Raw genomic sequence first — 50,209 nt, 5'->3', positions numbered from 1 at the left:
GCCTCAAGACCCGAACCCGCTACGACGAGACCAACGCCTGGGCCCACCGGCAGGCCGCCGCCGCTTGACCTCCCGCCCCATGGGATGTCTGAGGCATCCGGGCGCCGGTCTTGACCTTCGACCCGACTCCGAGGTCTAGCGTCAGGACCGTGGACGGGTTGAAGGTCTCGGAATTGGCCGGCCGGTCGGGGGTGCCGGCGTCGACCGTGCGCTTCTACGAGCAGGAAGGCCTCCTGCCGGCCCGGCGGTCCCCGGCGGGCTACCGGCTGTACGACGACGTGGCGGTGGACCGCCTGGCGTTCATCGGCACCGCCAAGAGCCTCGGCCTGCCGCTGCCCGAGATCCGCCGGCTGCTCGAGCCGTGGCAGCACGGACAGTGCTCCGACGTGCAGCGCGAGCTGCTGCCGCTCGTCGAGCAGCGCATCGCGGAGACCCGCGAGCGGGTCCGGGAGCTGACCGCGTTCGCCGACCGCCTGGCCCGAGCCCACGCCCAGCTCGAGGCGATCGAGCGGGCGGGACCGTGCGACCCGTCGTGCGCCTTCCTCGGTCGCGCGGAGACGGTCGTGGGCCCGGCGCTCCGATCGCTCCCGCTCGCCGATCGGCCCGGCGACGACGTGATCGCCTGCGATCTCGCCCCCGGTGACCGGGAGGACAGGGCGCAGCACTGGCGCGACGTGCTCGCCGCCGCGACCCACCGCGTCGCGATCCCCGGCGGCGTGCAGCTCACCTTCGACGGCGAGCGGCTCCGGCTCGCCGCCCTGGCCGAGCTGGCGGCCTCCGAGGCGCAGTGCTGCCGTTTCTTCGACCTGACCCTGCACCTCGGCTCCCCGGTCCGGCTCGACGCCCGTGCACCCGAGCACGCCCTGGTCCTGGTCCACGAGCTGTTCGGCGAGCCCACCGCGTGATACTGCGCTCGATCGGACTGTTCGTCCTCGCGGCACTGTTGGAGATCGGCGGCGCCTGGCTGGTGTGGCAGACCGTCCGTGAAGGTCGGGCCTGGTGGATCGCCGGCCTCGGGATCGTCGCGCTCGGTCTCTACGGGTTCGCCGCGGCGTTCCAGCCCGACGCCCACTTCGGCCGCATCCTCGCGGCGTACGGCGGTGTCTTCGTCGCCGGCTCCCTCGCCTGGGGCATGGTGCTCGACGGCTACCGACCCGACCGCTTCGACGTCATCGGCGCCCTCGTCTGCCTGATCGGCGTGGCGGTGATCATGTACGCACCGCGCTGACCTCGGCCGGGACGGCCGCGCCGGCCGTCCCGACCGCGGCGAGGTCCTGCCTCACGCGACGCACCCGCAGCCGGAGGCCGTCTTGGCCTCGGTGGCGGTCACACCGGGCTCGGTCGGCGCCTCGTCGTGGGAGCAGCACGCCGTGACCCCGCAGCACGTGGAGGCCTCGGCACCCTCAGCCCCCGCCTGCTCGGGCATGGCAGTGATCACCCCGCTGGTGCCGAACTCCGGGGAGTCCTCCTTGACGGTGTAGACCTCCCACGGCTCGTTGCCGGGGCCGTGCACCCACACCTTGTCCTGACGGGCGTAGCAGCAGGTGGTGTCGTCCTCGACCTGGGTGAACAGGCCGAGCCGCGACAGACGCTCGGTGGCGTCGTCGACCTCTTCGGTGGTCCCGACCTCGACGCCCAGGTGGTCCATCTGCGTCGGACGGCCGGCCTCGCCCTCCAGCAGGACCAGCTTCAGCGGGGGCTCGGCGACCGCGAAGTTGGCGTAGCCGGGCCGACGCTTGGCCGGCTCGACCCCGAACAGGGAGCTGTAGAAGCGGATGGAGCCCTCCAGGTCGGAGACCCGCAGGGCCAGTTGCACACGGGACATGACATCCTCCTTCGACTGTTTCGATGCCTGTCGAGATGCACCTTGCGCCCGTGCTTAGACGTCTGTCAAGGTAGAAGCATGTCAAAGCAAGGCGCGAACGAGGAGCGGGTACTGGCCCAGCTCGCCGAGGTCGTGGGCTGCTGCTCCCCCCTCGCGCGCGAACCGCTGTCGGCACAGCAGTCGGCGGAGCTCGCCCGCGTGTTCAAGGCGATGGGCGACCCGGTGCGCCTGCGGCTGCTGTCGCTGATCGCATCGCACGCCGGGGGCGAGGCGTGCGTCTGCGATCTGACCGACGTGTTCGACCTGTCCGGGCCCACCATCTCGCACCACCTCAAGGTGCTGCGCGAGGCGGGGCTGATCAGCGGGGAGCGCCGGGGCACGTGGGTCTACTACCGGGTGCGCCCCGAGCTGCTGGCCCAGGTCTCGGCGGTGCTCGTGCCCGGGGACCGCGAGCCGCTGCCGGTGGTGGAGGCGTGAGCCGCGGGCTGACCGCCGACGACCCCGCGGAGGCCGGGGTGGTCGCGAAGCTCTCGACCCTCGACCGGTTCCTGCCGGTCTGGATCCTCGCGGCGATGGCCGTCGGGCTGCTGGCCGGCCGGTTCATCCCGGGGTTCGGGGAGGCCCTGGGCGCGGTCGCCGTCGACGGGGTCTCGCTGCCGATCGCCCTCGGGCTGCTGATCATGATGTACCCGGTGCTGGCGAAGGTCCGCTACGACCGTCTCGACACCGTCACCGGCGACCGCCGGTTACTGGTGGCCTCCCTGGTGCTCAACTGGCTGATCGGGCCGGCGCTGATGTTCGCGCTGGCCTGGCTGCTGCTGCCCGACCTGCCCGAGTACCGCACCGGCCTGATCATCGTCGGGCTCGCCCGCTGCATCGCCATGGTCATCATCTGGAACGACCTCGCCTGCGGCGATCGCGAGGCCGCCGCCGTGCTCGTCGCGCTCAACAGCGTGTTCCAGGTGCTCGCGTTCGGCGCCCTCGGCTGGTTCTACCTCGCGGTCCTACCCGGCTGGCTCGGCCTGCCGACCGCCGGCCTCGACGTGTCCCCGTGGGCCATCGTCCGCTCGGTGCTGATCTTCCTCGGCGTCCCGCTGCTCGCCGGCTACCTCACCCGGCGACTCGGCGAACGCGCCAAGGGCCGCGAGTGGTACGAGGACAGGTTCCTCCCGCGCATCGGCCCCTTCGCGCTCTACGGCCTGCTGTTCACCATCGTGATCCTCTTCGCCCTCCAGGGCGAGGCCATCACCTCCCGACCCCTCGACGTCGTCCGGATCGCGCTGCCCCTGCTCCTCTACTTCGCGGTGATGTGGGCCGGCTCCTACGCCCTCGGCCGTGCGGTCGGCCTGAACTACGCGCGCACCACCACGCTGGCCTTCACCGCCGCCGGCAACAACTTCGAGCTCGCCATCGCCGTGGCGATCGCGACCTTCGGCGCCACCTCCGGCCAAGCCCTCGCCGGGGTCGTCGGACCCCTCATCGAGGTGCCCGTCCTGGTCGCCCTGGTCTACGTCTCGCTCTGGCTGCGCCGCCGACTCTTCCCCGCCCGCACCGAGGCCGCGGAGCACACCCCGTCAGGAGCACGCGAATGAGCAACGACGCCGTCCACCCCGACCCACCACCACCGGGCCGGCCGGCCCCGCGGTTCCGCCGCGCCGGGACCTCGAGGCGCTGAGCCTGCTCAGCACCGACCACCACCTCGCTCGCACCGCCGAGGCACTCGCCGGTCGGTTCGCCGGTGTGTTCTCGCCGGAGACCGTCGCGGCCTGCCTGGTGGAGTCCCACGAGCTGCTCTCCGCCACCGCAAAGCTCAACACCCACCTGGTCGTCCTGGCCGAGCGGTTCGCCCGCGAACGCCTGACCGCCGCCGCACGAGCCCGAGGAGCACTGGTGTCCGACGTCCCCGAGGTCCTGTTCGTCTGCGTGCACAACGCCGGTCGGTCGCAGATGGCCGCCGCCCTGCTCGATCACCACGCGCAGGGCGCCGTCCACGTCCGCTCCGCCGGCTCGACCCCGGCCGACGAGATCAACCCGGCCGTGCGCGAGGTCATGGCCGAGCTCGGTCTGGACCTCGCCCGCGAGTTCCCCAAGCCGCTCACGACCGACGTCGTCGAGGCGGCCGACGTCGTGATCACCATGGGCTGCGGCGACGCCTGCCCGGTCTTCCCCGGCAAGCGCTACCTCGACTGGGAGCTCCCCGACCCGGCCGGCAAGGACGTCGACGACATCCGGCCGATCCGCGACGACATCGACCGGCGGGTGCGCGAGCTGCTGGACGAGCTGGTACCTGCGCGCACCATGTGACCCGTGGCGGACACCGGAGGCGCGCCGACCGGCACGGCGCGCGCTATCACCGGCGCCGTGCTCCTGGACCTGGCCGTCAGTCCGCTGTTCGCCTGGGACGTCTTCACCGACGCCCTGGGCCGGGACCTCGCCGTCGGCCACGCGCTGCTCGCCGGTGTCTTCTCCGTCGGCCTGGTCGCCTTCATGGTCGGGGTCCTCGCCGGCGGACGGGCAGCCGACACCCTCCCACCGCGCCGGCTCGCGCTGGTCGCCCTGACCGGCACCGTGCTCGGCCTGCTCGGCAGCGCCGTCGCGCCCACGGTGCTCGTGCTCTTCCTGACCTTCGGCGTCCTGGTGGGCGGATCGACCGGGCTCGGGTACGTCACCGCCGTCCGGGTCGCCGGCACCGTCGCCTCCGGTCGCGGCCTCGCCCTCGGCCTGGTCGTCAGCGCGTACGCCGCGGGCACCGCCGTCCTCGCCCCGGCCGCCTCCTGGCTGCTCGACGAGGTCGGCCGCCGCGCGACCTTCGTTGTCCTGGCCGGCGCGCTCGGGGTCCTCCTCGTGGTCGCGGCGGTGCTCGTGCCCGGCACGTCACCCATTTCGCCCCGACGGCACCGACGCGCCACCCGCCGGGGGCGCCCGAGCGGCCCCGTCCTGGCGCTGTGGGTGGCGTTCGGCCTCGGCAGCGCGCCGGCGCTCGCGGCCTTCGCCCAGGCCGGGAGCCTCGTCGGCGACGCCACCGCGGTCACCCTGGCCGTGGTGTCGCTCAACCTCGGCAACTTCGGGGGCCGACTCATCGCCGGGCCCATGTCCGACCGCATCGGCCGGCGCGCCGCGCTGCACGTCAATTCGGCGCTGCTCGTCCTCGCCTGCCTCCCGCTCGCTGCCGGCGCGACCGGATCGCTCGCCCTCGTCGCCCTGCTCCTGCTCGGCCTCCAGTACGGAGCGCTGTCCACGCTCACCCCTGCCGCGACCTCCGACGTCGTCCCCGCCGAGAGCTTCGGCACCACCTACGGGATGGTGTTCACGGGCCTGGGCGTCGCCGGCCTCGTCGCACCCGTCGCCGCCGCCACCCTGGCCGTCCACATCGGTTACGGCGCCGTCTACGTCGTGTTCCTCGTGATCGCTGCACTGGCGTGGGCCTCCGTCGGGACCTATGCGCGCCTGGCTGCCGGCCGCGAGTGAGTCCTGAGCCGCGATCACGAATCGCGGGGGGCGGACGGCGCCGCCGCGCATCGGCAGTCGTCTCCCTGCGGCTCCTGCTCCAGGCGGCGAGCACTCCACGCAATCAGGGGTTGCAGGGCCCGGATCAGCTCCTGCCCGTTCGGGGAGGGCGTGTACCGGATCAACACCGGCGTGGAGGGGACGACCTCACGACGCAGGAGCCCGTAGGCCTCCAGCTCCTTGAGCCGCTGCGCGAGCATCCGGTCGGAGATCCCCGGCACCAGGTTCCGGTACTGCGTGAACCGCCGGGCGCCCTCGGCGCCCGCGAGCAGCACCGCGCCCGCCCACCGTCGTCCGATGAACTCCAGGACCCTCTGGAAACCGCCGCACTGCGCGTCCCCGACGACGTAGTGCACGGGCTTGCGTCGGATGCCCTCTCCAGCCTGAGGCACTAACCCACAGTAAGTAGCTTCGGACTCGATTGTCGACCCTGCGGCACAGCAAGACACTCGGGACGGCCCGACGGGTGACGATCGAAGAAGGTGCGGTCACGCTGATGCTCTCGACCCCCAACCCGACCCATCCCCTGGTCCCGGAGCTCCTGCGGGTGCACGACCTGGTGCGTGAGGACCTCCGGACCTGCCGCGACCTCGCTGATGCCGCCGCAGGCAGCGCGCAGGCGGCGCCGCTGCGCGAGGCCGTCGACGAGCTCGCCGGCCGGAGCCTGCTGTTCCAGCTGCGGACGCGCTGTCTGGGCTACTGCCGGCTCGTCCACGACCACCACCGCGGTGAGGACCTCGTCCTGCTCCCCGCGGCGCGTCGGAGCGCGCCGGAACGGGCCGCGGTGCTCGATCGGCTCCAGCGCGACCACCGAGTGGTGTCCGATCTGCTCGACGAGATCGAGACGGAGGCCTGGCGGCTCGACGACAGCGCCTCGGGCGCGGCCCGGACACGACTGGTCGATGCCCTGCGCACCCTCTCGGACCACCTGCTCGAACACCTCGACGTCGAGGAACGAGCGCTGGCACCCGTCCTGCAGACCTGGGAGAGCTGGCCCCACCAGTGACCTGACGGAGTCGGCGCCGTCGCTGAACGGCGACCGGAGGCCAGGGACCTGGAGGGGTCGAGCGTCGTGGCGAGCACGGGTCACGCCGCGCACCTCGCCCTTCCGTCGCCGACCGTAGGTACGACTCCCGGCGTGGCTGCCGAGGTCGACGACCACGGCCAACGCCAGCCACAGAAGGTCGAGCCCCACGATGCCCCCCGGCGCCACCAGCACGTACACCAAGGTCGTCCAGGGCAGGAGCAGGAAGCCCGGGACGTCGCCGAGGTCGTCGACAGCCGTCCGCAGCGTTCGCGCACGGCTCCCTAACGCGCGGCCGGTCACACCTGTAACCACCAACGGACTACGGCGACGACGTCCGCCTGCTCCGGCGAGCACGGCGTTCCATCGACAGGTGCCGCCCCTGGTGACGGCAGATCACTGATCCCGGGCCATCAGCGCACGATCCCGTGGCGAAGCCTTGAGCCACACCTCAGCAGCTGATCAGATGCTGTGAGTGGTACGCGGGCCGCCGCACCGTCCTCCGAGGAGCCCTCCATGCACATCGCCGAGGGGTTTCTGCCCCCGGTCCACGCCGCCGCATGGACGGTGGCGGCCGCCCCGTTCGTCGTCCACGGGGTCCGGGCCGTCGTGCGTCAGGTCCGCGAGGACCCCGACTCGAAACTCCTGCTCGGTGCGGCCGGGGCGTTCACCTTCGTGCTCTCGGCACTCAAGATCCCCTCGGTCACGGGATCGTCCTCGCACCCCACCGGCACGGGGCTGGGCACCGTGCTCTTCCGACCACCCGTGATGGCCGTGCTCGGCACGATCGTGCTGCTCTTCCAGGCGCTGCTCCTCGCGCATGGCGGGCTCACGACCCTCGGGGCCAACGCGTTCTCGATGGCGGTCGCCGGCCCGTGGATCGCGTACGGCGCCTACCGCGCGACCCGTCGCTTCGGCCTGGCGATCTCGGTCTTCCTCGCCGGCGCGCTGGCCAACCTCGCCACCTACGGCGTGACGACCCTCCAGCTCGCCCTCGCGTTCCCCGACCCCACCGGCGGCATCGCGGGCGCGGTGGCGAAGTTCGGGTCGATCTTCGCGATCACGCAGATCCCCCTCGCGGTCGTCGAGGGGCTGCTCACGGTGCTCGTCGTGCGGCTGCTCGCCCACAACAGCCCCAAGGAGCTGCTGCGCCTCGGCGTCCTGCGCCGGTCGGAGACCACCGCCACGGCCGAGGAGGCCCGCTCGTGAGCCGCTTCACCCGTACCAACATCCTGCTCCTGCTGGCCGTGGTGCTGCTCGCCGCCGTCCCCCTGTTGTTGGGACTGGGCCAGGGCGAGGAGCCCTTCTCCGGCGCGGACTCCCGGGCGGAGTCGGCTATCACCGAGGACCACCCGACCTACGAGCCCTGGTTCTCGTCGGTGTTCGAGCCGCCCTCGGGCGAGGTCGAGTCGGGGCTGTTCGCCGTGCAGGCCGCGCTCGGAGCCGGCGTGCTGGGCTACTGCCTCGGCGTTGTCCGCACGCGTCGCCGCAACGACCGTCGGACCACCGCGACGGAGCCCGGCCCGACAACATGACGCGACGTGACGCCCCGCTGGAGACCCTGGCGCACACCGGTCCGTGGCGGGAGCGCCATCCCGCCGACAAGGCGGTGCTGGCGCTGGGGCTGCTGGTCTGCGCGGTGGCCCTGCCGCCCTGGCCGGGCGCGGCCGTGGTCGGCACCGTCGCCCTGGTCCTGCTCGCCGGTCCGGCCGGGGTGGGGCCTGGACGTGCGGTCCGCCTCCTGCGGGCGCCGGCGGCTTTCATCGTCGTCGGGGCGCTGCCGCTGCTGGTGGCGGTCGGCGGTCCGACGGTGCTGCGCTGGGACCCCGCGGGGCTCGCCCGGGCCGGCGAGCTGGTGGGCCGCTCGCTCGCCGCCACGCTCTGCCTGCTGCTGTTCGCCGCGACGACCCCGCTCGCCGACGTCCTGCCCCGCCTCTCCCGGCTCGGGGTCCCACCGGCGGTCACCGAGGTCGCCGCCCTCATCTACCGCCTGCTGTTCCTGCTCCTCGACACTGCCCGAACCGTCCGGGAGGCCCAGGCCGGACGCCTCGGCTTCGCCACCCGCGGCGCGGCGCTGCGCTCGGCCGCAGGACAGGCCGGCGCGGTGTTCGTCCGCGCCTTCGACCGCGCCCGCCGCCTCGACGAGGGGCTCGCCCTGCGCGGCTACGGCGGCGACCTCGCGGTGGACGTCGACGCACCCGCGCCCTCCCGCAGGTTCATCGCGTCCAGCGTCCTGCTCCTCGCCGTCGTCGTCACCACCACGCTCCTTCTGCGCCTGGTCATCGCGTGACCCCCCTCGGGCGCCTCGCCGAGGTGCACTTCGCCTACGAGCCGGACCGGCCGGTGCTGCGCGGTGCCGACCTGGACATCCGCCGCGGCGTCCGCCTGGCCGTCCTCGGCCCCAACGGCGGCGGGAAGACCACGGCGTTCCGGCTGCTCGCCGGGACCGTGGCGCCCGACAGCGGAACCGTCGAGGTCCTCGGCACCCCTGTGTCGCGCTCCCGTCGCGCGCTGCTCGAACTCCGGCGCCGCGTCCAGCTCGTCCTGCAGGATCCGGACGACCAGCTCTTCGCCGCGACCGTCGCCCAGGACGTGTCCTTCGGACCCATCAACCTCGGGCTGCCCCGCGATGAGGTGAGGGCCCGGGTGGACGCCGCGCTCACCGCCCTCGACATCACCGACCTCGCCGGGCGTCCGCCGCACCTGCTCTCGAACGGACAGAAGAAGCGCGTCACCATCGCCGGCGCGGTCGCGATGCGGCCGGACCTGCTCGTGCTCGACGAGCCGACCGCCGGCCTCGACCCCGCCGCCGTCGAGGCCACCCTCGCGACCCTCGCCGAGCTGCACGCCGCCGGCACGACGATCGTGCTCTCCACCCACGACGTCGATCTCGCCCACCGCTGGGCCGACGAGGTGGCCGTGCTCGTGGACGGCGAGTTCCGGGCCGGCGCGCCCGACGACCTCCTCGTTGACGAGAAGCTGCTCGCCGCCGCCCGCCTCGGACCTGCCTGGGCGCCGGCCGTCCGCGCACTCCTGCGCCGCCACGGCCTCGAGCATCTCTCCCCGAGCGTGCCGGGCGAAGCATTGCGCTCGGCCCTGCCGGCGGACGGCCGAAGCTGAGGCCGACGCGCGAGGCCGCCGGCCCCGGGTCCACCGACGCCCCGAGCTGGGCCAGGGCTGCCCGCGGGTCGGGCCGGGGGAAGCTCGCCCACTCCACGAGCTGCAGGCCCTCGGGCAGACAGCGTCAGTCGGTCCCTGGAACACTACGGTGAGGCCCTGGCCGCCGCCGATGCACATCGTCTCCAGGCCGTAGCGGGGTCTGGCGTCGGTCCATCTCGCACAGCACCCACCATCGTGAGGATCCGGCCGACCGCCCGGCGGCGCGGCTAGGACCCGTGCTCGACGCGGCCCCGGCGGCACGCTTCGTCGTGCAGCCAGCGCGCAACCTCCACGAGCTTGAGGTTGGTGTCCTGGGACGAGCGCACGAGCATCTGGAAGGCGCCCTCGTCGTCGACGCCGAAGCGTTCCATGAGGATGCCCTTGGCCTGGCCGATGGTGTCGCGGCTGTCCACGGCCCTCTGCAGATGGATGGCCTGCTCACATCCGTAGAGCAGCATCGCCGCTTGTACCGCGAACAGCGCGGCGGTTGTCCGGGCGTCTTCATCGAAGACCTGGGCCCGGACCGCGTAGAGGTTGAGCGCCGCGCTCTTCGGCCCGGGCTGGTAGGCGATCTGCACCGACAGCATCGCGTGGTAGCCGGCCTCGACGGCAAGCGGCGCGAACTGGGGCCAGCGCTGCCCGTCGGCGCCACCGAGGTCTTGGGCGAGGATGATCCCGTTCTCCGGCGGCTCGTGAAGCGCGCTCATGCACGGTCCCTCGCCCAGCTCGGCCTGCAGCTCGGCGAGCTTCGTGATCGTCGGACTGGTCGTATGCCGGGACACCACCTCGCCGTGCTCGGTGACCGTGATCCCGCCGGCATCAGCCTCGGGCACCGTCTCGACCGCGGCCTCGACGATGCGCCGCAATGTCAGCTCGCGATCGCGGATGCTGTGTCGTCCGGTCAGCTCGCGTGCGGCCTGGCGCAGGGCCACGACCAGCCCGTCGGTGTTCATGGTGTTCCGCTCCCGTGGACCGTCCCGGGGACGGCGCCGGCCTCTTCCCCTCCATGCCACCGGTGGACCGACCCCTTCGCTCTATGTGACGCCGTCCTCGCTCCAAGTCTTGTCGGTGCGATGACGGGGTCAAGACCCGCAGGTAGGAACGGCACTCGCGAGCAGAGGTCTCCGGCCGGTGGGCGCTCACGGCGGAGCGGGCGACATGGCAGCCCTGGACACCTCGCAGGTCCCGGAGTGGTCCCGACGACCACCGGGAAGACCCACACGTTGATCCACACCGTGAACGACAAGAACCCCTCTGACCTGGTGTTCTGCCAGTGCCAGAGGGGTTCTGTGCGCGTGTCGGGACGACAGGATTTGAACCTGCGACCCCTTGACCCCCAGTCAAGTGCGCTACCAAGCTGCGCCACGTCCCGAGCCGCCGCGCCCGTGAGCGCGACGGGAGCGACGATACCCCACCGCGCTGCCCGGTCCGGCGGCCCCTCCGGGTCGATCCCTCCGGCACAGCCCACGACCGGTCAGGGCTGCGGCTTCGTGGCGCTGATCCCGCGGAGGACGATGTCGACGAGTCCGTCGAGCCACTCGCCCGTGGGCGCGGCGCGTTCGAGGAGCACCCGGTGGATGATGGCGCCGACCAGGGTGAAGATCGCCTGCTGCGGGTCCACCCCGTCGCGCCACTCGCCGCGGGCGCGGGCGCGCGCGGCGATCGAGGACACCGACTCGGCGGGGGCGCCCACACGTCGGGACGCCACGGTGCCGACGTCGCCGCTCGCCGTGGTCGAGAGCGCCGCGCGGAGCAGGGCGACGCCGTCGGGCTGGGCCGCGAGTTCGGCGATGGGCGCGGCGAGCGCGTACAGGTCGCCACGGAGGCTCCCGGTGTCGGGGCTCACGCTGAAGTCGTCGAGCAGTCCTTCCATGGCCGCGGCGACGAGGGCTTCCCGCGTGGGCCAGCGTCGGTAGACGCTGGTCTTGTTCACCTCGGCCCGTCGGGCGACCCGTTCCACGCTGAGCCCCTCGAACCCGGCGTCGGCGAGCTCGACGCGGACCGCGGCGAGGACGGCGGCGGTGACGGCGGCGCCGCGGGGACGGCCCGCGTCACGCCGTCGCGGCGGACCGGGGGGCGTCGAGGCCGGGATCACGAGGGTCACGCTGGTGGCCCTCGAGGTGGGGTTCAACGCCGGCCGTGCGCTGGTCTCCGCCAAAGGGTCACAGCCGCACCGGGAGTGACTCCAGCCCGCGCACGATCGCTCCACCTCGCCAGGCCACGGGCGCGGCGGGGTCGGTGCGGCGCAGGTCCGGCGCGCGGCGCAGCAGCGCCGGGATCGCGATCTGCGCCTCGAGCCGGGCCAGCGGGGCACCGAGGCAGTAGTGCGCGCCCTTGCCGAACGCGAGGTGCGGGTTGGGAGAACGGGTCAGGTCGGGGTGCTCGAGCAGGGCCGAGGTGCCCACGCCGATGAGGTTGACGGTGGTCTCGTGGCCGGCCGTGAGCAGCAGGAACAGCATCGCCACGATCTCGTCGGTCGTGAGCTGGTCATCGTCGTCGCGGGCCGCGACCAGCGCCGAGACCAGGTCGTCGCGGGGGTCCCGGCTCCGAGTGGTGATCAGCCGGCGCAGGTAGACCACGAACCGCAGGACGGAGCCGATGCTCCGCAGCGGATGCTCTCCGACGGAGACCAGGGCCCGGGTCCAGGCGCGGAACCGGGAGGTGTCCTCCTCCGGGACGCCGATGATGCGGGCGATCAGGATCAGCGGGAGCGGGGCGGCATAGTCGCCGATCAGGTCCATCGCCCCGCGGCACTGCGCGGAGTCGAGCAGGGACTCGGCGACCTGCTCGACCTGCCCGCGCAGCTGCTCGATCCGTCGGGGGGTGAAGGCCTGGTGCACCAGCCGACGCAGACGATCGTGGTCCGGACCGTCGAGGCTGAGCAGTCCTCGCTCCAAGGAGGCCAGCGCCCTGGGCAGCTTCGGCCCTGCTGCCCTCTGCTCCCCGGTCAGCGCGTCGTGTCGGTTCTTGCACAACCGCGGATCGCGCAGGGCGGCCTCGACGTCGGAGTAGCGGGTGATCACCCACGCGGTGCTGCCCCGGGCCCATCGCACCGGTTGGACCGGCGCGTCGAGCCGCAGCCGTGCCCAGAAGCCGAAGGGTTCCGCGGCGAAGGTCTTGCTCGTGATGTCGACCGAGGCCAGCTCCCCCACCGTGAGGCTGTTCCAGGCGGGCGCCCATCGTCCGGGAGTTGTCATCGGTCCACTCTTTGCAACAACTCGTTGCGAAGCTAGTCGGAGGCGGTGCTCCGCGCCACCTCCCGATCCCAGCGCCTCTCCAGGTAGCGGGTCACCAGCAGGGTCAGCTCGTCGACCAGATCCGCGCGGTCGACGGGTGGGTCCTCGAGGACCCAGCCGATGGTCGCCTGCTCGACGGCGCGGACCATCACCCAGGCCATCACGTCGGGCCGCCGCTGCCCCGTGTCCTGCCCGGCGAGCACCGCCGCGACGAGCTCGTCGACGCGCCGCGCGAAGGCCGCGCGCCGGCTCCCCGCGCCACGGGGCATCTGGTCGGCGAGGACGCGGGTCATCGCGGGCTGCTCGCCGAACGCGTCGAGCAGCGCCTCGACGTTGCGGCGCACGACGTCACCTCGGGACGGAGCGCGCAGGGTGTCGACGAACGCGCGCGAGATGCGAGCCTCGAGGTGCACGGTCTCGCGGTCGACCACCTCGTCGAGCACGGCCTCCTTGTCCGGGAAGTACTGGTACAGCGACCCCGGACTGACGCCCGCCGCGGCGGCGACGTGGTTGGTGGTCACCCCGTCCCACCCGCGCTCGAGCAGCACCGCACGGCCCGCGGCGACGATCCGCTCGACCGTCGCCCGGGACCGCGCCTGCCGGGGCGCCCGCCGCTCCCGCGGGCTCACCGCCCGCTCCGAGGGAACGCGAGTTGAAGGCGAGCAAGTACTCGCATCAGCATGGACGTCATGGTCGCACAGCCGGTGGACGACGCGAGCCCCCCGACGACGGCACCGACGGCGACACCCCCGACCCGGTTCCGCGGCGCTCCCGGGCGCAGCGCCCGCCTCGCACGCCCGCTGCGGATCGCGGCCGGGGTCCGCGAGCTCGACCCGCACCTGGTCGCCGAGCTCGGCCGGCGCATGCAGAGCCGCGACGAGCTCGGCGCGGCGCTGGCCGCGGCGATGAAGCGCCCGACCGGCGACCCGCGCCGGGTGACCATGCGCCAGTTCCACACCGCGCTGGACCACGGCGTCGACGCCGTCCCCGACGCCGCGCCCGAGCTCCGCCGCTTCTTCGCGGTCGTCGACGACGTCCCGCCGTGGGTCGACTGGCCGCTCCTCGAACGCGGCGCCCGGGCGTTCCGCCGCCTCGGGCGCACGCGCATCGACGTGCTGCTCGCCCTCTCGCTCATCGGCGGCTACCGCTTCGGCGGCCCCGCCGACCTGCTCGTGGCGACGGGCGGGCTCACCGGCGACACGGCGATGCGCCGCCTCGGCGAGACCGAGACCTGGGGCCGGGGCGTCACGGCGCCGGGCGGGATGCGCCGCGAGGGCGAGGGCTTCCGGCTGACCGTGCACGTGCGCGCCATGCACGCGCTGGTCGACCGCGCCTTCGAGACCAACGGGCGGTGGGACGCGGCGCGCTGGGGCCTGCCGATCAACCAGACCGACCTGGCGACGACGCTCGGGCTGTTCAACAGCACCGCACTGCTCGGCTCGCGCGCGCTGGGGCGGATCGTGACGCGCGAGGAGTCGCGGGCGGTGATGCACCTGTGGAAGTACGTCGGCTGGCTCATGGGCGTCGACGAGGACTGGCTGTTCGACACCGAGCGCGAGCAGAACGTCTTCAACTACCACGTGCTGCGCGTGCAGGACGACGTCACGCCGGCCGGGGCGGCGCTGACCCAGGCGCTGGTCGACGGCCACGGCGCCCTGCCGGGCTGGCGGGGCCGGGTCGCGCGGGCGAAGCTGCTCGGCCTGCTGCGCTTCTTCCTCGGCGTCGAGGGCCTGCGCGACCTCGGACTCCCCCGCGCGAGCGCCGCGATCGTCCTGCCGGGCATCGCCGTCAACCTCGTCGCGTCCGGCCTCGCCGCACCGACGCGGGCCGGACGCCGGTTCCTGGAACGGGCCGGTGACCGGGCCACCGAGCGGGAGCTCGCGCGCTGGTTCGGTGAGCGCCAGGCGGAGGTCGGTCACCTGCCGGCGTGACGGCGGTCGCCGTGACCGCGAGCACACCTCCCGGTACCTACCCGGACATGGTGTCACCGTTACCTTGGGTATCACCAACTCCAGGTAACAGTGAACGTCGGTACGGCCCAGGAGGATGCATGACGACCGCGGAGCACGACACCCGGGCGGACGTCGCGGCACGGCTGCTCGACTCGTCCGACCAGCTCTCCTACGACCCGCTGCGCGAGGTGGACTGGGACAGCCCGGTCGACCCGCGCCACCACGGCGCGAGCCCGGAGTGGAGCACGCTCTACGGCACCGCCTACTGGGCCGAGATGACCGAGGAGCAGCGCGCGGCGTTGACCCGCCAGGAGGCGGCGTCGGTGGCGAGCACCGGCATCTGGTTCGAGATGATCCTGCAGCAGATGGTCCTCCGGGACTTCTACGCGAAGGACCCGACCGACCCCGCGTTCCAGTGGGCGCTGACCGAGATCGCGGACGAGTGCCGGCACTCGATCATGTTCGCCCGCGGCGCGACGAAGCTCGGGGCGCCCGCCTACCGCCCGCCGCGGCACGTGATCGAGGGCGGTCGGCTGTTCAAGACCCTCGCGAGGGGCGAGGCCGCCTACGCCGCGATCCTCGTGGCCGAGGAGGTCCTCGACGTGATGCAGCGCGACTGGATGCGCGACGAGCGCGTCGCCCCGTTCGCCCGCACGATCAACAACATCCACGTGGTCGAGGAGGCGCGACACATGCGCTTCGCCCGCGAGGAGACCCGGGAGCGCCTGCAGGGCGCGAGCGCCGCGCGTCGCCGGTTCAACGCCCTCGTGGTGGCCTTCGCCGGCTACTTCATCGTCACGAGCATGTGGAACGGCAAGGTCTACGAGAACGCGGGGCTCGATCCGAAGCGCGCCAAGCGCGAGGCGCGGCGCAACCAGAACCATCGCGCCCTGCTGCGCTCGAGCTGCGCCGGGCTGATGGAGTTCCTCGATTCCGCCGGGCTCCTCACCGCGCCGGCCAAGGCGCTCTACCGCGCCGCGCACGTCCTGTAGACCCGCCGTGCCCTACGCCATCACGCAGCTGTGCTGCACCGACGCCTCGTGCGTCACGGCGTGCCCGGTCAACTGCATCCACCCGACGCCGGACGAGCCCGACTTCGGCACCACGGACATGCTCTACGTCGACCCGCGGACGTGCATCGACTGCGGGGCGTGCGCCGAGGTGTGCCCGGTGGACGCGGTGTTCCCGGCCGAGACGTTGACCGGTGCGCTCGCGGACTACCCGGCCGTCAACGCCGAGTACTTCGCGGGCACCGAGCCGGCCGCGCCCCCGGCGGGCTCGCCGCTGTTCCACGCGTGGGGCCCGGTGCGGTTCGACCGGGTGCTGCCGGCCGACTTCCCGGACCTCGACGTCGCGGTCGTCGGCAGCGGACCCGCCGGGATGTACACGGTGCAGGACCTGCTGCTGCACACCACCGCCCGCGTCACGCTCTACGACCGGCTCCCGGTCGCCGGGGGTCTCGTGCGCTTCGGCGTCGCCCCCGACCACCCGGACACCAAACGCATCGGCGAGTCGTTCGCCCGCTACCACGACCACCACCGGCTCCGGCTGCGCCTCGACACGGAGGTGGGCCGCGACATCGGTGTCGAGGAGCTGGGGCACCGCCACGACGCCGTCGTCTACGCAGTGGGCGCGCCGACCGCGCGTGACCTCGGCATCCCCGGCGAGCGGCTGCCCGGTCACCTGCCCTCGACCACGGTCGTCGGCTGGTACAACGGCCATCCCGAGATCGCCGCGCACGCCGTCCCCGTCGACGCGGAGGACGCCGCCCGGGTGGCGGTGGTCGGCACCGGCAACGTCGCCCTCGACATCGCCCGGATCCTCACCGCGGACCCGGACCGCCTCGCCGGCACCGCCATCCACACCGCAGCGCTGGGCCGGCTGCGCGCGAGCCGGGTGCGCGAGGTCGTCCTGCTGGGGCGTCGTGGACCGGAGCACGCCGCCTACACCCGTGGCGAGCTGACCGCGCTGTTGCACCGCGAGGACCTCGAGGTCGTCGTCGACGATCGCGATCCCCGAGTCGGTCGCGCGATCGACACGGCGGCGCCGGGCGACCACGCGGCGCTGCTGCGCGACGTGCCCCGGTGCCGCCCCGAGGACACCCCGCCGGCCGCCGGCCGCCGGCGGGTCGTCCTGCGCTTCCACGCCACGCCCCGGGCCCTGCTCGGGGACGGTCATGTGTCGGGGGTGCGCGTCGACGGGCCGGACGGGCCCGACGAGCTGCCCGCGGGCCTGGTGGTGCGCGCCATCGGCCACCGCGGACGTCCGCTGACCGGCCTGCCGTTCGACGACGAGACCGGCACGGTCCCGCACGACGCGGGACGCGTTGAGGGACGGCCCGGCACCTACGTCGTCGGTTGGATCAAGCGCGGGCCCGGTGGTGGCATCGGCACCAACCGCCGCGACGCCGCCGAGACGGTGGCGTCCCTCATCGAGGACGGGAAGAACCGTGTCATCGGACCCCGCCCGCGACGGGGCGGGGTCCTGCGCCGCGCCGCCCACCGCGGGTCGTCACGGGCGACGTAGCGCCAGGACCCGTCGAGGCAGGACCCGCACCGCGCCCGCCCGGGCGCGTCGGCACGGTGGACGTCACGATGGGGGCCGTGGAGACCCCCGCGCCCGACACCTGGATCCTCGCCGACTCGACCCACGTCGCCGCGACCCCGCAGCAGGTCTACGACGTGGTCTCCGACGTCACCCGCACCGGCGAGTGGAGCGTCTTCACCCGCGCCTGCGAGTGGGAGGACGCCGAGGGCCCGCAGGTCGGGGCACGGTTCGTGGGGCACAACTCCCGTCCCGGCCGCGACTGGGACACCCGCAGCGAGGTGGTCGCCGCCGACCCGGGCCGGGAGTTCGCCTGGGAGGTCAACGGCCTGGTGCGGTGGGGCTTCGAGATGGAGCCCGAGGGCGACGGCACCCGCCTGACCCACCGCTGGGTCCTCCCTCCCGCGGCACGCGACGTCCTCCGGGAACGGTTCGGCGACGACGGCGTCGAGCTGCGCACGAACGACGCCCGCACCAGTATCCCGGCCACCCTCGCCTCGGTCCGGGCGGTGGTCGAACGGGGGTGAGGCACCTGGCCGCCGGAGCAGCCGGAGCGATCTCCGACGCGCGCCTGCTGCGTTCGCGGGACGGTCCACGCCATAGTGGGCGACGTGGCTGCGACGACGCTGACGGCGGCGACCCTGCCCGACCTCCCTCCCGAGGTCCCGGGCCCGTCCTACGACCGGTCCGCGGTCTCGGTCGGGATCGTGCACTTCGGCGTGGGCGGGTTCCACCGGGCACACCAGGCGATGTACCTCGATGCCCTGATGGAGCGGGGCGGGGCCCTCGACTGGGGCATCTGCGGGGTCGGGGTGCTCGAGGCCGACCAGCGGATGGCCGAGGTCACCGAGGCGCAGGACGACCTCTACACGCTCGTGCTCAAGCACTCCGACGGCTCCCGCGAGCCCCGGGTCGTCGGCTCGATCGTCGACTACCTCTACGCCCCCGCCGACCCCGAGGCCGTCCTCGACCGCATGACCGATCCGGCCACCCGGATCGTCAGCCTCACCGTGACCGAGGGCGGCTACCACAAGAACGCGAGCACCGGGGAGTTCGACGACCGCGACCCGGCCATCCGCGCCGACATCGACGCGCCGGAGGGGACCGCGCCGCGGACGACGTTCGGATTCCTCGTCGAGGCGCTGCGCCGCCGCCGCGCCGACGGCACGGGCCCGTTCACCGTGATGAGCTGCGACAACATCCAGGGGAACGGGCACGTCGCCCAGGCCATGATCACCGCATACGCGCGGCGGCGTGATCCGCAGCTGGCGGACTGGATCGACGCCGAGGTCCCGTTCCCCAACTCCATGGTCGACCGGATCACCCCGCGCACCACCGACGCCGACCGTGCCGAGCTCGTCGAACGCTTCGGCATCGAGGATGCCTGGCCGGTGGTGTGCGAGCCGTTCACGCAGTGGGTGCTCGAGGACCGGTTCGCCGCCGGCCGTCCTCGGTTCGAGGACGTCGGGGTGCAGGTGGTCGACGACGTCGAGCCCTACGAGCTGATGAAGCTGCGACTGCTCAACGCGAGCCACCAGGCCATCGCCTACCTCGGCTACCTCGCGGGGTACCGCTACGCCCACGAGGTCGCGGGCGACGAGCTGTTCGCCGGCTTCACCCGCGCATACATGGACCGCGAGGCCACGCCGACGCTCGCGCCGGTGCCGGGCGTGGACCTCGACGACTACAAGGCCACGCTGATCCGGCGCTTCGCCAACCCGGAGATCCGCGACACCCTCGCGCGCCTCGCCGCCGAGAGCTCCGACCGCATCCCCACCTGGCTGGTGCCGGTCATCCGGACCAACCTGGAGAACAGCCGGCAGGGTGGGCACGGCGAGATCGAGCGCTCGGCGCTGGTCGTCGCGGCGTGGGCCCGCTACGCCGAAGGCGTCGACGAGTCCGGCGAGCCGATCGAGGTCGTCGACACGGGACGCGCCGAGGACCGCATCGCCGCCGCGCGCCGCTACCCCGACGAGCCGCTCGCGTTCCTGGCCGACCGGGACCTGTTCGGCGACCTGGTCGACGACGAGCGCTTCACCACGGCCTACCGGGCGCACCTCGACGCGCTGCACACCGACGGCGCGCGGGCCACCGTCGCGGCGCTGGAGCAGCGACTCGGCCGGTGAGCCCCCTCAGCGCGGGCTCGGGACGGCGGGCGCGGCCGGCGCGCTGACCCAGTTCAGCAGGCCCTCCGCCGGGAGGGGACGGGAGAACAGGTAGCCCTGCGCGGTGGTGCACCCCATCCCGAGCAACGTCTCGGCCGCGAGCTCGGTCTCCACGCCCTCGGCGATGAGGTCGAGCCCGAACGACTGGGCCAGGCCGACGATCGAGCGCACGATCGAGAGGTCCTCCGCCGTCCGGCCGAGGTCCTGGACGAACCCACGATCGATCTTGAGGATCATGACGGGGAGCGCCTTGAGCTGCGCGAGCGAGCTGTACCCGGTGCCGAAGTCGTCGATGGCGACGCACACGCCGAGCCGGCGCAGGCCGCGCAGCGTCGCCGACGCCGCGTCGGCGTCCCCGACGACGGCGTGCTCGGTGACCTCGAGGACCAGGTCGCGGCCCGTGAGGCCGTGGCGGGCGAGCACCTCCGCCACCGTGTCGACGAAGTCGACGGCGAGGAGCTGGACCGGGGAGATGTTCACGGCCATGGTGAAGTTCCCGCCGATCACGTCGGGCCGCTCCCGGCGCCACGCGGCGAGCTGGCGGCACGCGCCGTCGAGCACCCAGCGGCCCAGCTCACCGGCCAGGTTGGTCGCCTCGGCCACGCCGACGAACAGCTCGGGGGACACCGGCCCCAGCGTCGGGTGGTACCACCGCAGGAGGGCCTCGACACCGGTGGCGGTCCCGGTCCGCAGGTCGACGACCGGCTGGTAGTGGATCGCGAGCGTGCCGTCGCGGATCGCCGAGAGCAGGCTCATCTCCACGGCGACGCGCACCTCCTCGCGCACCCGCATCTCCGAGGTGAAGGTGACGACCTCGTTGCCCCCGTGGTCCTTCGCGGTGAGCACGGCCTGGTCGGCGCTGCGCAGCCAGACCCCGACCTCGGCCGTCGGCGCCTGCGCCACGGCGATCCCGACGCTGACGGTGCGGCGCAGCGACTGACCCCCGAGCCGGATCGGTTCGGCCATCGCGCGTTGCACCCGTGCCGCGACCGTAGCGGCCTGCGCCTCGTCCGCGAGGCCCGCGAGGGCGACGACGAACTCGTCTCCCCCGAGCCGGGCCACCATGTCGCCCACGCCCACCGCGGACCGGATGCGCTCGGCCACGGCGATGATGAAGCGGTCGCCCGCGTCGTGGCCGAGGAAGTCGTTCGTGGCCTTGAGCCGGTCGACGTCGATGAAGAGCAGCGCACGCGGCCCCGGCGGCGGGGAGGTCAGGGTCGCCTGGAGGTGCGCCAGGAGCGCACGGCGGTTGGGCAGGCCCGTCAGCTCGTCGTGGTGGGCGATGTGGCGCAGCTGGTCCTCGGCGAGGAGCCGGGCCTGCATCTGGGCGATCAGGGTCGCGATGGTCCGCAGCGCGCGGGTCTCGTCGGCGTTCCAGCCCCGGTCGCCGTACTTGATGAACCCGAGGGTGCCGGTGGTGCTCCCGCCGGAGCGCAGCGGCACGGTCGCGACCGACGTCTCCTCCACCCCAGACCCCTCCTTGACCCGCTCCTGATAGGCGGCGGAGTCGGAGGGACGGATGATCAGGATGTCGGCGAGGTGCTCGCTCGCCGCGAACGCCGGGTCGGCCGACTCGAAGGAGATGACGCCCAGGGGGTCGGGGTCGGGGACGACCTCGCGGGGTGGCCACTCGGCCACGAGGACGGTGGCCCGCCGCGCGGTGTCGTGGAAGCGCAGGAAACTGAGGTCGACCTCGAAGTACTCCACCAGCACCCGCAGGACGGCCTCGGCGGCGGTCCGCAGGGTCGTGGAGTCGACTCCCATGAGGGTGGTCGCGACACGGGTGACGAGCTCGTCGAGGTTCGTCGGCGCGATCTCACTCTTCGTAGGACCCACACAACGGAGGGTAGCCGTCCTGCGGCCGTTCAGGTAATCGAGAGGATCTCGTCGAGCGGCCGCCGCCGGCTGCGGGGCGCCGTCACCTCGGTGTGGCTGAGCCGCAGGACCAGGGCGATCGCCTCCCTGGGGGCCAGGCCCGCCACACGACGGAAGGATGTCCGGAGCCTCGCGAGGTCGTCGGCGTAGCGGGGCGACAGCGTCGTCAGGTCCGCCGGATCCACCGCGTACAGGAACACCGGCGACGTCGGGTGCACCGCGAGACCGTGCGCCTCGGCACCGATCCACACCGCCTCCACCGCCGCGCCGCCGCGCACGAAGTCGGCCGGCGCCGCGCCCTCGACGGTCACGACGGCCAGGGCGGAGCTCGACGCCACGCGGTCCCGTGTGTCCTCGCCCAGCGCCGCCCCGGCGTCCCAGTCGGCGAGCAGGGCCATCACCTCGGGACGCCGGACGATGTCGAGCTTCGCCAGGTCCGCGGGGTCCAGTCCGAGCGTCCGCGTCTCGATCCCGACGTCCGTGCGGGCTGCTCCGGGCTCGACCAGCTCGGCGAACATCTCGCGGTGCAACCGGTCGGTCAGGTGGCGCACCCGGTCGGCGGCGGCCAGCACCTCCCCCGCCGCGCCCAGCTCGCGGCCCGTGACGAGGTGCAGGCGCCCTCCCTCGGCGATCGCCGCCTCGTGCAGCGCCGCCGTGGTCGCGGGCGGCAGCGGGGCCGGCCGGCCGAGCGCGCGGTTGGTGCCGCGGGCGAGCACCCTGGCCGCGGCGGCCGTGAGGCGCTGCTCGTCGCCGGACCCGAACCGCAGGGTCGCCACGAGGTCGGGCGCGGCGGGGTCTCCGAAGAGCGTGCACGGCCCGAGCGCGCCGGCCGCGGACGCGACGGCGCGGGCGTTGAACAGCGCCGCGCCGAGCGCGACGTAGCTGCCGCGGTGCGCGACGTCCATCGCCGTGGTGCGCCCGCGGTCGAGGTGGAGGCGGACCTCGTGGGCGTCGACCTCGACCCGCCAGGGTTGGACGTTGCCGCCCGACGGCGCGCGCCGGACGGCCTCGAGGACCGCCGCGACGGCGGGGTGCTCAGCCACCGCCGCCGGCTCGCTGTGGGCGGGCACCGCCTCGTCCTCGACGAGGTCGGGCGCAGTGACGAGGCCGTCGATGCCGTCGAGGCCGTCGAGAAAGGCCTCGAGGTCGACCCGCAGGCGCCCCGAGGCCAGCTCCCGCCCGGTTCCCAGGCGACGGACCGCCGCGGCGATCACCGCGCCGCCCAGTGCGACGTCGCCGCCGAGCTGGGGCCACGTGGTCAGGGTCCGGCCGACCTCGACCATCGACGCCGCCATCCGCGGGGACAGGTCCGCGGCGCCGAGGATCCGCAGGACGTGGGGCACCTTGTCCTCGGTGGACAGCGCGGCCAGGCCCGCCGCATCGACGTCGCCCAGCAGCCCGTGGAAGAGCGGCCGGTCGGCGTCGAGGTCGAAGCGCTCCACGTCGAGCAGGCCGCGGTCACTCGTCTCCATCAGTACCGGGACGCCGCGCCGGCGGGCCTCCTCGCGCAGCCGCACCTTGACGTCGAGCGAGTCGCACTCCTCGACCAGGACGTCCAGCCCGTCGAGGTAGGCGCCGAGGACCTCGTCGGTCACGCCGTCCGGGAACACCCGGGTCTCCAGGTACGGGTCCAGCTCCGCGACCCGGCGGGCGGCGACCACCGCCTTGTTCACGCCGAGGTCGAACACGGTGGCCGGGACGCGGTTGAGGTTCGACACCCCGACGGTGTCGAAGTCGGCCAGCCGCAGCTCACCGCACAGCCCTTCGAGGGCGAGCGTGTGCGCCACGGCGTGTCCCACGCTCAGCCCGACCACGCCGACCCGCAGCCGCGCCAGCCGGTCCTGCTCGGCCTCGGTGATCTTGTTGCGATTGCGGTCCAGGCGCAGGCGCCGGAAGTCCGCCTCCCCCAGCACGCCGACGAGCGCGCGCCGCCACGGGTAGAAGGCCCAGCGCGTCGACGGTGCGGGGCGCCCGTGCGTCGACCGGGTCCACGCCAGGTCCGCTCGCTGCGCCTCGCGCTGGTCGTGGACCGTGATCGTCGGGTCGGCGCGGAGCGCGTCCAGGAACGCGGCGTCCTCGGCGACGGACTCGTCGAGGATGGTGGCCCGCCAGGCGGCGCCGGTATCGGGGGCGGTCACGCGCCGGCCGGCACGACGGGCGAGAGCAGCTGGGCCGTCTCGGCGTCCAGGGCGCGGCGCACGCCGTCGGGCACCGTCGTGGGCAGCGCCCAGCGGTCCCACCACAGCAGATGGGTGCGGTAGCGGTCATCGGGGTAGCCGACGGCGTCCAGGCCGGTCGCCACGACGGCGCCGGTCGACGTCCACATCGGCAGCGTGTGGACCGCCGAGGTGCCCAGGGCCCAGCGGGCGCCGAGGATCGTCGAGGCGTGCAGCGGCCCCCGGGAGAAGCAGCCGACGAGCTCCCGGCGCCCGACGAACCCGCGGGCCACCCACGCCGACTTCGACTCCACCACCCCGTCCGGCAGCCGCTGCTCGATGAGGGCGCGCACGCGCGGCCGGCCCGGGTCCCGGTCCCACTCCGCGAGGGCGTGGGCCTGATCGGCGCTGGTGTACGGGCCCTGGGCGCGCATCCCCCCGACCACCTCGCCGTCCGGGGAGAACGCCACGAAGAACAGCGACGTGGAGCTCCCGTCGCGGATGTGCCCGAGCTCCAGGACGCCCTCGACCCCGTAGGCGCCGTAGCTGCGCGCGGCGCCCGCCAGGTACTCGTGCCACAGGTCCGGCTCGGCCCTCGGCGTGCTGACCACGATGCGGTAGCAGGCCTGCGGGGTGCAGTAGCTCAACGGTCGCGAGCCGGACCGGCCGTCCAGGGTGATCACGGTTGTCACGGCGGCTCCCGACCCGTCGCCCCGGGTCCCGACCCCGACGACCGCGACCCCGACAAGATCCATCGTGCTCGGACGTCCGGGGCGGACACACCGCCGTCGAGGTGTCACGGCGCGCACACGGCGATCGCTCGTCCGACCCCGCGCCGACCACGATCCGTGGGTGCCTCCTCCCGCCCGGTGATCGCGCGCGCCGCAAACTGCGACGATCCCGTGGCGTCCTCGACCCCGGCGGCCGGACCAGCGACTGCGCCGCCCGGCGCACCGCGGCGCCGTACGTCGGGCGCCGGCGCTCACGCCGGCGCAGGCCGGTCCCGCGTCGGCGGATGCCCTGCCCGCGTCGTCGGCGCCCCGGCGCGCGGGCCCACTCCCGACGCTCCCCCGGCCGTGGCGCACCCTCGACGAGGAAGCGTGCGGCCTCGTCGTTGAGGAGCTGGGCGGAGCGTTGCGCCGACAGCCCCGTCACCACCAGCTCGGTCAGCCCCTGCAGGGTCAGCCCCAGCGTGTAGGCCCACGGCGGGCGGTCGCGGTGGCGCTCCACGAACTGGATCGCCCAGCCGTACTGCTCCACGAGCCCGGCCATGAGGTCCAGGGCGTCGGCGCGGATCGCACCGGGGTGGTCGCACATCCAGCACACGGGTCCTCCTCGTCACCGGCACGAGGTGAGCGTGCACCGGACCCCCGACAGTCCCGGGCGATCAGCCGGCCGGCGCCAGGGGCCGCCGGGGATCGCGCCCGGCGAGGGCGAGCACGCGCTCGAGCTCGCCGGCCGTCTCGGCGTGCACGACCGGGCCGTAGAGCCCGGTCCGCGCCTCCTGCGGGGCGTGCTCGAAGTTCGCGACGAACCCCGCGACCGCCGCGAGGTCCTCGTCGCGGACCGTGAAGTCGGCACCCACCGACTGCGCCAGGTCCCAGCCGTGCAGCACCAGCTCCTCGACCGCGACCACCCCGAGCTCGGCGCGGGGCATCGTGAGGCCGCCGGCGCTGCCCTCGCCCTCCCAGGCCCGCGGCTCGGCCCACGCGGCGGCGAGGTCGGCGAGGCGGGCGTCGAGCTCGGCGCGCCAGTCGGCGGGCAGGTCCGTCGGCGGCCCGCCGGCCTGCCCCGGCTCGTGCCGGGCGACCCGGACGAAGTGACCGGCGAACGCGAGCAGGTGCCCGAGCAGCTGGCGGACCGACCACTCCCCGCACGGGGTGGGACGGTCGAGGTCGGCCTCACCGACCTGCGCGACGACACCGGCGAGCTCGCGGGCGGCGGGACCGAGATCGTGCATGCGGATCACCCCTCAGGACGACATGGTCCTGGAACAGTATCAGCGTCCGCGTCCCCCGCGGCGGCCCTTCTCTCGCACGCGGACGTTGATCTGCACCGGGGTGCCGATCAGCGGGAACGTCTCGCGCAGCTTGCGCTCGAGGAAGCGCCGGTAGCCCGCCTCGAGGAAGCCCGAGGTGAACAGCACGAACGTCGGCGGCCGGTTCTGCGCCTGCGTCGCGTACAGGATCTTCGGCTGCTTGCCGCCGCGCACGGGTGGCGGGGTGGCCGCGACGACCTCGGACAGCCACTGGTTGAGCTGGCCGGTGGGCACCCGCCGGTCCCAGTTCTCCAGCGCGGTGCGCATGGCCGGCGCGAGCTTCTGCACCGCCCGGCCGGTCCGCGCCGAGATGTTGACCCGCTCCACCCACGGGAAGCGCACGAGGGCCCGCTCGAGCTCGCGGACCATGGCGTGGCGCCGGTCGGAGTCGACGAGGTCCCACTTGTTCATGGCCAGCACCAGCGCGCGCCCCGCCTCGGCGACCTGGGACGCGACGCGCAGGTCCTGCTCGCTGATCGGCTGCGACGCGTCGAGCAGGAGCACCGTCACCTCGGCGGCCTCGATCGCCGCCTTGGTGCGCAGCGAGGCGTAGTACTCGGTGCCCGACGCCTGCCCGACCTTGCGGCGCAGTCCGGCGGTGTCGACGATCTTCCAGGTCTCGCCGTCGATCTCCACGAGCGAGTCGACCGGGTCGGTGGTCGTGCCCGCGACCGCGTCGACCACCGAGCGCGTCTCGCCGGTGAGCTGGTTGAGCAGGCTCGACTTGCCGACGTTGGGCTTGCCGACCAGCGCCACCCGCCGCGGCCCACCCTCGAGGTCCACGTCGTCGCGGGGGCTGGAGGGCATGGCGTCGAGGACGATGTCGAGCAGGTCGCCCGAGCCGCGCCCGTGCAGGCCCGAGACCGGGTGCGGCTCGCCGAGCCCGAGGCGCCACAGGGACGCGACCTCGCCCTCACCCCGCGAGTCGTCGATCTTCGTGGCCGCCAGGATCACCGGGCGGTCCGAGCGTCGCAGGGTCCGGGCGACGGCCTCGTCCACCGCCGTCGCGCCGACCTGGCCGTCCACGACCAGCAGGATCACGTCGGCGGTGCGCATCGCGGTCTCGGCCTGCGCCGCGATGGCGGCCTGCATGCCCTTCGCGTCGGGCTCCCACCCGCCGGTGTCGAGCAGCGTGAACCGCCTGCCGTTCCACAGCGCGTCGTACGCGACCCGGTCGCGCGTCACGCCCGAGACGTCCTGCACCACGGCCTCGCGACGGCCCAGGATGCGGTTGACCAGCGTCGACTTGCCGACGTTGGGCCGTCCCACCACCGCGAGCACCGGCTGCACCGGACGCGCGTCGTCGGCGTCGTCCCCGCCCGTTCCCGTGTCGCCGTCGGCGAGCACAGCGGGCCCTTCCTCCGTCACGTCATCCTCCGTGTCGGCCGACGCTCGCGTCGGCGAGGCCGGTGACCAGTCCGCGGTCCTCGGCCAGGTCCTGCAGGCGTGCGAGCACGCCGTCGATGTCCAGCGTCGAGGTGTCCACCTCGACCGCGTCGTCCGCCGGGCGCAGCGGGGACGCCGCGCGCGACGAGTCGAGCCGGTCCCGCCGCGCGATGTCGGCGCGCGTGTCGGGTCGGGTCTCACGGCCCGCGGCGGTGTTCTCGGCGTCGCGGCGGCCCGCCCGGACCAGCTCCGACGCGGTGAGGAAGATCTTGAGATCGGCGTCGGGGACGACGACCGTGCCGATGTCGCGCCCCTCGACCACGATCCCGGTTCCGTCGTCGAGCGCCGCCCGCACGATCCGGCGCTGCTCGTCCACCAGGTGCCTGCGTACCGCGGTCAGCGCCGACACCGCCGACACCGCCGCGGTCACCTCGCTGCCCCGGATCTCCGCGCCGACGTCCTCGCCGTCGAGGCGCACCCGCGGCTCGGCCGGGTCGGTCGAGACCTCCAGGCGCGCGCCCAGCGCCACGGCCGCCACGTCGTCGTGGCCGTCGGAGACCGTGGCGGCGACGTCGACCGGCACCCCGGCGCGCAGCACGGCGAGCGTCACCGCCCGGTACATCGCGCCGGTGTCGAGGTAGCGCGCGCCGAGACGCACCGCCAGCCCGCGGGCCGTGGTCGACTTGCCCGTCCCGGAGGGGCCGTCGACGGCGACCACCCCGCGCAGCGTCCCGTCAGTGTCGTGCATTGGCCGACCCAGCCTCCCCGAACGTCGCCCGCACCCCGTTCGGGACTCCATTGTGCCCTGACCGGCGGTGTGACGTCCGTCCCGGCCTCTACAGTCCGACGGCCCCGTACAGCGAGCCCACCTCGTCGCGGTTGAGCTTGCGCAACGTCCCGGGGCGCTGGTCACCCAGCCGCACGTCGCCGACCGCGGTGCGCACCAGCCGCTGCACGGGCTTGTCCACGGCGTCGAGCAGCCGGCGCACGATGTGCTTGCGGCCCTCGTGCAGCACGACCTCCACCATCACCCGCGCGCCGGAGCGGTCGACCACCCGGAAGCTGTCGACGGCCACGGGGCCGTCATCGAGCTCGACGCCCGCGCGCAGCTGCCGCCCGAGGTCCTTCGGGATCGGCGCCCGGATCTCGGCGAGGTAGGTCTTGGACACCTCGTAGGACGGGTGGGTCAGCCGGTGGGCCAGCTCGCCGTCGTTGGTCAGCAGCAGGAGGCCCTCCGTGGCCGCGTCGAGGCGTCCGACGTGGAAGAGACCCTTCGTGCTGCCCGCCTTCTCCAGGACGACGTCGCCGACGCAGCGCCGGCCCTGCTCGTCCCACATCGTCGAGAGCATCCCCTCGGGCTTGTTCAGCGCGAGGTGCACGGTCTCGGTGTCGGTGACGATCCGGGACCCGTCGACGTGGATGACCGCCGTGTCAGGGTCGACGCGGATGCCCATCTCCTTGACGACCCGGCCGTCGACCTCGACGCGGCCCTGCCGCATGAGGATCTCGGCCTGTCGCCGCGAGGCGACACCCGCCTCGGCCAGCACCTTCTGCAGGCGGACCCCCTCGCCGCCCTCGTCCGACACTCCCACACCGCTCCCCTGCTCGACCGACCCTCCAGCGTACGCAGGCGTCACCGCACCCCGTCCCAGACCTCCTGCTCCGGGCCGTCCGGGGTCTCGGTGAGGTTGTCGGCAACGTCGAAGACGCGCGTCGTCGGGGCGTCGGCGCGGTAGCCCGGCCAGCCCGGGTCGCCGTCGCGGGCGAAGTCGACCCAGGCGCGGCACATGCGGGAGGCCAGGGCCCGGGTCTCCTCCGTGTCGGGCACGACGAACGCGCCGGTGTCGACCCGGCCCACCACGTCGAAGACGAACGGCAGCTCGATCGCGTGGGTCGCGCCGAGGCGACCCTCCCAGCCGGGCGAGCGCCAGGTGAAGGCGTAACGCCACGTCCGCCCGGTGTGGGCATCGGCGAGGCGCCGGGTGGGGACGCCGAACATCCAGTCGGTGTGCACGGCGTCGTGCACCTCGCCCGGCGTGCTGCCCCGGCCCGCCGTGCGGTAGGCGGCGATCACGCGGTCGGGGTCGTCGTGCCGGCGGGCGACGGCCGCGTACAGGGCGTCCTCGTCCGGGCCCGGCAGCCCGACAGCGGTGCCGAACAGGACGCTGTAGAGCGTCATCTCGTCGGCGTTGCTGCCCACGAGCAGGTCGATCCCCGCCGCCGCGCCGGCCGCGACGGCGTCCACCGGCCGGCGTTCGAGCAGCTCGTCGTCGATCACCGGACCGAGCGGCGCCAGGCCCATGAGCGGGTCGCGCAACCCCTCGACGGCGAGGTCCGGCGGGTCCTGGCCGAGGCGTCCGACGGCGGCGACGAGGCCCTCGTCGGGCACGTCGACGAGCCCGGCCGGGGTGACGCCCAGATCCCGCGCGAGCGCGACGGTGGTGACCGCGGCCTGCTGCGGGACGAGCACGTGCGACCCGCCGCCGCTCTGCACGATCGCGCGCCGCAGCAGCCCCGGCGGGGCGGCGACGAGCAGGTCGGCGACGCTCAGGCCGCCCGCGGACTCGCCGAAGACGGTGATGCGGTCGGCGTCGCCGCCGAAGGCCTCGGCGTTGTCGTGCACCCAGTGCAGGGCCGCGATCTGGTCGTGGAGGCCGCGGTTGGCGACGACACCCGGGATCAGCGCGAAACCGGGGACGCCGAGCCGGTAGTTCACGGTCACGACGACCGCGCCCTCGCGGGCCAGGCGCGTCCCGTCGTACACCGCGGCGCGGGCGGCACCGGCGGTGAACGAGCCGCCGTGCACGAACACCAGCACCGGCAGCCCCGCGCCCGCGGCCTCCGGGGTGCGCACGTCGGCGGTGAGGTACTCGCTGCCCGGCACCCAACCGGGGCCGACGATCGGGCTGATGTCGGGCACGTTCGGCGTGTCGGTCGGACCCTGCGGGGCCGTCGGTCCGTGCGTGGTGGCGTCGCGCTCGCCGTCCCACGTCACCGGCTCGGGGCGGGCGAAGCGCCGCTCCCCCACCGGCGCGGCCGCGTACGGTACGCCGAGGAAGTGTGCGACCCCGTCGGCCGCCGTGCCGCGGATCGTGCCGCCCGTGGTCTTGCAGAGGATGTCGGCCACGCCGGGCAGGGTGCCCTACTCGTCGATGTCGTCCACGTCGGGCAGCAGCGGGGCGATCGGCGGCAGGTCCTCGATCGAGTCGAGACCCAGGCGCTCGAGGAACAGCTCGGTCGTGCGGTACAGCGTGCCGCCGCCGACGTCGGTCCCGGCTTCGATGATCAGCCCGCGGGCGGCGAGCGTGCGCATGACGCCGTCCACGTTCACCCCGCGCACCGCCGCGACCCGCGACCGCGTCACCGGTTGGCGGTAGGCCACGACGGCGAGCGTCTCCAGCGCCGCGCGGGTCAGGCGGGTGCGCTGGCCGTCGAGGACGAAGCGCTCGACGTAGGGCGCGAAGCGGTCACGGCTGTAGAGCCGCCAGCCCTCGCCCGTGGCACGCAGCTCCATCCCGCGCCCGCGCTCGGTGTACTCGCGAGCCAGCCCCTCGAGCGCGTCCCGCACACGCGGGATGGGCTGGCCGAGGACGGCGGCGAGCTGGTCGGTGGGCGCGGGCGCGTCGACGACCAGCAGGACGGCCTCCAGGGCGGCGACCAGCTCGACGTCGGAGACCAGCGCCTCCTCGACCTCCTCGAGCGGGTCGGTCACGCGTCCTCCTCGGTCAGCCCGGCGCTGCCCGCGTCACCACCCGGCGCCCAGCGGACGCGCAGCTCGGCGAACGCCTCGGGCTGGTCGAGGGCGACGTCGCGGGCGCGGTACATCTCCAGCACGGCCAGGAAGCGTCCCACGACCACGATGCCGTGCTCGCAGTCGGCGACCAGCTCGGCGAACGTCGCCTCGCCCTGCTCGCGCAGGCGCCCGGAGAGGATCGCGACCTGCTCGGGCACCGACACCGTCGAGGCGTGCAGGTGGTCGATGCCGACCGTCGGCGGAGGCTTGGGCCGGAACACCGCGGCGGCCAGCTCGGCGAACCCGGCGGCGTCGACCCCCAGCTGCACCGGCGGCAGCAGCTCGGCCCAGCGCGGCTCCAGGGTGACCGCGCGCGGGTAGCGCATCCGCGCGGCGCCCTCGAGCTCGCGGAACAGCGCCGCCACCTGCTGGAAGGCGCGGTACTGCAGCAGGCGGGCGAAGAGCACGTCGCGCGCCTCCAGCAGCGCGAGGTCCTCCTCGTCCTCCACCTCGGCCTGCGGCAGCAGGCGCGCGGCCTTGAGGTCGAGCAGCGTCGCGGCGACGACGAGGAAGCCGGTGGTCTCCTCGAGGTCGACTCCGACACCGGAGTCCCCCAGCTCAGCGGTGTAGGCGATGAAGTCGTCGGTGACGCGGGAGAGCGCGACCTCGGTGACGTCGAGCTCGTGGCGCCCGATGAGCTGGAGCAGCAGGTCGAACGGCCCGGTGAAGTTGTCCAGGCTGACCTGGAACCGGCTCCGCTCCGGAGCCTCCGGCGCCAGCGTCACCGCGCGATGACCTCGCGCGCCAGGGCGCGGTAGGCCTCGGCGCCGGCGGAGCGCGTGGCCCACCGGGTGATCGGCTCGCCGGCCACGGTGGTCTCGGGGAAGCGCACGGTGCGGTTGATGACGGCGTCGAAGACGAGGTCGCCGAACGCCTCGACGACGCGGGTCATCACCTCGCGGGTGTGCAGGGTCCGGGGGTCGTACATGGTGGCCAGGATGCCGGTGATCTCCAGCTTGGGGTTGAGCCGGTCCTGCACCTTCTCGATGGTGTCCATCAGCAGGGCGACCCCGCGCAGGCTGAAGAACTCGCACTCGAGCGGGATGAGCACGCCGTCCGCGCAGGCCAGCGCGTTGACCGTGAGCAGGCCGAGTGAGGGCTGACAGTCGACGAGCACGTAGTCGTAGCGGTCGAGGACCGGGCCGATCGTGCGGCCGAGGGTCTGCTCGCGCCCGACCTCGGTGACGAGCTGCACCTCGGCGGCGGAGAGGTCGATGTTCGAGGGCAGCAGGTCCATGCCCTCGACCGTCGTCGGGCGGATGACGTCGTCGATCCCGACGTTCCGCTCCATGATCAGGTTGTAGATGGTGGTCTCGAGCTGGTGCGGCTGCACCCCCAGCCCGACCGACAGCGCGCCCTGGGGGTCGAAGTCGACGAGCAGGACCCGGCGCCCGTACTCGGCGAGCGCGGCGCCGAGGTTGATCGTCGAGGTGGTCTTGCCGACGCCGCCCTTCTGGTTGCACATGGCCAGGACGGTGGCGGGACCGTGCCCGTCGAGCGGCCCGGGGACCGGGACGTGGCGGCGCGGGCGGCCCGGAGGGACCTCGCCGGTGACCTCGACCGGGGCGGGCGTGGGCTCGGGGGCCGGCTCCGTGGCCGACCCGGTGGGTGACCAGAGGACCGACTGGGGGTTCGACATGCGCGTCCCCTCCCTCGCGTGCCCGGCCGTCGTGTTCGTGCGATCAGCCTAGGAGGCGCCCGACGCGTGTCGGCGCGCGACTCGCCGGACGCGACCACGCCCACGAGGTCGTTCGGCGCCTCTCGTCACGCAGGGCGAGCGCCGTCCACCCGGTCCGTGACGAGCTTCCGGTAAACGGAAGGAACACCTGACGCCGCCGTGTGACCACTCGCATACTCACCGCTTCCGTGACCCCACGAGGACGTGAGCGATGACGACCACACCCAGTACCCGGACCACGACGCGCGCCGCCGGTGCCGGATGGGTGCGCCCGCTGTGCTGGTCGGCGGTCGCACTGGAGGGGTTCGACCTCGTCGTCCTGGGCGTCGTGCTGCCCGTGCTGCTGCGCGACCCGGCCTGGGGCCTCGACCCGGCGGGCGCCTCGGTGATCGTCACCGCCGGCCTGCTGGGCGTCATGGCCGGTGCGCTGGCCGTCGGGCCGCTCGCCGACGTCATCGGCCGACGCGCCACGATGATCGCCACCGTCGCCGGCTTCTCGGTGCTGACGCTCGCCTGTGCCTTCGCGCCGAACCCCGAGGTGCTGGGCGTGCTGCGCTTCCTCGCCGGGCTCGGGCTCGGCGGGGTGCTGCCGGTCGCGCTGGCGCTGGTCGCCGAGTACGCCCCGACCGGGCGCGGCAGCAGCGCGACCACGGTGCTCATGACCGGCTACCACGTCGGCGCCGTCGCGACCGCCCTGCTCGGCATCCTGCTCATCGGCCCGCTCGGGTGGCCGGCGATGTTCATCGCGGGCGCGATCCCGGCGGTCATCCTGCTGCCGCTGCTGTGGGCGCGCCTGCCCGAGTCGGCGGCGTTCCTCGAACGGCGGGGGCGCTCCCGCGACTCGAGCTGGCGCAGCGGGCCCAGCGGGCACAGTGGGCGCGCCGAGCGCCGCAACCCGCTTGCCACGTTGTTCCGCGACGGCCTGGCCCGCCCGACGATCGCGTTCTGGATCGCCTCGTTCATGGGCCTGCTGCTCGTGTACGGGCTGAACACCTGGCTGCCCGAGATCATGCGCTCCGCCGGCTACGCGCTCGGCGCCGCGCTGGCCCTGCTGCTCGTGCTCAACGTCGGCGCGATCCTGGGACTGCTGCTCGCGGGCACCGTCGCCAACCGCATCGGGGTGCGTCCGGCCACGATCGCGTGGTTCGCCGCCGCGACGCTCTTCCTCGCGCTGCTCTCGATCCGCCTGCCCGGGATCGGGGTGTACGTCAGCGTCCTGCTCGCCGGGATCTTCGTCTTCTCCGCGCAGGTGCTGGTCTACGCCTACGTCTCGCAGCTCTACCCGGCCGAGGGCCGCGGGACGGCGCTGGGCACGGCGAGCGGGGTGGGGCGCCTGGGCGCGATCGCAGGCCCGATCCTCGGCGGCGCGCTGCTCCAGGCCGGCGTCGCCTACCCGTGGGGCTTCTACGCCTTCGCCGTCGTCGCCCTCCTCGGCGCCGTCGCCGTCGCGGTCGTCGGCCGCGCCCCTTCCCCCACGTGAGTACGTGCGTGATCTTCTGAGCTATAGCTCGGAAGATCACGCACGAGCGAGGTAGCGGACCACCGTCGTCGCGATCTGGTCGGCGACGTCCTCGGGCGCGTGCAGCGGCAGGACGACGTGGCTGATCGTCAGGCGCGCCGCGATCTCCGCCGCCGCGGCCGCCGTCGCCGGGTCGAGGTCGGCGCGGCGCCGGAGCAGGAACGCCGCCGCCCGGTCGCGGGCGGCCGCCACCAGGGGCTCCGCCTCGCTGGTCAGCAGCGGCAGCAGCTCCTCGGCACCCTGGCCGGTGATCAACGCCTTGAGCAGCGGGTCGCGCGCCACCGTGTCGAGCGTCGTACGCACGGCCCCGGCCCACGCGAGGTAGAGGTCGTCCTCGCCCTCGAGCGCCGCCTCGAGCCCGGCCAGGAACTCCTCGGTCCGCCGCAGCACCAGCGCCGCGGCCAGCCCCTGCTTGCTCGCGAACTCGTTGTAGAGCGTCTGGCGGCTCACGCCGATGCCGTCGGCGACGTCCTGCAGCCGCAGGCCGCGCCAGCCCCCGGCCACGAGCAGCTCGGCGGCACGCTCGAGGGCCTCGTCCCGGACGAGGCCGCGAGCGCGCGCGGTGAACGACCGTGGCGGCGAGGCGGGCACGACGCGAGGGTAGCGGTGGACACAGATCTCCTGCACGTCGCTTCCGTGGACACAGAGGCGGCCCGTGTCTAACGTTCCGGGTGGTCGGGGTCCTGGGGAACGTGGAGGTGGCCGTGTCCGCTGTCCGCACCGCGACGGGCGAGCGCCTGTCGTCCGTCGTGCTCACGCCGATGCCCGGCGGTGTCGACCGCCGCCTGCTCGAGCGGGTGCGCCCGCGGCGGGTCGAGCCGCTGGACGCGCCGCCGGCGGGCTCGGGGCTCGCCCCGGTGCCGGGCGACGCGGGCCTGCCGTTCCTCGGGCACACGCTGTCCTACATCCGCTTCGGCAGCGCCTTCACCCGCGCCCGCTGGGCGGCGCTCGGGCCGGTCTCGTGGTGCGGGTTCGCGGGCGAGCACGTGGTGATCGCCGCCGGTCCCGACGCCACCCGGGCGGTGCTCACCAACCCGGACAAGGCCTACTCCCAGGACGGCTGGCGTTTCCTCGTCGACGAGTTCTTCCACCGCGGGCTGATGCTCCTCGACGGCGACGACCACCGCGTGCACCGCCGCGTCATGCAGGAGGCGTTCACCGCCGAGCGGGTCCGCGGCTACGTCGACCGCACGGTCCCGGTGCTGCGCGAGACGATCCCGGGCTGGCCGCGAGGCCGGCAGGTGCGCCTGTACCCGGAGCTCAAGCGGCTGACCCTCGACGTCGCCACGCGCGTCTTCATGGACGGACGCTCCGGGCCGGAGGCCGAGGAGGTCAACCGCGCGTTCATGGACTGCGTGCAGGCGGCGAGCGCGATCGTGCGCCGCGACCTGCCCGGCACCCGCTACCGCGCCGGCCTGCGGGGCCGGGCCCTGCTCGAGCGGTACTTCACCGAGGCGCTGCCGGCGAAGCGGGCGGGCGAGGGCGACGATCTCTTCTCCGCCCTGTGCCGGGCGCGGACCCCGGAGGGCGAGGCGTTCACCGACGACGACGTCGTCAACCACATGATCTTCCTGATGATGGCCGCGCACGACACCTCGACGATCACCAGCGCGGCCGCGGCGTACTACCTCGCGGCACACCCGGAGTGGCAGGAACGCGCCCGCGCCGAGTCGCTCGCGCTCGGCGACGGCCCGACCGACGCGGCGGCCCTGCAGTCGCTCCACACCCTGGACCTGGTGATCAAGGAGTCGCTGCGCCTCGCCGCCCCCGTGCCGGTCGTCATGCGGCGGACGGTGAAGGACGCCGCGCTGCTGGGCCACCACGTGCCGGCGGGCCGGCTCGTGATGGTCGCGGGCGCGGTCAACCACCACGACCCGGCGATCTGGACCGACCCCGACGTCTTCGACCCCGAGCGGTTCGCCGCGCACCGCCGCGAGGACCGCGGGCACCGTGACGCCTGGATCCCGTTCGGCGGCGGCGTGCACAAGTGCCTGGGCATGCTGTTCGGTTCGCTCGAGGTGACCGCGATCCTGCACGAGCTGCTGCGCCACCACCGCGTCACCGTGGCGCCCGGCTACCGCCCGCGCTGGGACAACACCTCCCTGCCCGTCCCCGCCGACGGCCTGCCCCTGCGCCTGGAACCCCTGCGCTGACCCCTACGTGCGTGATCTTCTGAGCTATAGCTCAGAAGATCACGCACGTGCGCGGGGGTGCGCCATCGCGAAGACCTCGCGCAGGGTGTCGACGGTGACCTGCGTGTAGATCTGCGTCGTGGTCACCGAGGCGTGGCCGAGCAGCTCCTGCACCACGCGCAGGTCGGCGCCGCCGTCGAGCAGGTGGGTGGCGAACGAGTGCCGCAGGGTGTGCGGCGAGATCTCGCCGGCGAGGCCCGCCCGCTCGGCGGCCGCGCGCAGCGACGCCCACGCGCTCTGGCGCGACAGCCGGGCCCCCCGGGCGTTGAGGAACAGCGCCGGTGTCCCCCGTCCCCGCGCCGCCAGCGCCGGACGCGCCCGGACCTTGTACGCGTCCAGCGCCGCCAGCGCCGGGCGCCCGATCGGCACGAGCCGCTGCTTGCCGCCCTTGCCCGCCAGCCGCACCGAGCGCTCGGTGGCGTCGACGTCGTCGACGTCCAGCCCCACGGCCTCGGAGATCCGCGCGCCGGTGGAGTACAGCAGCTCGAGCAGGGCACGGTCGCGCACGCCGCCCGCGTCGTCGGCGTCTCCCCCGCGCGCCTCCAGCAGCCGGCCGACCGTCGCGACGTCGAGCGCCTTGGGCAGCCGCCGGGGCGGCGACGGCGGGTGCACCTCGCGGGCCACGTCCACCGCTACCAGGCCCTCCGCCAGCGCGAACCGGTGCAGCCCCCGCACGGCGACGACCGCCCGCGTCGCCGACGCCGTCGCCAGCGGGGCCCGCCCGTCCGCGCCGGTCCGCAGCGCCACGAGGAAGTCGCCGACGTGGCGCTCGGTGACGTCGGCGAGGTCGGTGACCCCGGCGGCGTCGAGGTGCGAGAGGTAGCGCTGCAGGTCGCGCCGGTACGACGCGAGGGTGTTCTCCGCCGTGCCGCGCTCGACGAGCAGGTGGTCCAGGTAGGACGCGACCGCCGAAGCGGGCCTCGTCACCCCTCGACCCCGGGCAGCACCGCCGACAGTGCCCGCACCGGCAGCTCGTGGGCCGCCCCGACCGCCCCGGTGACGAGCTCGCCGTCGACGACGTTGACGCCCTTGGCCAGCGCCGGGTCGGCCGCCGCCGCGCCCGCCAGGCCCCGGTCGGCCAGGGCCAGCACGTAGGGCAGCGTCACCCCGGTCAGCGCGCGCGTCGACGTGGTCGCCACCGCGCCCGGGACGTTGGCGACGCAGTAGAAGACCGAGTCGTGGACGCGGTAGGTCGGCTCCGCGTGGGTCGTGGGCCGGGTGTCGGCGAAGCAGCCGCCCTGGTCGACGGCCAGGTCGACCAGCACCGAGCCGCGCCGCATCTCCGCGACCAGCTCGGTCGACACCAGCACCGGCGCCCGCGCGCCCGGCACGAGCACGGCGCCGATGACGAGGTCGGCCTCCCTGCAGGCGCGCTCGACCTCGGGCGCGCTGGACAGCACGGTGCGCACGGCGCCCGCGAACACCTCGTCCACCCGGCGCAACGCGCGCACGTCGACGTCGAGCACCTCCACCGACGCCCGCAGCCCCACCGCGATCGTCGTCGCCGCCATGCCCGACGTCCCGGCACCGATGATCGCCACCCGCCCGGGCCGGACGCCGGGCACGCCCCCGAGCAGCACGCCGCGCCCGCCCTGCGCGTTCTCCAGGTGGTGCGCCCCGACCTGCGGCGCCATGCGCCCCGCGATCTCGCTCATGGGGGCGAGCAGCGGCAGCGCCCCGTCGGCGGTCTGCACGGTCTCGTAGGCGACGGCGGTGGCGCCGGCGTCGAGCAGCGCGGTGGTGCACTCCTTCGACGCGGCCAGGTGCAGGTAGGTGAACAGCACCTGCTCGCGCCGCAGCCGGTGGTACTCCTCTCCGACGGGCTCCTTGACCTTGAGCAGCAGGTCGGCGGACGCCCAGACCTCGTCGGGGTCGTCGAGCACCGTCGCCCCGGCCTCGCGGAACGCGTCGTCGGTGATCGCCGACCCGACGCCCGCACCGGTCTCGACGAGCACGTCGTGGCCCCGGCGCGCCAGCTCCGTGACCCCGATGGGCGTCAGCGCCACCCGGTCCTCGTGGTCCTTGACCTCCCGCGGCACACCGACCTTCATGGCGGGAGAGTAGCGGGGCCCGGGTCGCACGGGGGTGTGCCGCGCCTCAGCCGCGGGTGTCCCGACGCGCCACGTAGTCGGTCGGCTTGTGGTCCCACGGCGCGTCGACGGGTCGCGGCGTGTACTTCCCGTCGCGGACCGCGGCCGCGGCGAACACCCCGGCCACGCACGGCCCGTTGACCAGCGCCCCGGCCATCGCGCCGGTGACGAGGTCGTCGAGGGGCACCCGCCGGATCACCAGGTCGGCCTCCTCGTCGTCGCCCCCGTCCGGACGCTCCACCGACCTCAGGCCGCGGGCCAGGAACACCCGCACCGACTCGTCGGCGAACCCGGGGCACCCGACGATGTCGACCAGCGTCGACCACTCGTCGGCCTCGATGCCCACCTCCTCGACGAGCTCGCGCTGCGCCGCCACGACGGGCTCCTCGTCGGGGTCGTCGAGCAGCCCCGCCGGCATCTCCCAGATGCGAGCGCCGAGGGCGGGTCGGTACTGGTAGATCATCACCAGCCGGTCGTCCTCGTCGAGCGCGGCGATCGCCACCGCCCCGAAGTGCTCGACCTTCTCCCGTGTCGCCACCCGTCCGCCGGGCATGCGGACGTGGTCGCGGCGCAACGCGAAGATCGGCCCGTCGTAGAGGATCTCGGTGTCGGAGACCGCGAACTCGTGCGGACGGCCACCCGACCCGCCCGCGCCCTCGTGCGGGTCGGCGAGGGTCGCGGGTGTCTCCGGGGCCGTCACGACGACACCGGGGTCGCGGTCGGAACGTCGACGCCGTCGGCGCGGGCGGACCCGCCGTCGGTCTTGGCGTCCTCCCGGATGCCGGTCTCGAGGTCCAGGCGCCCCGAGGTCAGGTGGCGCAGCGACGCCGCAACGAACGCGCGGAACAGCGGGTGCGCGCGGGTCGGGCGGCTCTTGAGCTCGGGGTGGGCCTGCGTCCCGACGAAGAACGGGTGCTCGGTGCGCGGCAGCTCGACGAACTCCACGAGCGTCCCGTCCGGAGAGGTCCCCGAGAACAGCAGACCGGCCTCGGCGAGCCGCTCACGGTAGGCGTTGTTGACCTCGTAGCGGTGACGGTGACGTTCGGTGATGCGCCCGGAGCCGTAGGCGGCGCGGGTGATCGTCTCCGGCGCGAGCACCGCCGGCCACGAGCCCAGGCGCATGGTTCCGCCCATGTCCCGCTCGCCGGCGACGACGTCGTGCTGGTCGGCCATCGTCGAGATCACCGGGTGCGGGGTGGTCTCGTCGAACTCCGCGGAGTTGGCGCCCTCGAGCCCCGCCATCTCGCGGGCCGCGTGGATGACCATGCACTGCAGGCCCAGGCACAGTCCCAGGGCCGGGATGCCCTGGTGGTGGGCGTGCGCGAGCGCGCCGACCTTGCCCTCGATGCCGCGGATGCCGAAGCCGCCGGGCACGAGCACGCCGTCGACGCCCTTGAGCGCGGCCGCGGCCCCTGCCGCGGTCTCGCACTCGTCGGAGGGCACCCAGCGCACCGCCACCCGCGCGTGGTGGGCGAACCCGCCGGCACGCAACGCCTCGGTGACCGAGAGGTAGGCGTCGGGCAGGTCGACGTACTTGCCGACGATCGCGACCTCGACGGTCTCGCGCGGGTGGTGCACGCGGTCGAGCAGGTCGCCCCACACCGTCCAGTCGACGTCCCGGAACGGCAGCCCGAGGCGGCGCACGACGTAGGCGTCGAGGCCCTCGCCGTGCAGGACCTTGGGGATGTCGTAGATCGAGCGCGCGTCGGGGCAGGCGACGACGCCGTCCTCCTCGACGTCGCACATGAGGCTGATCTTGCGCGTGAGGTCCTCGGGGATCGCGCGGTCGGCGCGCAGCACGAGCCCGTCGGGCTGGATACCGATGTTGCGCAGTGCCGCCACCGAGTGCTGCGTCGGCTTGGTCTTCAGCTCCCCCGACGGGGCGAGGAACGGCAGCAGCGAGACGTGCAGGAAGAAGCAGTTGTCGCGACCGACCTCGTGGCGCAGCTGGCGCGCGGCCTCGAGGAAGGGCAGCGACTCGATGTCGCCGACGGTGCCGCCGATCTCGGTGATCACCACGTCCGGCGCCGGCTCGGGGGTGCGCATGGCCAGTACCCGCGCCTTGATCTCGTCGGTGATGTGCGGGATGACCTGCACCGTGTCGCCGAGGTACTCGCCGCGCCGCTCCTTGGCGATGACGCTGGAGTACACCTGGCCGGTGGTGACGTTGGCGCGCGCGGAGAGGTCGCGGTCGAGGAAGCGCTCGTAGTGCCCGATGTCGAGGTCGGTCTCGGCGCCGTCCTCGGTCACGAAGACCTCGCCGTGCTGGAACGGGTTCATCGTCCCGGGGTCGACGTTGAGGTACGGGTCGAGCTTCTGCATCGTCACGCGCAGCCCGCGCGCGGTGAGCAGCTGACCCAGGCTCGACGCGGTCAGCCCCTTGCCGAGCGACGACGCGACGCCGCCGGTGACGAACACGTGCTTGGTGGTGCGCGTCGGCTGCACGGTCACACCCCCGCTGGGATGACGAGGGCCGTTCGGGCGATTCTCCGTCGGGAGAGTCCGCGATCCACGGACGCTCACGGTAACACCGTGTCGTGCCGGTCCGGCGGTCGCCTCAACCCGCGGCCGGCGACGGGATGAACCTGCCCGCGGCCGGCCCGTACGTCCCGGCGCGCCCGTCGGCCTGCTCACGCAGCGCAAGCACCGTCGCCACGCGCGACGACGGCCCCTCGAGCCCGTCGACCGTCGACAGCCCGCTGCGCAGCGCCGGGTCGGCGCGGACCGCGGCCACCGCGCCCGAACCGGTGCGGCCCGCGACGACCGCGCCGGCGCCGATGCGGTCCATCTCCCCGGTCAGGCGTGCGACCACGCCGTCGCGGGCCGGGTCCGAGCGGCCACCGGTGACCACGAGCGCGAGGTCGGCGGGCGCGGCGTCGAGTGCGCCCGCCCCCCGCAGGAAACCGCCGTCGGCCAGCGCGCGCAGGGCGGTGGTGGCCTCGGGGCCGGTGGGCTGCTCGGCCGTGCCTCCGGGACGCGTGACCAGCAGCGACGCGAGCAGCGACCCCGTCAGCGCGCCGGTGTCCGTGGTGGTCGGCAGCTGCGCGCCCGCGGGCAGCAGGCGCGGCACCAGCGCACGCAGGGCGTCGGCCTGCTCCGGAGCCAGGGCCGCGTCGGTGAGGGCCAGGCGACCGGTGACGCGCCCGCCGGCGTCCGTGACGAGGCCGGCGACGGTGTCGACGTCGGCCGGGGCGGCGTCCGGGGCGACGATCACGGCGACACCGCGTCCGGGCAGCACCCCGGCCACCGTCGACGGGGCGCCCGCCGCGACGAGACCCTCGGTGGCGCGCAGGTGGTGCTGGGCGGCGTCGCGCTCGTCGCGCAGGGCGACGACCTGGCCGGCGAGCTGGTCGCGGTCGGAGGTCAGCACCCCGAGCACGCGCCCGGACAGGGCTGACGCCCCGAGCACGACGCCCAGGGCGAGCGCGAGCAGGACCGCGGCGATCGACACGACGTGGTAGCGCAGCGACATCACGTCCCGACCCCCCGGATGGCGGCCACGGCGGCCTCCCATCCCTCGCGCACGAGCAGCACGATCGCCTCGGCGGTCCCGCTGGCCAGCATCGCCGACGCGCCGACCGCGGCCACGGCCAGCAGCAGGAGCAGCACCGCGCCGGTGGTGACCCGCTGGCGGTACAGGGCGGCCACGGCCGAGGCGTCGACGAGTGCCGGGCCCAGGCGCAGCCGCGTGAGGACGGTGGACGGGTTGCTGCCCGACCGGCCGCGGTCGAGGAAGCCGGTGAGCGTGGCGTCGAAGCCGCAGGCCACCACCAGCGACGCGCCGTGCCGATGGGCCAGCAGCAGCGCCATGTCCTCGGGGTTCGCCGACGAGGGGAAGCCGAGCGGGTCGACACCCGCGTCCTGCAGGCGGGCGAGGCCGGCGATGTGCCCGTCGAGGTCGGCGGGGATCACCACGTCGACGGCCTTGCGGGCGAGCTCCGGGTCGATCTCCAGGGCCGTCCCGACGACCACCGCCGGCGTGTGCCCGGCCGCGCGCAGCGCGTCGGCGCCGCTGCCCACCCCGACCAGCACCGGCCGCTCCTCGCGGACGAAGTGCCGCAGGCGGCGCAGCTCCGCCGCACGGTCCGGGCCCGGGGCGACGACGAGCACCGTCCGGCCGTGCACCGCGGTCTCCAGCCCGGGCACACCGACGCCGTCGAGCAGCATCGCGCGCTCGCGGTGCATGAACTCGGTGGTGTTCGCCGAGAACGCCTCGAGCTGCGCGGCGAGCCCCGAGCGGGCCTCGGCGAGCTGGTCGGCGACCGTCTCGGCGGTCTGCGAGAAGCCGCGGGCCACCTCCTCGTCGCCGAGGAAGAGACCACCGTCGTGCAGCCGCACCGCAGCGCCGTCGCGGACACGGCGCAGGACGCCCTCGCCCACGTCGTCGAGCAGCGCGACCCCGGCGTCGGTGAGGACCTCCGGGCCGAGGTTCGGGTAGCGCCCCGAGATCGAGGGCGAGACGTTGACGACCCCGGCGACGCCGGCGTCGACGAGGGCGTGGGCGGTGGTCCGGTCGAGGTCGACCTGGTCGATCACCGCGACGTCCCCGCGGCCGACGCGGCGCAGCAGCTCCGGGGAGACCGCGCCGCCCGAGCGTCCACCGAGCCGGGCGGTGCCGACGACACCGACGGGTGCCTCCTTCGTGCGTCCCCGTGGCCACCTCATGCCCGCCACCCCGCACCCGCGCCGCGACCCATGCCCCGATCGTCGTCAATCGGACGGGCGAGGCGGCGCCGACGCGCCGGGCCGGGACGCTCCGGTCACCCGGCCCGGCGACCCCGGCGGGATCCGCTACGCCGCGTGGCGGCGCCACGACTGATCGGGGTGGGTGCGTCTCCGGCGCCGCTCGAGGCGCGGTCCGCCGCCGCGGCGGCGAGCAGCTCCTCGGCGTGGGCGCGGCCGGTCTCGGTCTCCTCGGTGCCCGCGAGCATCCGCGCCAGCTCCACCACCCGCTCGCCGTCGTCGAGCGCGCGCACCGCGCTCCGGGTGACCCCGTCGGTGCCGTCGACCGCGGCGAGGCCGCCCTTGTCGACCACCAGGTGACGGTCGGCGTACGCCGCGACCTGGGCGAGGTGGGTGACCACCACGACCTGGTGGGTGGCGGCCAGGCGCGCCAGCCGGCGCCCCACCTCGACCGCGGCGCGCCCGCCGACCCCGGCGTCGACCTCGTCGAACACCAGCGTCGGCGTGGTGTCGGCGCCGGCGAGGACGACCTCTACGGCCAGCATCACCCGCGAGAGCTCGCCCCCCGAGGCGCCCTTGTGCACCGGCAGCGCGGGCGCGCCCGCGTGGGCGGTGAGGAGCAGCTCGACCTCGTCGACGCCGTCGGGCCCGGCGACGACGTGCCGACCCTCGACGGGCAGCGCGTCCGTCGCCCCGGACGCGGCCTCCTTGACGCCCACCGCGAGCTGCACCGACGCCGCGCCCATCGCGAGGCCGTCGAGCTCGGCGGACACCGCGGCGCCGAAGCGCTCGGCGGCCTCGCGCCGCGCCGCCGAGACCGCCGCGGCGTGCCCGGCGAGCTCCCCGGCGTGCTGCTCGGCCTCCGCGGCGAGCGCGGCGAGGGCCTCGTCGGAGGTGTCGAGCCCGGCCAGGCGCTCGCGTGCCGTGTCGGCCCAGGCCAGCACCCCGTCGACGTCCGCGGCGTACTTGCGGGTGAGGCTCTTGAGCTCGGCCTGGCGCGCGAGGACGTGCTCCAGGCGCTGGGGATCGGCCTCGAGGCGCTCGAGGTAGTCGGTGAGCTCGGCGGCGGCGTCGCCCACCAGCGCCGCGGCCTCGGCCAGCCGCGGATCGAGCCCGGCGAGCGCGGGGTCGTCACTGCCCTGCAGCCGGCGCCGCGCCTCGCCCAGCAGGCCGATGGTGTCGGGCTCGTCGCCGGTGCCCTCGGGCGGGCCGGCGAGCGCGGCCAGCGCGCCCGTGGCGGCGGCCCGCAGGTCGTCGGCGTCGGCGAGGCGGCGCGCCTCGGCGACGAGCTCGGCGTCCTCGCCGGGCTGCGGCGCGACGCCCTCGATCTCGCCCAGCCCGTGGCGCAGCATGTCGGCCTCGCGGGTGAGCTCGCGCGCCTGCTCACGGCGCCGGGCCAGCTCGGCGGTCGCGCGGCGCCAGGCCGTGCGGGTGCGCCGGTAGGCCGCGAGCGGCTCGGCGACGGCGGCGCCGGCGAACCGGTCGAGCACCGCGCGCTGCTCGGCGGCCCGCAACAGCCGCAGAGCCTCGTGCTGGCCGTGGACCGCGAGCGCGGCGTCGGTGACGTCGCCCAGCACCGCCATGGGCACCGAGCGCCCGCCGAGGTGGGCGCGCGAGCGGCCGTCGGCGGAGACGGTGCGCGCGGCGATGAGGCTGCCGTCGTCGTCGAGGGCGGCCCCGGCGTCGGCCGCGAGGCGCAACGCCGAGCGGGGCGGAGCGTCCTCGCCGGCGTCGTCCTCGCCGGCGTCGTCCTCCGGCTCGTCGTCCACCTCGGACGCGGGCGGCAGCAGGAACCGGCCCTCGACCGTCGCGCGCGAGGCCCCGCGACGCACGCGCGACGAGTCGGCCCGGCCCCCACCCAGCAGGTGCAGCCCCGTGACCACCATCGTCTTGCCCGCACCGGTCTCCCCGGTGACCACCGTGAGTCCCGGGTGCAGGTCGAGGGTCGCGTCCTCGATGACCCCGAGGCCCTGGATCCTCAGCTCGCTGAGCACGGGCCTCACGATAACCACGGCCCCCGACACCCCGGGGCCGAACACGCCGACCCGGTTCGAACACGTGGTCGAACGGTCGGTGGTCCGCGGTGGGCGGGGCTAATGCCGCCGGCCCCGCCAGCCCTGCACCGGCAGCCCGAACTTGCGGACCAGCCGATCGGTGAACGGCTGCACGCGCAGGCGCGCCAGGAGCACCGGGTTGCTCCCGCGCACGACCTCCACCCGCGAGCCGGGCGGCAGCTCGATCGTGCGCCGGCCGTCGCACACGAGCACGCCGGCGTCACCGCGGTTGGAGACCTCGAGCGCCACGCGCGACTCCGGCGAGATCACCAGCGGGCGTGCGAAGAGCGCGTGCGCGTTGCTCGGCACCAGCAGCATGGCCTGCACCTCGGGCCACACCACCGGTCCGCCGGCGGAGAACGCGTAGGCCGTCGACCCGGTCGGCGTCGCACACAGCACCCCGTCGCACGCGAACTCCGAGACCGGACGCCCGTCGACCTCGAGCACCACGTCGAGCAGGCGCGCCCAGTTCATCTTCTCGACGATCGCCTCGTTGAGCGCCCAGGTCCGGCCCAGCTCGGTGCCGTTCTGGTGCGCGACCACGTCGACCGTCATGCGCTCCTCGACGCGGTAGGTCCTGTTGACCACGGCGTCGAGCACCTCGTCGAGGTCGTCGATGTCGGCCTCGGCGAGGAAGCCGACCCGCCCGAGGTTCACCCCGAGCATCGGCACCCGCGCGTGGCGGGCGAGCTCGGCCGCGCGCAGCAACGTGCCGTCCCCGCCGAGCACCATCACGAGCTCCATGCCCGACGCCGCGTCCGAGTCGGCGGCGACGGTGGTCGGACGGAGGTGCTCGGGCAGGTCGTCGAACAGGCCCTCGTCGGTGGAGTACTCGTCGGGGAGCACCCGCAGCGCGAACCCCGCCTCGGCGAGCCGTCGCGCCGCCTGCGACGCCACGCGTCGGGTCGCCTCGCGGCCGGTGTGCACGACGATCAGCGCGTCACGCGACCGGCCGTCGCCGGAGCGCGGGCCGGCCGGGCGTACCTCCACGGCCTCGCCGGAGTGGTCGCCCGACGGCCCGACGGCCCCGTTGCCCCGCCTCTCGGACCCGACCCCGGCCACCGGCGCCCGCCTCTCGTCCCCGTCGCTCACGCCGGTCCCCGTTCCACGGCTCGCCGGACGAGCACCTCGTCGTCGGTGCCGGACTCCGCGCCACCGTCGCCGCGGCGCAGCCAGCAGAAGTACTCCACGTTGCCCGACGGCCCCGGCAACGGGCTCGCGACGACGTCGCGCAGCACCAGACCCCGGGCGCGGGCGGCCGCCACCACGTCGAGCACGGCCGACGCGCGCAGCGCCGGGTCGCGCACCACCCCGCCGCCGCCCAGCCGCTCGCGTCCGACCTCGAACTGCGGCTTGACCATCGGTACCAGGTCGCCGCCCGGTACCGTGCACGCCACGAGCGCGTCGAGGACGAGGCCCAGGGAGATGAAGGAGAGGTCGGCGACGACGAGGTCCACCGGGCCGCCGATGTCCTCCGGCGTCAGCGACCGGACGTTGACGCGGTCGTGCACCGCCACCCGCGGGTCGGTCCGCAGCGCCCACACGAGCTGCCCGTAGCCGACGTCGACGGCGACGACCTCGCGGGCGCCGTGGCGCAGGAGCACGTCGGTGAACCCGCCGGTCGACGCGCCGGCGTCGAGGCAGCGTCGCCCCTCGACGGCCAGGCCCTGCGGACCGAAGGCCTCGAGCGCGCCCAGCAGCTTGCCCGCGCCGCGCGACGCCCAGCCCGGGTCGTCGACGGCGTCACGGACCACCAGCGCGGCGGCGGTCTCCACGGCCGTCGCGGGCTTCGTGGCCACCGTGCCCCCGACCGTGACCCGCCCGTCGGCGATGAGCCCCGCGGCGTGCTCGCGCGAGCGCGCGAGGCCGCGTCGGACCAGCTCGGCGTCCAGGCGCAGCCGGCGCGCGGTCGACCGGGCCATCGCGCTCAGGTCCCGTCCACGTCGGCCAGCACCGCGACCAGCGCGTCGTGCACCGCCTCGAACCGGGCGGCATGGTCGGCCGCGTCGAACTCCTCGGCGGGCGCGGCCGCGGCCTCGGGCAGCGCGGCGACGGCGGCCCGCAGGCCGGCCAGCGCCTCGCCGTCCCCGGCGGGACGTGGTGGCCCGGGCCGGGGCGGACCGGGCGCGGGCACGGTCATGGCCACCCTCCCGACGTCGACGACGGCCGGCTCCGTCGGCCGCCCGGTCCCACGCTAACGTGTCAGCCCGCGTCGAGGCCGAGCGTGCTGATCATCTCCCGGGCGCGGTCGTCCGCGCCCCGCACCTCGGCGCGTCCGCCGGCGCCGTCCGGCTCGTCCCAGGCGACCCGGCACAGCGCCCGCAACGCGGCCGCCGCGTCGCCGGCACCGTCGCCGGCCCGGAGCACCAGGACGCGACCGTCACGGCGCGCGTGCCACCCGGCGGCGTCACCGTCCCACACCCGGGTGGCCTCGAGCCCGTCGCCGAGCACGCTCAGGTCGTGCCCGAGGAAGACGGGCCGCTGCTCGGGCACGGCGACGAGCACGTCCGCGGGGGTCGAGACCCCGGTGAGCACGAGCAGGCTGTCGGCCTCGACCGCGTGGGCGCCGGCGATGTCGGTGTCGAGCCGGTCGCCGACGATCAGTGGCCGGCGGGCTCCGGCCCGCTCGATCGCCTGCTGCAGCAGCGGGGCCGCGGGCTTGCCGGCGACCTGCGGCTCGCGGCCCGTGGCCGTGCGCAGCGCGGCGACGAAGGACCCGTTGCCCGGCAGCAGACCCCGCGCGTGGGGCAGGGTCGGGTCGATGTTGCACGCCACCCACACCGCGCCGCGGTGCAGCGCCAGGGTCGCCTCGGCGAGGATCGCCCACCCGGTCTCGGGGTCGTGGCCCTGGACGACCGCGACCGGCCCGTCCTCGTCGGCACGCACCGGCTCCAGCCCGACGAGCCGGATCTCCTCGCACAGCGCCTCGGTGCCCACGACCAGCACCCGCGCGCCGGCCTCGCACTGCTGCGCCAGCACCGCCGCGCCCGCCTGCGCGCTGGTGACGACGTCCCCGGTGTCGAGGGTCAGGCCGAGCTCCCGCAGGTGGCCGGCGACCTCGTCCGGGCCCCGCGAGGCATTGTTGGTGACGAAGGAGACGGTCGCGCTCTCCCGCGCGGCCTCCAGGCTCTCCACCGCGCCCTCGATCGCCGACGGACCCTTGTAGACCGTGCCGTCGAGGTCGACCAGGAGCGCGTCGTACCCGCTCACCCTCGCGTCTCCGCCGGGGAGTCCTCGTCGGTGACCTCGTCGTCGAGGTCGTCCTCGGTGGCGTCCTCGTCCTCGTCGACGTCGTCCTCGTCGTCGAGGTCGTCCTCGGTGGCGTCCTCGTCCTCGGCGATGTCGTCCTCGGCGATGTCGTCCTCGGCGATGTCGTCCTCGGCGGCGGCGTCCTCGGCACCGGTCTCGTCGTCCGTCTCCACCGCGTCCGGGTCCCCGACGCCGATCATGATCGCGCGCTCCTCGGCGTCGGTCTCGCCCTCGACGTCGAGGCGCGCGGCGTCGAGGAACGCCCGCACCGCGTCGTCGGGGCGCCCGGCGGCCTGGAGGGCCTCGCCGTAGGCGTAGAAGAGGCGCGGCAGCCACGGGTCGTCGCGGGAGGCGTCGAGCTCGGGGACCTGCAGGCCGACGACCGCCGCGTCGAACTCCCCGAGATCCCGACGGGCTCCGGAGACGACGATGAGCAGCTCGACGGCGTCCTCGGCCGACAGGTCGCGGGCCTCAGGGCTGCGGGATAGCTCCAGGGCCCGCTCCGGACGACCCAGCGCCCGCTCGGCGTCGGCCATGACCGGCAGGTGCCCGTCGCCGCCCATGCGGCGGCTGGCCCGCAGCTCGGAGAGCGCCTCGGCCCACTCGCCGGCGTGATACGCGGCGAGCCCCGCGGCCTCGCGGACGATGGCCACCCGGCTGGCCCGGTGGCGCGCGTACCGCGCGTGGGCCAGGGCGGCCTCGGGCTCGTCGTCCACGAGCTCGCCCACGGCGACGAGGTGCCGCGCCACGAGGTCGGCGAGGTCCTTGGGCAGTCCGCGCAGATCGCGGCGGGCCTCCGGGTCGAGCAGCTCCGGGGTCACGTCGTCGGGCAGCGGCGGCGCGGCCGGGCGGGGCGAGGCGTCCTGGTGGCGCTCGATCGGCCGTTCCTCGGCAGGCCGCGAGCGCTCGCCGTCGGCGGGACGGCGGTCGGTGGGGCGACGGTCGTCCCTGCGGTCCCCGCGCGATCCTGTCGGCCGGCCGCCGCGCGGCCCGTCCTGGCGCCCGCGGTCGTCACGCGGCCGGTCGTCGCGGCGTCGCTCCTGCGGGGGACGGCCGCCGCGCGGCCGGTCTCCACCACGCGGGCGCTCCCCCGCACGGTCGTCACGCTCCCGGTCATCCCGGGGGCCACCGCCACGCGGCCGATCGTCGGGGCGGCGCTCGAACGCTCGACCGCCACCACGACGGTCGTCCCGCGGCGGGCCGGACCCGCGGTCGTCGCCGCGCCGGTCGCCGGGTCCACGGTCGTCCCGCGGCCGTCCGGACCCCCGGTCCTCGTACCGCCGGGTGCCGGACCCGCGGTCGCTCCACGGCGCGCCGGACCCGCGGCCCTCGTACCGACGGTTGCCCTGGCCCCGGTCCTCGTCGCGCCGGTTGCCGGGACCGCGGTCGTCTGGCCGGCGGTCTCCGCGGTCGTCGCGTGGCCCGCGACGCGGGGGCCCGCCGGCTCGTTCGTCACCCCGACCGCGCGCGTCCGGTCGCCCGCCGGGTCCACCGCGCCCCCGGTCCTGGCCCCCGGAGGGGCGCCCGCCAGGACCGCCCGGACCGCGCCGGGGAGTCCGTCCGCCGGAGCCACCGTCGTGGCCCCGACCCTGGTCGCCGCGGCGGGAGCCGCGCTCGCCGCCGTCCGACCAGCGCTCGCCCCCGCGGGCGCCGTCACCACGCCCGCCCGGACCGTCGGGTCGCCCACGACCACCCCGGTCGTCCCGGGACGGCCGGTCACCGCCGCGACCGCGACCGTCGCCGGCCGCGCGTGGGCCACCGCGCCCCCCAGACGCCGAGCCCCGGCGGGTGCCCGCCTGCTGGTCGTCGCGGGCCGGGCGCGCCGAGCCGCCGCGCGAGCCCTCACCGGCCCTGCGCGAGCCGGCGGCGTCCGACGGATCCGACGACATGGCGGGCCTCCTGTGGACATGCGAACGGGCAGGGCTCCTCGCCGGAGTCCTGCCCGTTGTGGGGTCGTGCTGGTGGTGGGTGTGTCCCCGGTCCCGGGTGGTGTGGGGGTGGTCGGGTGTTCCGGCGGTGTCCTACTCTCCCACGACCTGTCGGTCGCAGTACCATCGGCGCTGGAGGGCTTAGCTTCCGGGTTC

Annotated in this window: 47 protein-coding genes, 1 tRNA gene, 1 rRNA gene and 2 pseudogenes; 18 read left to right on the top strand and 33 right to left on the bottom strand. The window is 74.7% G+C overall.

Annotation, left to right across the window (positions count from 1 at the left end; translation table 11 throughout):
* The first annotated feature begins 149 nt into the window (after positions 1–149).
* Together C8D89_RS27115 and C8D89_RS27110 are read left to right on the top strand one after the other, a co-directional pair.
* Complete coding sequence (locus C8D89_RS27115) at positions 150–905, top strand: MerR family transcriptional regulator (protein WP_243418416.1); 756 nt, start codon at positions 150–152, stop codon at positions 903–905.
* A complete protein-coding gene (locus C8D89_RS27110; RefSeq protein WP_116711252.1) occupies positions 902–1,228 on the top strand; it encodes a YnfA family protein in 327 nt (108 codons plus the stop codon). Before C8D89_RS27115 ends, C8D89_RS27110 begins: the two co-directional genes overlap by 4 nt.
* Positions 1,229–1,378: 150 nt before the next feature.
* Here C8D89_RS27110 and C8D89_RS27105 read toward each other — a convergent pair.
* A pseudogene (locus C8D89_RS27105) lies at positions 1,379–1,825 on the bottom strand (ArsI/CadI family heavy metal resistance metalloenzyme); the annotation flags it as partial.
* 78 nt (positions 1,826–1,903) lie between these two features.
* Between C8D89_RS27105 and C8D89_RS27100 the strand changes: the two are divergent.
* The 4 genes from C8D89_RS27100 (at position 1,904) to C8D89_RS27085 (ending at position 5,293) form a co-directional block, all read left to right on the top strand.
* Positions 1,904–2,302, top strand: coding sequence for an ArsR/SmtB family transcription factor (locus C8D89_RS27100; RefSeq protein ID WP_116711250.1), 399 nt, complete (start codon positions 1,904–1,906; stop codon positions 2,300–2,302).
* A complete protein-coding gene (gene arsB / locus C8D89_RS27095; protein ID WP_423717293.1) occupies positions 2,299–3,417 on the top strand; it encodes an ACR3 family arsenite efflux transporter in 1,119 nt (372 codons plus the stop codon). The genes C8D89_RS27100 and arsB overlap by 4 nt, the downstream gene beginning before the upstream one ends.
* A gap of 79 nt (positions 3,418–3,496) precedes the next feature.
* Positions 3,497–4,129, top strand: a complete 633-nt coding sequence (locus tag C8D89_RS27090; protein ID WP_116711249.1) for an arsenate reductase/protein-tyrosine-phosphatase family protein — start codon at positions 3,497–3,499, stop codon at positions 4,127–4,129.
* Between the two features lie 3 nt (positions 4,130–4,132).
* Positions 4,133–5,293, top strand: a complete 1,161-nt coding sequence (locus C8D89_RS27085; protein ID WP_116711248.1) for an MFS transporter — start codon at positions 4,133–4,135, stop codon at positions 5,291–5,293.
* A 14-nt stretch (positions 5,294–5,307) separates the two neighbouring features.
* Here C8D89_RS27085 and C8D89_RS27080 read toward each other — a convergent pair whose 3' ends face one another.
* Complete coding sequence (locus tag C8D89_RS27080) at positions 5,308–5,724, bottom strand: winged helix-turn-helix transcriptional regulator (protein WP_207787455.1); 417 nt, start codon at positions 5,722–5,724, stop codon at positions 5,308–5,310.
* Between the two features lie 104 nt (positions 5,725–5,828).
* Here C8D89_RS27080 and C8D89_RS27075 point away from each other — a divergent pair, with 104 nt between their 5' ends.
* The 5 genes from C8D89_RS27075 to C8D89_RS27055 all read left to right on the top strand — a co-directional run bounded on the left by C8D89_RS27075 (position 5,829) and on the right by C8D89_RS27055 (position 9,476).
* The gene (locus C8D89_RS27075) at positions 5,829–6,338 is read left to right on the top strand and encodes a hemerythrin domain-containing protein (RefSeq protein WP_133252085.1); all 510 of its coding nucleotides are present in this window, start codon (positions 5,829–5,831) and stop codon (positions 6,336–6,338) included.
* A 534-nt stretch (positions 6,339–6,872) separates the two neighbouring features.
* Positions 6,873–7,565, top strand: a complete 693-nt coding sequence (locus C8D89_RS27070) for an energy-coupling factor ABC transporter permease (protein ID WP_116711246.1) — start codon at positions 6,873–6,875, stop codon at positions 7,563–7,565.
* Complete coding sequence (locus C8D89_RS27065; RefSeq protein WP_116711245.1) at positions 7,562–7,891, top strand: energy-coupling factor ABC transporter substrate-binding protein; 330 nt, start codon at positions 7,562–7,564, stop codon at positions 7,889–7,891. The genes C8D89_RS27070 and C8D89_RS27065 overlap by 4 nt, the downstream gene beginning before the upstream one ends.
* Positions 7,888–8,646, top strand: coding sequence for a cobalt ECF transporter T component CbiQ (cbiQ, locus tag C8D89_RS27060; RefSeq protein WP_116711244.1), 759 nt, complete (start codon positions 7,888–7,890; stop codon positions 8,644–8,646). Before C8D89_RS27065 ends, cbiQ begins: the two co-directional genes overlap by 4 nt.
* The gene (locus C8D89_RS27055) at positions 8,643–9,476 is read left to right on the top strand and encodes an energy-coupling factor ABC transporter ATP-binding protein (RefSeq protein ID WP_116711243.1); all 834 of its coding nucleotides are present in this window, start codon (positions 8,643–8,645) and stop codon (positions 9,474–9,476) included. The genes cbiQ and C8D89_RS27055 overlap by 4 nt, the downstream gene beginning before the upstream one ends.
* A gap of 266 nt (positions 9,477–9,742) precedes the next feature.
* Here C8D89_RS27055 and C8D89_RS27050 read toward each other — a convergent pair whose 3' ends face one another.
* The 5 genes from C8D89_RS27050 to C8D89_RS27030 form a co-directional block, all read right to left on the bottom strand.
* Positions 9,743–10,447: a GAF and ANTAR domain-containing protein gene (locus C8D89_RS27050; protein ID WP_243418414.1), complete on the bottom strand. Its 705-nt coding sequence runs from the start codon at positions 10,445–10,447 to the stop codon at positions 9,743–9,745.
* 366 nt (positions 10,448–10,813) lie between these two features.
* Positions 10,814–10,887: transfer RNA gene (locus C8D89_RS27045), tRNA-Pro, on the bottom strand.
* 102 nt (positions 10,888–10,989) lie between these two features.
* Positions 10,990–11,619, bottom strand: coding sequence for a TetR/AcrR family transcriptional regulator (locus C8D89_RS27040; RefSeq protein WP_116711241.1), 630 nt, complete (start codon positions 11,617–11,619; stop codon positions 10,990–10,992).
* 58 nt (positions 11,620–11,677) lie between these two features.
* Positions 11,678–12,712: a cytochrome P450 gene (locus C8D89_RS27035; protein ID WP_207787454.1), complete on the bottom strand. Its 1,035-nt coding sequence runs from the start codon at positions 12,710–12,712 to the stop codon at positions 11,678–11,680.
* A 32-nt stretch (positions 12,713–12,744) separates the two neighbouring features.
* Positions 12,745–13,380: a TetR/AcrR family transcriptional regulator gene (locus C8D89_RS27030; RefSeq protein WP_116711239.1), complete on the bottom strand. Its 636-nt coding sequence runs from the start codon at positions 13,378–13,380 to the stop codon at positions 12,745–12,747.
* A gap of 60 nt (positions 13,381–13,440) precedes the next feature.
* Here C8D89_RS27030 and C8D89_RS27025 point away from each other — a divergent pair, with 60 nt between their 5' ends.
* The 5 genes from C8D89_RS27025 (at position 13,441) to C8D89_RS27005 (ending at position 19,373) form a co-directional block, all read left to right on the top strand.
* Positions 13,441–14,682 (top strand): oxygenase MpaB family protein, encoded by a 1,242-nt coding sequence (locus C8D89_RS27025; protein ID WP_116711261.1) that lies wholly within the window; start codon positions 13,441–13,443, stop codon positions 14,680–14,682.
* 119 nt (positions 14,683–14,801) lie between these two features.
* Entirely contained in the window at positions 14,802–15,695 is an 894-nt protein-coding gene (locus tag C8D89_RS27020; RefSeq protein ID WP_116711238.1) for an AurF N-oxygenase family protein, read from the top strand.
* A gap of 7 nt (positions 15,696–15,702) precedes the next feature.
* Positions 15,703–17,229 (top strand): FAD-dependent oxidoreductase, encoded by a 1,527-nt coding sequence (locus tag C8D89_RS27015; RefSeq protein WP_116711237.1) that lies wholly within the window; start codon positions 15,703–15,705, stop codon positions 17,227–17,229.
* Positions 17,230–17,306: 77 nt separating this feature from the next.
* Positions 17,307–17,774, top strand: coding sequence for an SRPBCC family protein (locus tag C8D89_RS27010; protein ID WP_243418413.1), 468 nt, complete (start codon positions 17,307–17,309; stop codon positions 17,772–17,774).
* Between the two features lie 84 nt (positions 17,775–17,858).
* The gene (locus C8D89_RS27005; RefSeq protein ID WP_116711259.1) at positions 17,859–19,373 is read left to right on the top strand and encodes a mannitol dehydrogenase family protein; all 1,515 of its coding nucleotides are present in this window, start codon (positions 17,859–17,861) and stop codon (positions 19,371–19,373) included.
* Positions 19,374–19,379: 6 nt separating this feature from the next.
* On the opposite strand, the gene C8D89_RS27000 is transcribed toward C8D89_RS27005, so the two are convergent.
* From C8D89_RS27000 to C8D89_RS26945, 12 genes and pseudogenes are all read right to left on the bottom strand, one after another.
* Complete coding sequence (locus C8D89_RS27000; RefSeq protein WP_243418412.1) at positions 19,380–21,248, bottom strand: putative bifunctional diguanylate cyclase/phosphodiesterase; 1,869 nt, start codon at positions 21,246–21,248, stop codon at positions 19,380–19,382.
* A 29-nt stretch (positions 21,249–21,277) separates the two neighbouring features.
* Positions 21,278–23,425 carry an Rv1355c family protein gene (locus C8D89_RS26995; RefSeq protein WP_116711236.1) on the bottom strand — a complete coding sequence of 716 codons (2,148 nt, stop codon included), beginning with the start codon at positions 23,423–23,425 and terminating at the stop codon, positions 21,278–21,280.
* Positions 23,422–24,135: a hypothetical protein gene (locus tag C8D89_RS30595; protein ID WP_133252084.1), complete on the bottom strand. Its 714-nt coding sequence runs from the start codon at positions 24,133–24,135 to the stop codon at positions 23,422–23,424. Before C8D89_RS30595 ends, C8D89_RS26995 begins: the two co-directional genes overlap by 4 nt.
* 376 nt (positions 24,136–24,511) lie before the next feature.
* Positions 24,512–24,715 (bottom strand): annotated as a pseudogene (locus tag C8D89_RS30590) (DUF4262 domain-containing protein); the annotation flags it as partial.
* 115 nt (positions 24,716–24,830) lie between these two features.
* Positions 24,831–25,403 (bottom strand): TIGR03086 family metal-binding protein, encoded by a 573-nt coding sequence (locus C8D89_RS26980; protein WP_116711257.1) that lies wholly within the window; start codon positions 25,401–25,403, stop codon positions 24,831–24,833.
* A 39-nt stretch (positions 25,404–25,442) separates the two neighbouring features.
* Entirely contained in the window at positions 25,443–26,828 is a 1,386-nt protein-coding gene (gene der, locus C8D89_RS26975) for a ribosome biogenesis GTPase Der (protein ID WP_243418419.1), read from the bottom strand.
* Positions 26,829–26,850: 22 nt separating this feature from the next.
* Entirely contained in the window at positions 26,851–27,615 is a 765-nt protein-coding gene (cmk, locus tag C8D89_RS26970; RefSeq protein WP_116711233.1) for a (d)CMP kinase, read from the bottom strand.
* Positions 27,616–27,703: 88 nt separating this feature from the next.
* Complete coding sequence (locus C8D89_RS26965; protein ID WP_116711232.1) at positions 27,704–28,453, bottom strand: pseudouridine synthase; 750 nt, start codon at positions 28,451–28,453, stop codon at positions 27,704–27,706.
* A gap of 47 nt (positions 28,454–28,500) precedes the next feature.
* Entirely contained in the window at positions 28,501–29,994 is a 1,494-nt protein-coding gene (locus C8D89_RS26960; RefSeq protein ID WP_165825963.1) for a carboxylesterase/lipase family protein, read from the bottom strand.
* Positions 29,995–30,009: 15 nt separating this feature from the next.
* The gene (gene scpB, locus C8D89_RS26955; protein ID WP_116711230.1) at positions 30,010–30,579 is read right to left on the bottom strand and encodes an SMC-Scp complex subunit ScpB; all 570 of its coding nucleotides are present in this window, start codon (positions 30,577–30,579) and stop codon (positions 30,010–30,012) included.
* Complete coding sequence (locus tag C8D89_RS26950; protein ID WP_116711229.1) at positions 30,576–31,385, bottom strand: segregation and condensation protein A; 810 nt, start codon at positions 31,383–31,385, stop codon at positions 30,576–30,578. Before C8D89_RS26950 ends, scpB begins: the two co-directional genes overlap by 4 nt.
* A complete protein-coding gene (locus C8D89_RS26945; RefSeq protein WP_116711228.1) occupies positions 31,382–32,299 on the bottom strand; it encodes a ParA family protein in 918 nt (305 codons plus the stop codon). The genes C8D89_RS26950 and C8D89_RS26945 overlap by 4 nt, the downstream gene beginning before the upstream one ends.
* Before the next feature lie 250 nt (positions 32,300–32,549).
* Between C8D89_RS26945 and C8D89_RS26940 the strand changes: the two genes are divergently transcribed.
* Positions 32,550–33,818, top strand: coding sequence for an MFS transporter (locus C8D89_RS26940; protein ID WP_116711227.1), 1,269 nt, complete (start codon positions 32,550–32,552; stop codon positions 33,816–33,818).
* A gap of 36 nt (positions 33,819–33,854) precedes the next feature.
* On the opposite strand, the gene C8D89_RS26935 is transcribed toward C8D89_RS26940, so the two are convergent.
* Positions 33,855–34,448, bottom strand: a complete 594-nt coding sequence (locus tag C8D89_RS26935; protein ID WP_116711226.1) for a TetR/AcrR family transcriptional regulator — start codon at positions 34,446–34,448, stop codon at positions 33,855–33,857.
* A gap of 170 nt (positions 34,449–34,618) precedes the next feature.
* Here C8D89_RS26935 and C8D89_RS26930 point away from each other — a divergent pair, with 170 nt between their 5' ends.
* On the top strand, positions 34,619–36,010 hold the full coding sequence (locus tag C8D89_RS26930) for a cytochrome P450 (RefSeq protein ID WP_116711256.1): 1,392 nt from the start codon (positions 34,619–34,621) through the stop codon (positions 36,008–36,010).
* A 39-nt stretch (positions 36,011–36,049) separates the two neighbouring features.
* Here C8D89_RS26930 and xerD read toward each other — a convergent pair whose 3' ends face one another.
* From xerD to rrf, 13 genes are all read right to left on the bottom strand, one after another.
* Positions 36,050–36,976 carry a site-specific tyrosine recombinase XerD gene (gene xerD / locus C8D89_RS26925; RefSeq protein ID WP_116711225.1) on the bottom strand — a complete coding sequence of 309 codons (927 nt, stop codon included), beginning with the start codon at positions 36,974–36,976 and terminating at the stop codon, positions 36,050–36,052.
* On the bottom strand, positions 36,973–38,100 hold the full coding sequence (gene ald, locus C8D89_RS26920) for an alanine dehydrogenase (RefSeq protein ID WP_116711224.1): 1,128 nt from the start codon (positions 38,098–38,100) through the stop codon (positions 36,973–36,975). Before ald ends, xerD begins: the two co-directional genes overlap by 4 nt.
* A gap of 46 nt (positions 38,101–38,146) precedes the next feature.
* Positions 38,147–38,839 carry an NUDIX domain-containing protein gene (locus C8D89_RS26915; protein ID WP_279323408.1) on the bottom strand — a complete coding sequence of 231 codons (693 nt, stop codon included), beginning with the start codon at positions 38,837–38,839 and terminating at the stop codon, positions 38,147–38,149.
* Positions 38,836–40,590: a CTP synthase gene (locus C8D89_RS26910; protein WP_116711223.1), complete on the bottom strand. Its 1,755-nt coding sequence runs from the start codon at positions 40,588–40,590 to the stop codon at positions 38,836–38,838. The genes C8D89_RS26915 and C8D89_RS26910 overlap by 4 nt, the downstream gene beginning before the upstream one ends.
* 106 nt (positions 40,591–40,696) lie before the next feature.
* Positions 40,697–41,611 carry a copper transporter gene (locus tag C8D89_RS26905; protein ID WP_243418417.1) on the bottom strand — a complete coding sequence of 305 codons (915 nt, stop codon included), beginning with the start codon at positions 41,609–41,611 and terminating at the stop codon, positions 40,697–40,699.
* Positions 41,611–42,804: a putative cytokinetic ring protein SteA gene (steA, locus tag C8D89_RS26900; protein ID WP_207787453.1), complete on the bottom strand. Its 1,194-nt coding sequence runs from the start codon at positions 42,802–42,804 to the stop codon at positions 41,611–41,613. Before steA ends, C8D89_RS26905 begins: the two co-directional genes overlap by 1 nt.
* A gap of 95 nt (positions 42,805–42,899) precedes the next feature.
* Positions 42,900–44,816, bottom strand: coding sequence for a DNA repair protein RecN (gene recN, locus C8D89_RS26895; protein ID WP_116711221.1), 1,917 nt, complete (start codon positions 44,814–44,816; stop codon positions 42,900–42,902).
* A gap of 99 nt (positions 44,817–44,915) precedes the next feature.
* Positions 44,916–45,866: an NAD kinase gene (locus tag C8D89_RS26890; RefSeq protein WP_116711253.1), complete on the bottom strand. Its 951-nt coding sequence runs from the start codon at positions 45,864–45,866 to the stop codon at positions 44,916–44,918.
* Between the two features lie 98 nt (positions 45,867–45,964).
* On the bottom strand, positions 45,965–46,798 hold the full coding sequence (locus C8D89_RS26885; RefSeq protein WP_116711220.1) for a TlyA family RNA methyltransferase: 834 nt from the start codon (positions 46,796–46,798) through the stop codon (positions 45,965–45,967).
* A 5-nt stretch (positions 46,799–46,803) separates the two neighbouring features.
* Positions 46,804–47,016, bottom strand: coding sequence for a hypothetical protein (locus tag C8D89_RS26880; protein ID WP_116711219.1), 213 nt, complete (start codon positions 47,014–47,016; stop codon positions 46,804–46,806).
* Between the two features lie 62 nt (positions 47,017–47,078).
* On the bottom strand, positions 47,079–48,086 hold the full coding sequence (locus tag C8D89_RS26875) for an HAD-IIA family hydrolase (RefSeq protein WP_116711218.1): 1,008 nt from the start codon (positions 48,084–48,086) through the stop codon (positions 47,079–47,081).
* Positions 48,083–48,946 carry a tetratricopeptide repeat protein gene (locus C8D89_RS26870; protein WP_133252083.1) on the bottom strand — a complete coding sequence of 288 codons (864 nt, stop codon included), beginning with the start codon at positions 48,944–48,946 and terminating at the stop codon, positions 48,083–48,085. The genes C8D89_RS26875 and C8D89_RS26870 overlap by 4 nt, the downstream gene beginning before the upstream one ends.
* Positions 48,947–50,133: 1,187 nt before the next feature.
* Positions 50,134–50,209 (bottom strand): 5S ribosomal RNA (gene rrf, locus C8D89_RS31260); the annotation flags it as partial.

The organism is Actinomycetospora cinnamomea (assembly GCF_003096675.1).
Classification (GTDB): domain Bacteria; phylum Actinomycetota; class Actinomycetes; order Mycobacteriales; family Pseudonocardiaceae; genus Actinomycetospora; species Actinomycetospora cinnamomea.
The sequence above is the reverse complement of the archived record's forward strand: the minus strand, read 5'-3'. Positions and strand labels throughout refer to the sequence as shown.

What these genes read in the sequence shown, in the direction of transcription:
- C8D89_RS27100 (WP_116711250.1), top strand. Translation starts at nt 1,904, where the DNA reads ATGTCAAAGCAAGGCGCGAACGAGGAGCGGGTACTGGCCCAGCTCGCC.
- C8D89_RS27075 (WP_133252085.1), top strand. Translation starts at nt 5,829, where the DNA reads ATGCTCTCGACCCCCAACCCGACCCATCCCCTGGTCCCGGAGCTCCTG.
- C8D89_RS27070 (WP_116711246.1), top strand. Translation starts at nt 6,873, where the DNA reads ATGCACATCGCCGAGGGGTTTCTGCCCCCGGTCCACGCCGCCGCATGG.
- cbiQ (WP_116711244.1), top strand. Translation starts at nt 7,888, where the DNA reads ATGACGCGACGTGACGCCCCGCTGGAGACCCTGGCGCACACCGGTCCG.
- C8D89_RS27035 (WP_207787454.1), bottom strand. Translation starts at nt 12,712, where the DNA reads ATGACAACTCCCGGACGATGGGCGCCCGCCTGGAACAGCCTCACGGTG.
- C8D89_RS27025 (WP_116711261.1), top strand. Translation starts at nt 13,441, where the DNA reads ATGGTCGCACAGCCGGTGGACGACGCGAGCCCCCCGACGACGGCACCG.
- C8D89_RS27020 (WP_116711238.1), top strand. Translation starts at nt 14,802, where the DNA reads ATGACGACCGCGGAGCACGACACCCGGGCGGACGTCGCGGCACGGCTG.
- C8D89_RS26980 (WP_116711257.1), bottom strand. Translation starts at nt 25,403, where the DNA reads ATGCACGATCTCGGTCCCGCCGCCCGCGAGCTCGCCGGTGTCGTCGCG.
- cmk (WP_116711233.1), bottom strand. Translation starts at nt 27,615, where the DNA reads ATGCACGACACTGACGGGACGCTGCGCGGGGTGGTCGCCGTCGACGGC.
- C8D89_RS26945 (WP_116711228.1), bottom strand. Translation starts at nt 32,299, where the DNA reads ATGTCGAACCCCCAGTCGGTCCTCTGGTCACCCACCGGGTCGGCCACG.
- C8D89_RS26940 (WP_116711227.1), top strand. Translation starts at nt 32,550, where the DNA reads ATGACGACCACACCCAGTACCCGGACCACGACGCGCGCCGCCGGTGCC.
- C8D89_RS26930 (WP_116711256.1), top strand. Translation starts at nt 34,619, where the DNA reads ATGCCCGGCGGTGTCGACCGCCGCCTGCTCGAGCGGGTGCGCCCGCGG.
- ald (WP_116711224.1), bottom strand. Translation starts at nt 38,100, where the DNA reads ATGAAGGTCGGTGTGCCGCGGGAGGTCAAGGACCACGAGGACCGGGTG.
- C8D89_RS26905 (WP_243418417.1), bottom strand. Translation starts at nt 41,611, where the DNA reads ATGTCGCTGCGCTACCACGTCGTGTCGATCGCCGCGGTCCTGCTCGCG.
- steA (WP_207787453.1), bottom strand. Translation starts at nt 42,804, where the DNA reads ATGAGGTGGCCACGGGGACGCACGAAGGAGGCACCCGTCGGTGTCGTC.
- C8D89_RS26885 (WP_116711220.1), bottom strand. Translation starts at nt 46,798, where the DNA reads ATGGCCCGGTCGACCGCGCGCCGGCTGCGCCTGGACGCCGAGCTGGTC.
- C8D89_RS26880 (WP_116711219.1), bottom strand. Translation starts at nt 47,016, where the DNA reads ATGACCGTGCCCGCGCCCGGTCCGCCCCGGCCCGGGCCACCACGTCCC.